We start from the raw sequence: 57171 nt of genomic DNA on the forward strand, positions 1-57171 counted from the left end.
GAATGTTGAGCAGGTTCATGACGTTTTCGGCAATGCCCATGATCAGCACGCCAACGATAACGCCCGTCATGGCAGCCCGTCCGCCGGCCAGCGACACGCCGCCGAGAACGCAGGCGGAAATGACGGAAAGTTCCAGTCCTGTGGCCGCATTCGGTTGGCCAGACGTGATGCGCGAAGCGAGCAGAATACCGGCAACGGCGCAGACCAAGCCCTGAAGTGCAAAAATCCAGATGCGCGTGCGCACCACATTCACGCCTGCAAGACGTGAAGCTTCGGGATTGCCGCCGATCGCCAGCGTATTCTTGCCGAAGACGGTCCGGTTGAGAACGAAGCCGAAAACGATGAACAGCGCGATCATGATCCATACCGGCGTCGGAATGGTGAAGAAGCGTGACAATGCAAGCTGATAGAAACTCGGATCGTTGATGCCGACGGCTCGGCCGTCCGAGGCGATCAATGCAAACCCCCGCACGATCTGCATGGTCGCCAGTGTTGTTATCAACGCGTTGATGCGCAGCTTGGCGATGACGACGCCGTTGACGAGGCCGACAAAGCTGCCGGCGACGAGAGCGCCCAGAAGTCCGAGCAGGATGGAGCCGGAGGCGTTGGAAACCATCACCGCGATCATGCCGGAAAACGCGACGGTAGAGCCGACGGACAGGTCGAAGTCACGTGATGCGAGGCAGAACATCATCGTGCAGGAAACGATGCCAATGGTGACCACCGACTGCAGCAGGCCGAGCATGTTCCGCTCGGTCAGGAAGTTTGGAACAGAGATGGATACGATCACGAAGGCGACCGCAAAGATCACAACCAATCCCTGTTCGCCCAGCAATATCTTTTTCAACGCGTTCATTGATAAAACCCTGGATTAGATTGTGCCGGCAGCGTTCTTGTCGGGAAGTGCTGCGGTCAGAATTTGCCGTTCGTCGAAATCAGCGCGCTCGATATCTGCCGCAACGCGCCCCTGGCACATGACCATGATGCGGTCGGTGATGCCCATGACCTCGGGCAGTTCACTGGAGATGACGATGATCGACATGCCCGCTGCGGCCAACTCGTATAAAAGCTCATAGATTTCGGATTTCGCCCCCACATCGATGCCGCGTGTTGGTTCATCGACCACCAGAACCTTGATCGCCTGCTCCGACAGCCACCGGCTGAGGATCACTTTTTGCTGATTGCCGCCGGACAGGTTGATGATGTCCTGCTTGCGTGATGGTGTGCGGATCTTCAGTTTGGCGATGTATCGATCGGCAAGCTCGGCTTCTTTCTTAAGGCTGAGAATGCCGAAAGGGGAAAAATGTCGCCGCGAGGAGATCGCGATGTTTTCCTCGATCGATCGTCCCTGAACGATTCCGTCGAACTTGCGGTCTTCCGGGCAAAGCACCATGCCCGCATTGATGGCCGCTTTCGGGCTGTGAGGTGCGACGGCGATGCCGTCAATGTTAACAGTGCCCTTGTATCGGCGGTCGACGCCGCAGAGCAGTCGTGCCATTTCACTGCGCCCGGCGCCGATCAGGCCAAAAAATCCGAGGATTTCGCCGCGACGTACCGAGAAATCGATAGGCGTGGGCAGCTTAGAACCACACAGTCCATTGACCTCCAGCCGCTGCTCCCCGAACGGGCGCTCGCGCCACCCCCAGATATTGCTGATCTCCCTGCCGACCATTTCGGAGATGATCTGTTCGCGGGTCGTCATGGCCATCTGAGGATGATGAGCCGCCAGCTTGCCGTCGCGCAGAACGGTCATACTGTCGCAAAGGCGAAAGATCTCATCCAGTCGATGAGATACGTAGAGAATGACGGTGCCTTTGGCCTTCAGCTTATCGATCAGCGCAAACAGGATCTCGCTTTCACGGGACGACAGGGAGGAGGTCGGTTCATCGAGGGCGATGACACGCGCCTCGAGCATGACCGCCTTGGCGATCTCAACCACCTGACGCGCGCCGATGGACAGGGTGGAAACCTTGGCATTCGGATCAACCTCGATACCGATATCCACGAGCCTGGCGCGGACGGTTTCGACCATATGGCGGGCGTTGATCACGCCTGCCTTGCCGGGAAAGCGCCCAAGCCAGAGATTTTCAGCCACTGTCAGTTCAGGAACGAGTTGCAATTCCTGATGAATGACGATCACGCCGGCGGTGAAAGCGTCGCGGACTGACGTGTAATGCTGCTCCTGGCCATCAATACGGATGGAGCCGCTATCTACGGATTGATCACCGGACAGGACGCGGATCAGTGTCGACTTGCCCGCGCCATCTTCACCCATCAGGCCATGAACAGCACCTTTGGCGACGGAGAAGGAAACATCCGTCAGCGCTTTGACGCCGGGATAACCTTTCGAAATATTTTTGAATTCGAGAAATGACATCACCGCTCCTTGAATGTGCCCGACGGCTGATCGCCGCCGGGAATTTCGGATGCGCGGACTATTCGATGCCGACGTCCTTGCGGACCTGCTGATAGGTGTCGCGCAACGCGAGGGCGCCGGAGGTCAGGATCAGCTTTTCCGGCTCTTTGTCGTTGGCGATCCATTCGTACATGTTGAGAGCGGTTTCATAACCGTGGCGCTTCGGCGAGATGATGATTGTGCCGAAAAAGCCGGTCGGCGAGGGTTTCTTGAATTCATTGATGGCCGATTCCGCGCCACCAATGCCAACGCCGATAACATTTTCGGCCGGAATGCCGACGGATTCGGTGGCGCGCACGGCGCCGAGCACGGCCTCGTCATTGAGGCCGAAAGCGACCCAATATTTCATCTTGCTGTTCTTGTTCAGAACCGTGGTCGAGGCGTTGAGCGCAGCTTCCGTATCGGTCTTGGCCTGCGGTGCGTCAAAGATGTTTGCGGCTGGGAAACCGGCGGCCTTGAGCGCCTTGATCGCCCCTTCGACACGATCGACAGCCGTTGGCAACTGGTCGTAGGACACCCGGATGGCGCCGACGTCGCTCATGTTCCAGCCGCGCTTCTTGATCTCGTCGGCGATGGCCTGTCCGGCGCCTTCACCGATCTTTTCGGCGGAGATGCCCATATGGGCAACATCTTCCAGCGGAGCACCATCGGGGCCAACAAGCCGGTCGTCGACGGTCATCAGTTTCAGGTCGTTGGCCGCCGCCTTGGCGACGATGCCGGGGCCAAGCTTGACGTCGGGAACGCAGATGATGAAGCCCTGTGCGCCCTGCGCTCCAAGATTGTCTATCGCCGACTGAACTTTTTCGCCGTCTTCAGCGCCGATCTTGACGAGCGTGAAACCTTTTTCCCTTGCCGCCTGATCGGCGAACTTCCATTCGTCCTGAAACCAAGGCTCTTCCGGTTGCTTAACGATGAAGCCGATCTTTACGTCGGCCGCGAAGGCGCTGCCAGTGGCAAAAACGATGGCGCTGGCGGCCAGTAGTGTCCTGATTGCGTTCATGAACCTCTCCCCTTGAAACTCGCGCTCTCCCCGCGAATAAAGATCACTAAGCCATAAAAATCATACGCGTCAATATTTATGTATGATTTTTAATCGGATCGTTGTCGCGTGATTGTTCCGGTGTTTCTGCCTTGCGCGCGCGCCGAAGAGCGTCTGTCATCTCGCTGCGCGCCACGCCGATCAACGTTTCCATCGCGTGGCGGGCGGCGTCGGGTCGACGCATGCGGATGGCTTCCAGAACATCCTGGTGCTTGAGGATCGCTTGATCGTGTGACTGGCTGGCGCGGTTGGTCAGTCGAAAACTTGCCAGAAGCGCTGCACGGATGGCGCCGGCAAATTGTCGATAAACCCAGTTGCCGCTGGCGTTGATAATCGCGGTATGGAAGTCGAGATCCGCCCGGCTCCATTCTTCGTTGTCGCGGGCATTCGCCTCCACCATATCCTCGAATGCCTTGGAAATCTGGTAAAGCTGGCGGGCATTGGCATTGGCCGCTGCCGCGGAGGCCGCTGCAGGCTCCAGCAGTTGCCGCGCATCGATCAGCGACGAATAAAACCCCTCATCCGCCGCCGGAGAAGACAGCATGGCTTCGAGCACGATGGGGTCCAGATAGTTCCAGTTTTCGCGCGGAAGCACGATGGTTCCAGCGCGTGTTCGCGAGCGCACCATGCCGAGCGCCGAGAGGTATTGCATGGCCTCCCGGAGGCTCGTCCGGCTGACGCCGAACCTGTCCGTCAGTTCTGATTCATTCGGCAACGTGGAACTTTCGGGAAAGGCGCCCGATACGATCAAGGATACGAATTCCTGCAGCAGTGCTTCTCGCACGCTGCGTTTGCCACGTTGCGCAATAGGAGTGCCGTTTTCCGTCAGCAGGCGGTTCATTGGAACTCCCAATTTTGTCGCGATTCTCGATGGTCCGCGAGAGGCTGCAACGGCAAGTCGCTGTAATCGCGCGGATGAATGATTGTAATATGAATGATTGTGACAATCGGATCAAATCGAAAATAAATAGTATCTTTATTGACATTTGTCAGACGTCGAATATTTTGCCCGCAACGGCCGGATGGAGAAAGCGACCGGTCAGTCATCGACAGAACACGGGAGGGTTTCTTCATGAAATTTGGTGTCAAGGCAGCGGCGCTGGCGCTTTCGACGATTGCCGGAATGTCTGCTTCCCATGCGCAGGAAGATCTCAAGGTCGGTGCGATCTATATGGATGCGCAGGGCTTTTATGCAGGCGTCCGCAAAGGCATCCAGACCGCTGCTGGCGACGCCGGGCGCAAACTCGATATCGTCGAGACCAATGCGCAGGGCGATGTCAGCAAGGAATCGACCTTTATCGACTCGCTCATTTCTGCAGGCGTTCAAGCGATCATCGTCTCGCCGGTGTCGGCTGACGGTTCCTATCGTGCTATTCGCCGTGCCCATGACGCCGGAATTCCGGTCGTCTGCTACAACACCTGCCTCAACGACGCAGACATGAAGGATTACATCTCGGCTTATGCCGTCGGAGATCCCTTCGAATTCGGTCAAAAGCTTGGTGATGCGGCGGCCGACTATTTCATCGCTCAGAAAAATGAAGCCCCGAAGATCGCCGTTCTGAACTGCGAATTCGTCGAAGTGTGCGTCACCCGCCGCAAGGGCTTCGAGGCAGCGCTGATGGCCAAGGTCCCGGGCGCCAAGATCGTTGCCAACCAGGAAGGCGCGGTGCTCGACAAGGCGGTTTCGGTTGCAAGCACCATGCTCTCCTCCAATCCCGATATCGACGCCTTTTTCGGTGAAGCGGGTGGCGCCACGCTGGGTGCTGCACGGGCGGTGAAGAGCCAGGGCAAGACCGGCAAGGTCGTCGTGTTCGGTGGCGACATGACGACGGAAATCGCGCAAGAGCTGGCTGATTTTTCGATCATCAAGGCGGTGGTCGACATTTCCGGTCAGGGGCTAGGCAAGCTTGCGCTGGCGCAGGCCATCAAGTCGATCGACGGCCAGCCGCCGGAAGGCATCAAGGTGCCTTACGAGATCGATCTCTACAAATCCGCCGAGGACGGCAAGGCATGGCTTTCGGCGCATGCCGACGGCATCCCGTGATCGATAGCTGCTTCCCGCGCGCTCAACGTGCGCGGGAATGCGGTGAGATGTAACAAAATGATGCCGCAGAAACGTTGCGGCATCCGGTTCCACGGAAAAATCGATGACATCTGTTTCCCCAAATGTTGAGGCTGTCATGCCTGCCGTCGCAACCATTAAAGGCTGCACGCGTCGTTATCCCGGTGTTCTTGCTCTCGACAATGCGACATTCGAGGTGGCGCCGGGCGAGGTGAGGGCATTGCTCGGCAAGAACGGTGCCGGCAAGTCGACAATGATCCGCATGCTGACGGGCGCGGAAATCCCGGATAGCGGAACAGTGCTGATCGACGGCGCCGCGTTGACGCAGGGTGGCTCCGGCCGCGCGCAGGAAAGTTTCGAGAAGGGCGTGCGCGTCGTTTATCAGGAACTGAGCCTCGTTCCCGGCATGACGCTGGCCGAAAACCTGTTTCTGGGGCGCTGGCCGAAGAAGAACGGTGTCATCCAGTCCGCAGAGATGGACAGGCAGGCGACGCAGGCCATGGCGCGGCTCGGTCTTGATCTGCCGCCGAGCCGTCTGGTCGCGGCCCTGAGCCCCGCCGAACGGCAATTGCTTGAAATTGCCCGCGCAATGCTGGGTAATCCAAAGCTTGTCATTCTCGATGAGCCGACCAGTTCCCTTGCCGCTGCCGAGGCGGAAAAGGTGATGGCGGCCGTGACCCGTGTGGCAAGTCAGGGCATTGCCGTCATCTATGTCAGCCACCGGATGAACGAAATCCGCCAGATCGCCCATTCGGCAACCATCATGCGTGATGGCCGCATCATCGACACGGTCGATGTCAAAGGTGCTGATACACGCGAGATCGTGCGGCTGATGCTCGGTTCGGAAGCCTCGCAGGCTGCCGTGCTGGAAGATCGCAGCCAGGCGGAGACGGTGCTGGAGGTCAGGGACCTCGCACTTGCGCCAAAACTGTCCTCGATCTCCTTTTCCCTGCGCAAGGGAGAGGTACTGGGCATTGCCGGCCTACTCGGCGCGGGGCGCACCGAGCTTTTGCAGGCGATCATGGGTGTTCGTCGTTTCGACGCAGGCGATGTTCTAGCCGACGGAACCTCGGTCAAGTCGGCAGGCTATCGCGAGATGGTGCGTCGTGGTTTCGGTTACACGCCCGAAAGCCGCAAGGAGGAGGGCATCGTCCCGCTGCTCGGGGTCGACGAAAATACACTGGCCACCAATTTTTCAGGCGTCACCAGCAATGGTGTCCTGTCCTCTCGGCGAATGGCGGAGGCAACACGAAAGATCATCGAACGCCTGCATGTGAAGACGGCGCGCACGGATACGCCGATCGGCACGCTGTCCGGCGGCAATCAGCAGAAGGTCGTGATCGGCCGCTGGGTCTATGCCGGCAGCCGCGTGCTTCTACTCGACGAACCGACCCGTGGCGTCGATATCGAAGCGAAGGCGCAGATTTACGCGATTATCCGCCAGCTTGCCGCAGAAGGGCGCAGCGTCATCTTCGTGTCCAGCGAGATCGAGGAACTGCCGCTGGTCTGCGATCGCGTTCTCGTCATGAGGGACGGCAGGCTGCAGGAAGAATTCAAATCACCCAACATCGATCAGGACAGCTTGATGGCGGCCTGCATTACCGGACATTAAGGGAGACGAACGATGTCAACCGAACACGCCGCCACGTCGGCACCCGTGGACAAATCCAGAAAGCCTGCATTCGCGTTTTCGCAGCACATGAACGAGCTTAGCCTGTTCTTCGCGATCGTCGTGCTCTACGTGATTTTCGCCTCGACGGCACCGGGTTTCATTTCATTCAACAATCAGGTCAATATCCTGCGGGATGCGGCAACCATCGGTATCGCGGCATGGGCCGTGACGCTGATCATCATCGCCGGGGAAATCGACGTCAGCGTCGGGCCAATGGTGGCCTTCATCTCCGTCGAACTGGCGTTTCTGCTTCAGATGGGGGTTCCGACACCTGCCGCCTTCGTGCTTGCTGTTGCCCTTGGCGCAGCGCTTGGTGCTGTATCCGGTGTGCTGCGCGCCTATTTCGACGTGCCGTCGTTTGTGGCGACGCTCGGCATGTGGAGCGCCCTGCGCGGTACCGCACTGTTCGTGACGGACGCATTGCCGGTTTCGATCGGCCGCAACGACATGCTGGATGCCCTGGATCGCTCGGTTCTCGGCATTCCACCAGCTGCGATCATCATGCTGATCCTGTTTGCGGTTTTCGCCTTCGTCAGCCGCAAGACCGCGTTTGGACGTTCTGTCTTCGCCGTGGGCGGAAACGCGCACGCGGCCTATTTGAGCGGGATCAATGTGGCGCGCATCCGCGTCGCTCTATTTGCGATCGGCGGCGCCATGGCGGCGATCTCCGGCATCCTTCTGGTGTCGCGTCTGGGCTCGGGCAATGCGACGGCGGCCAGCGGACTGGAGTTCGACGTGATCGCGGCTGTCGTGGTCGGCGGAACGGCTCTGTCGGGCGGGCGTGGCTCCATGCTCGGAACCCTGCTCGGCGTTCTGGTGATCACGTTGATCGGCAATGGCCTCATTCTGCTCGGGATCAATCCGTTCTTCCAGCAGGTGGTGCGTGGTCTGATCATCGTCGTCGCTGTTCTCGCCAATATCCAGGCCATCAAGCGCAGCCTTTCGCGCAACAAGGGATAATCGTGATGTCGATCGTGGATCTGAAATCCGGTGCGCTTTCGCTGCGGGTTTCGACGGCAGGCGGTCTCGTCCTCGGTTTCTGGCAAGAGGCCGGAGGGGTCCGCGTGCCGCTGCTGCGGGAAGCGCCGGACGATGCGGACGCGCTGTCATCCTCCTGCTATCCGCTGGTTCCGTTCGGCAACCGCGTGAAAGACAACCGCTTCACGTTCGACGGGCAGGACTATCACTTCACTCCGAACACGGAATGGGATGCGCATTATCTGCATGGGGAGGGTTGGCAGTCGTCTTGGGCGATCGATGAGCAGGCGGCCGATCGCCTGACCATGAGCTTTTCCCATCGTGGGGGGAAGACGCCTTATGTTTACGAGGCCAGCCAGAGTTTTGTGCTGACGCAGGACGGGCTGGAGATGAGCCTGTCAGTGACAAATCAGGACGATAGGGCTTTGCCGTTCGGGCTTGGCTGGCATCCGTATTTCCCGATGACGCCGAAAACGACGCTTTTTGCGCCCGCCAAGAAATTCTGGACGGAAGTGGAGGGGTGGCTGCCCGGCGAGGCGACGGACATTCCGGAAGACCTTGATTTCAGCAAGCCTGCAGCCTTGCCGCATCGCTGGGTCAATAATGGTTTTGAAGACTGGTCAGGCGAAGCGATCATGGCTTGGCCGGAGCGCGGAACGCAGCTTCATCTGACCGCCGATCCGCTGTTCGGGCATGCCTTCGTTTTTGTCTCCGACACGGTGTTCGATCCAAAATTCGAGCGCGATTATTTCTGCTTCGAACCGATGTCGCATCTGGCAAACGGCCACAACCTGCCGGACCTCGGCGGGCTTGAAATCCTGCAGCCCGGCCAATCATTGGCCGGCAGCATCCGGCTTCGGCCACAAACGCTTTAAGCCTGCATATATCGGTGGGGAGAATAGATGTCTGAGCACGGTCGTTTCGACTATATCATCGTCGGTGGCGGCAGTTCGGCCTGCGTGGTGGCGGCGCGTCTGATCCAGCAAGGGGGCGCACGCGTTCTGCTGCTGGAGCGCGGTCCGGCCAAGGCTAATCCGATCATGCATTTTCCCGCCGGTTACATGAAGTTCCTGGCGAAGGATACCTACCTCGCCATGCACCAGACGAAACCGCAGCCGCAGCTTGATGGACGAGGACCGATCGTGCCGCAAGGCAAGGTTCTGGGCGGCGGCAGCACCGTTAATGCCATGGTCTACATGCGCGGGCAGGCGGCCGATTTCGATCTCTGGAACGAACTGGTGACGGCACCCGGCGCCGAGAATGACGGTGCCTGGTCCTATCGGGATCTTCTGCCCCATTTCAAGGAACAGGAAGACAACGATCACTTGGCCGGCGAATACCACGGCGTCGGCGGTCCGCTCAAGATTTCGCATCTCGGCCATACCAGCCCGATGACCCGCACCTATGTCAAAACGCTGCAGGGCATGGGCATTCCCTACAATCCGGATTTCAACGGCGCCGAACAGTTCGGCGTCGGTTTCATGCAGCATACGATAGATTGGCGCACGCGCCGTCGTTCGAGCGCGGTCGATGCCTTTCTCGCGCCTGTCATGGATGATCCCAGATTGACGATCGAAACGGGTGCGACCGTCACTGGCATTCGCATGGATGGCGATCGCGCAGTCGGGGTCGATTATGTGGTCGGTGGCAAGGTCCGCTCGGCAACGGCTGGCACGGAAGTCATTCTTGCGGCCGGCGCCTATCAAACACCGAAACTGATGCTGCTGTCCGGCATCGGCCCAGAAGACGAATTGTCGCGTTTCGGCATCAAGACCAAGGTGGCGTTGCCCGGCGTCGGACGCAACTTGCAGGACCATTACGAATGTCCGGTCGTTGCCACGACAAAAGGCTCGTTCGGTTATTACAAGCAGGACCGCGGTTGGCCGATGATGAAGGCCGGGCTGCAATATCTGCTGTTCAGATCGGGGCCTGCATCGACCACCGGCGTCGAGACATGCGCATTCTATGATCCGAATGGCAACAATGACCGCCCGACCATCCAGATGTTCTGCGTTCCCACAGTCTATCTCGATCGTGACGTGATGGGCACCGATCCGGGTGACGGTGTGACCATCAATTCCCTGTTGTTGCGTCCGAAGGCGAGGGGAACGGTTACCCTCGCCTCCAGCGATCCGTTCGCCGATCCCATCGTCGATACGCAGATTTTCGGCCATCCGGATGACCTCAAGCTCACAATGGAAGGTTTCCGTTTCGCGCGCACCGTGCTGGCCGCCTCGCCGATGCGCGATCTCATTGATCGGGAAATTTTTCCGGGCGCAGATGTGGTCAGCGACGAGGCGATCGCGGCCCATTGCAAGCGAACGGTCAAGACCGGTTATCATCCGGTCGGCACCTGCAAAATGGGCCACGACCGCGATCCGGAGGCGGTTCTGGATACGCGCCTCAGGGTGCGCGGTATGCGTGGCCTGCGCGTCGTCGATGCATCGCTTATGCCCACCATCGTCAGTGGCAATACCAACGCCGCCGTTCTTGCCGCAGCCGACAAGGCTGCAGACCTCATTCTAGCCTGATCGGAATTTTCACATGAAGATCACCAAGCTTACCACCTACATCGTTCCGCCACGCTGGCTGTTCCTCAAAATCGAAACCGATGAGGGCATTGTTGGTTGGGGTGAGCCGGTTGTCGAAGGCCGCGCGCTCACGGTGCAGGCGGCGGTTCACGAGCTGGAAGATTACCTGATCGGCAAGAACCCGTTTCTGATCGAGGATCACTGGCAGGTCATGTATCGCGGCGGGTTTTATCGCGGCGGTGCCGTTCATATGTCGGCCATTGCCGGCATTGATCAGGCGCTATGGGATATCAAGGGCAAGGCGCTTGGCCAGCCGGTGCATTCGCTGCTCGGCGGTCAGGTGCGTGATCGCATCAAGGTGTATTCGTGGATCGGCGGTGACCGCCCTTCCGATGTGGCCAACAATGCCAAAGAGGTTGTTGCCCGAGGGTTCAAGGCGATCAAGCTCAACGGCTGCGAGGAAATGCAGATCGTCGATACCAATGAGAAGGTGGACAAGGCGGTCGAAACCATCGCCATCATCCGCGAGGCGGTCGGCCCGCATATCGGCATCGGCGTCGATTTCCATGGCCGTGTGCATAAACCGATGGCGAAGGTTCTGGCCAAGGAACTCGAACCCTACAAGCTGATGTTCATCGAGGAACCGGTGCTCTCGGAAAATCGCGAAACACTGAAGGAAATCGCCAACCATTGCTCGACACCGATCGCGCTTGGCGAACGACTTTATTCGCGCTGGGATTTCAAGCAGGTTCTATCGGATGGTTACGTCGACATCATTCAACCCGACCTTTCGCATGCCGGCGGCATTACCGAATGCCGCAAGATCGCGGCCATGGCGGAGGCTTATGACGTGGCGCTCGCTCCCCATTGCCCTCTCGGCCCGATTGCACTCGCTGCCTGCCTGCAGGTCGATGCCGTCAGCTACAATGCTTTCATTCAGGAACAGAGCCTCGGCATCCATTACAACAAGGGCAACGACATCCTCGACTACATCTCCAACAAGGATGTTTTCCAATACGCCGACGGTTTCGTTAGCATTCCGCAGGGACCGGGCCTTGGTGTCGAAGTGAACGAAGATTATGTGATCGAGCGAGCCAAGGAAGGCCATCGCTGGCGCAACCCGGTCTGGCGCCACGAAGATGGCAGCTTTGCCGAGTGGTAAGGAGAATAACATGACGGGACGGCTTGAGGGAAAACGGATCTTTTTGACCGGCGCGGCGCAGGGAATCGGTCTTGCCGTTGCGAAAGCCTGTCTGAAAGAGGGGGCAGCACTGTTTCTGGTGGATCGCGATGCCGCCCTTCTGGAACGTGAAGCGAAAACTCTACGAGATGCTGGAAACAGGATCGGTTGGCTCTCTGCCGATATCACAGATGCTGCGGCCATTGCGGACGCGGTATCTCAGGCTGCCGAAACAATCGGCTCAGTGAATGCGCTGATCAACAATGCCGGTGTCAACGTTTTTGCGGAGCCGCTTGCAACAAGCGATGAAGAATGGAACCGCTGTTTCGATATCAATCTCAAAGGTGCGTGGAATTGCTGCAAGGCGGCGTTGCCGGGCATGATCGACGCCGGTGGCGGTGTCATTCTCAACATTGCGTCGACACATGCCTTCACAATCATTGCGCACACTTTCCCTTATCCGCTGGCAAAACACGCTCTGCTTGGCATGACCAAGTCGCTGGGGCTGGAATATGCGGCGCAGAATGTAAGGGTGAATGCTCTGGCGCCAGGGTATGTTTCAACCCAGAAGGTAATCGACTACTGGAACAGTTTCCCTGATCCGGAAGCGGCAAAAGCCGAAACCATGAAATTGCATCCGGGCGGCAGGATTGCCTCACCAGAGGAAATTGCCATGGCCGCCGTGTTCATGATTTCCGACGAATGCCCGTTCATGAATGCCACTTGCTTGACCGTTGATGGCGGCCTCAGCGTTCAGCAACACCCGGTCTCAACATAATCAATAACTTAACTGTAAATCACGGCTCTAGCGGGCCGTGAGGCCATATCTCATCAAAAAACATCGCAACTAAGACGTCGCCCGGTGTGAACGTTCACACCAAGTCTTTGTGCGGACCTGTCACTTATGGATGGGGGAATTGCTCAGCGGTTGATCAGCCGTTCCGTGACGTCTCAAATACCATGCCTTCGGATCAAATATCCTGCGCAGCCAGAGCCTTCCTGCTCCGCGCCCGCAGCGCCCAGAACAAAAGCGCAGTAGTGGCGAAGATCAGGACGGCAGAAATCGGACTGAAGACGAACACCGAATAATCGCCCCGCGAGATCATGAGGGAGCGGCGCAGCATCGTCTCAAGCTGAGGCCCCAGGACATAGCCGAGCAGCAACGGAACCATCGAAATCCGGAGCTTGGCGAAAACATAACCGACAAGCCCGAGAACGCCGACGATCAGAATATCAAAGGCAGAGTTCTTTATCGTGTAAGCGCCCACGCAGCAAAAGACGATGATTGCCGGATAGAGCAGCCGGTAGGGGATTTTCAGTAAGGCCACCCAGATGCTGATCAACGGAAGGTTGAGAATAAGCAACATGATGTTGCCGATCCACATGGAAACGACAAGGCCCCAGAACAGCGCCGGCTGGCTTGAGATGACCTGCGGGCCTGGCTGGATGTCGTGGATCATCATCGCACCGATGAGGAGCGCCATCGTCGCACTGCCGGGAATGCCTAGTGTCAGAAGTGGAATGAAATTGCATTGGGCCGCCGCGTTGTTCGCTGATTCCGGAGCCGCGACACCTTCGATTGCACCGCTGCCAATCTCGCTGCGATGACTTGAAACACGCTTTTCCAGCGTGTAGGCGGCGAAGGAGGCGATGGTCGCACCGGCTCCAGGCAATACGCCAAGCAAAGCACCTATGCCGGTGCCACGCAGGATGGCCGGTAACATCCGGCGGCGATCGTCTTTGCTCGGCCACAGACGGCCGACGATAGGCATCGCCGCTACGCCCTTGCGTCTTTCCTCGAGATTGGTAACGATCTCTGTTATGCCAAACATTCCCATGGCGATGCAGGCAAACTCGATACCGTCCATCAGTTCCAGCGAGCCGAAAGTGAAGCGCTGCGCGCCGGAATTCACATCTGTGCCGACAAGGCCGAGCAGGATGCCGACAATGATCATCGCAAGTGAACGATCGAGTGGCTCCGACGTCAAGGCAACGGACGCAACGAGGCCGAAGAGCATAAGCGAAAAGTAATCCGCCGGGCCGAAAGCCAATGCGATATCCGTCAGCGGTGCGGCAAAAATCGCAAGAAGCAACACGCCGACGGTACCCGCAAAGAATGATCCAATTGCTGCCGCGGCAAGTGCAGGACCGGCACGACCCTTCTGAGCCATCGCATAACCATCCTGCAGTGTGACAACGGAAGAGGATTCCCCCGGCAGCTTCAGCAGGATAGCCGTCGTCGAGCCACCATATTGGGCGCCATAATAAATGCCTGCAAGCATGATCAACGCTGAGGTCGGTGACAGCGCATAGGTGATAGGGAGCAACATGGCGATCGTGGGGACGGGGCCAAGTCCCGGGAGGACGCCAATGATCGTGCCGAGCAGACAGCCGAGAAAGGCGTAACCCAGGTTCTCCAGGCTGATCGCGGTCAGAAGACCAAGTTCCAGATTGGACAGAAACTCCATCAGCCGAACCATCCGGCAGGCGTATGCGGCAACAAGGGCACCCTCACGCCGAGACCTGCAACGAAGATCAGCGTCACAATGCCCGCGAGAACCACCGCCAAGGCGAGCGTCTCGACGGGTCTGATGGTGCGATCAGCCATTCTGGTTAAGAAGACAAGGCCAAAGATCGAAATCAGAAGCCCTAAGGTCGACAAGGCGGCGGCAAAAAGGATGATTGGGCAGATGACCGGGAAAACGGCATTCAATTCGACCGTGGGCAGTGCCGTATGGTTGGCCGCCAGATGGGCGCGAGCAGCAATGACGATGCCGAGAACAACAAGGATGCTGCCGAGGATCATCGGAAAGTAACCTGGCCCCATCTGAGCCGCCGTGCCGACCCGCCAGCCGGACGAGAGGGCCACGCTGAGCATTCCTGTTAAAACGAAAAGCGCTCCCGCGAGAACGCCTGCGGGATCGCCCGGTTTGCGGAAGCGCTCTCTCATGGTTCAGCGCAGCTCGATCTTCGATGTCCTGATGACATCCGCATAGGTGGCGTGAGATTTCTTGATGACCTCGGCAAGTTCGTCGGCCGTCCCGCCACCGATGCCAAAGCCCATGGCCTCGATTGCAGTTTTCGCAGCGGGATCGGAAAGAACGCCATTCACGTCCGCATTGATCTTGGCGATAACGTCGGCTGGCGTGCCGGCAGGTGCGAGTATCCCTTGCCAGCTTTCGACATCAAAGCCCTCAAAGCCTGATTCGGCGAGCGTCGGTACCTCCGGAACTGCCGGCGCGCGATACGATGTGGTGACCGCGATCGGAGTCAGCTTGCCGGCCTTGATGAATTCTGTGACAGCAGCGAGCGTGATCATCGTCGCATCGATGTGCCCGCCCATCACGTCCGTGGCGGCCGGTGCGCCGCCCGCGTAAGGAATGTAGTTCACGGAAATTCCAGCCCGTTGGGCGAATATCTCATGGGCGATATGGCCAATGCCGCCGCTCGTCGGAAGGCCGACGGTGAGGCCGCCTTCACGTTGTTTTGCAAGCGCAACATAATCCTCGACAGAGGAGATCTTCAGGTTGGGATTGACGACGAGAATCTGCGCATTGCGGGCAATTCTCACCACAGGCACGAGATCCCTCAATGCATAAGGCGTGTCTTTCTGCAGAATGGTGTTGAGGACGATCGCTTCACCATGGACGAGCAGCGTCTGACCATCCTTGTTGGCCTTGGCCACGCGCCCGGCACCGATTGCACCGCCCGCTCCGGTGACGTTTTCGACGACGACCGAGCGACCCCAGATCGGGCCTAGACGTTCGCCGAGCGTTCTGGAGACCTTGTCGGTGCTACCGCCGGGAGACACGGGCACAATGAACGAGACGTCGCCTGCCGGCCATTTTTGCTGGGCATGGGAAATACGTGGCAAAAGCGTCGCGCCGCCGGCGGACAGAAGGAGGCCCAGCGCGCTTCGGCGCGAGATGTCGAAACCGTGTCTCATTCGTACGTCCTTTTTCAATTATGCGCTGGAAGGCGGAAGATTGCGCGCTCATCTGCATCGAGCTGAGCAACGAGACCAGTCTCCCACTTGAGATATTCGCGGGCGGCGGCCTTGTTGCCATCGTGCCGGTCATGCACGAAAAAGAGGAAGTCAATCCGCTGATCGTCCGGAGGGTCTTGCAAGGTCGATACGATCGCCAGGCCGGCCGTCTGCCAATCGGCAATCCTGCCTGACAACCGGCGGGAGTTTCCGGTCAGATTGCGGGCTGCCAGCGCTGCAATGTACGGTTCATCAGAAATCAGGACGACATTCTTGCCTGCCTGCTGCGAGAGCCGTGGACGGATTGACCAACGGGCCCCTTGTATATGGCCCTTCCGATATTCGCCGCTCGGCCTGAGGTCGATCAGCTCGACATTGCCATCGGAGAGCGCGGACGACAGCTCTTGAGGTGAAACCTCTGCAAGTTCTTCCAGATGTTCCGGAAGAGCTAGCTTAGGCAACTCCTCAGGCCGCACGAGTGCGACATCCCAGCCGAGGCGGTGAAGCCAGTAACCAACGACCGGCGCTCTGACCCGGTCCGTGTCGATCAGCACGATGCGGGCACCGCGTACGCCGACATACTGGTCCGTGCTCTGCAGCAGTTGTCCGCCCGGCGCATGGATAGCGCCCTCGAAGCCGTTCTGCGTGACTTCTTCTGCTGTCCGCACATCAATCACGAATGTCGAACTGTCGTCAGCCGCAAGCCATGCCTCAAGTTCAGTGCGGGTCGCGGAAAAAAGTCCGACCTCATCCGCAAGCACCGAGGCGCGCTCGATGGATTGAGAGGAGACCTCTATATTGACAGGATACTGTTCGCTTCTGCCATGCTCAAGCCCGAGATCCTGCAGGTGCCAGCCCTGCGTTCCATTTTCCAAGGCGAGCACCGGGTTAGTAATGCCAAGGCTGAGGAGAATCTGGGCTCCGATAATACTGCGTGTTCTGCCTGCACAGTTGATGACGATCGTTGTCTTCGGGTCCGGTGCCAACGCACCGATCCGCAGGGCAAGTTCGCCGTTTGGACAGCAGACGGCCCCAGGAATGCTCATCTTTCTGAATTCAGAAAGCGGCCGTCCGTCGATCACCACGATATCCTCGCCGGCTTCGCGGCGCTGCTTCAAGGCGACAGCAGCAATATGGGGCGTGGCAAATGCCTCTTCCGCCAGCTCTCCGAATGTCTTGGAGGGAAGATTGACGCCCTTAAAGAGTGTGTATCCGGCTTTTCTCCACCCTTCAGCGCCGCCTTCCAGAACAGACAGGTCGCTATAGCCGGCTTGCAAAAGCGATGTCGCCGCCCGCTCAGCAACACCGTCGTTATTGTCGAGCACCACGATGCGCGTGGTCTTTCTGGGGACAAGCCGCGCCACATCATGTTCCAGGCGACTGAATGGAGTGGACACCACCAGGAAGGGATGTCCTTCACCATATTGGCCGTGCTCACGAACATCAAGAAACGCGATCTCGATCCCGTCAGAAAGCCATGACTTTACCGCCTGTGGAGATAAGAATTGCACTGACAAATCAAAAAACCTCTACCTTAATGGGAGCTTAGCCTATCCTCGCTTCCGATGATCGCACCGGGGTTGCCGAGGCTCGAGTTGAGGAGAACAATTTTTCTTTTGTGCCGCTAATAAGTGCAATGCTCTTCCAGCTTGCAAGAAGAGCCGGCAACCAAGTCGGCGGCAGCGCCTCTGTCTCGACGCGTCAATGCGGCGCATGTTTCCGACAGTGGCGGTCCAGTGTTCATCACCGCGTCTTTACGCCGACCGGCATGGCACGTGACGTCCCAGCAGCAAGATCAAACGTCAATCGCGCGGTCAGAGTTTCCAGCGGCCGGCCGTAGAGATGCAAATGACGGATCGGTCTATCGCCTTTGATTTCGACATGGTGGATATCGTCAGGCAGCATAGCGATGCCAGTCCCGGGCGAAACAGATATGGTACGGTCAATTTCGAGCTTCGCTTTACCCGCTTCGGACCCATCGTCGAGACGTCGATAAAGAGTATTCTCTTCTTCGCCTTCGACAGCGGCAATACATGCCCAGGTCGTATGATTATGTGGCGGGATCTTTTTGCCTGGCAGCATGACATTCAGATAGAGCGTCAATCCTTCCGCATCATCCTGGGCAATGAGATAACGGGCTTGACGTTCATCCTCGCCGGGGGCGGGAAACTGCGCGTCAGTCCAAAATTCTCTATTCGCCGCAAGCGCGACCAGAGCCTCCTTGGCTGCCTCCAGAGTTTCGCGGTCGACACCTCCCGCAAGAGCGGTGCGGACTCTCGCCAAAGCTTCTTCTATAGACTTTTCACGGTTCATGTGTGTCTCCCTTTGATGATTGGCTGGCAACGGCCGCCAGTCAGGCGGCCGGCAGCCCGAGATGATCGCGCAGGGTCTTGCCTTCATAGCTCCTGCGATACAGGCCACGTCGTTGCAGTTCAGGCACGACGAGATCGACGAAATCGTCGAGACCGTCCGGCATGGAGGCAGGAATGATATTGAAGCCGTCTGCCGCTCCCGCCTCGAACCAGGCCTGCAACTCGTCTGCGATATCTTCCGGGGAGCCGACGAGGATACGATGCCCATGTGAGGCCACGGCCAATGCCGCGAGATCACGTAGCGTATAGTTTTCCTCACGCGCCTTCTGCAGAAGCATCGTGACTCTACTCTGGCCATGCACGCGCTCCGACGGTTCGGGAACAGGTCCGTCCAGGTCATGAGTGGACAGGTCGTATCCCCAGCGTCCCGAAAGCTGGCTGATGCCGGCTGCGATATTCGTATTGGCCTGAAGCAAAGCAAATTTCTCGCGCGCCTCGGCGGCGGTGCGGCCGGTGATCGGCATGACACCCGGCATGACGAGTGGCAGGTGTCCGTCATGACGACTGGCCGCGGCGGCATGGAGCGCTCGCTTGTATTCAAGCGCTTCCGACAGTGTATCCTGAGCGGTGAAAGCGACGTCGGCGCGACTTCCGGCAAGCGCCAGGCCGTCGCCCGATGAGCCTGCCTGGAAAACGACCGGATGTCCCTGCGGCGGTCGCGAGACGTTCAACGGGCCTCGTACGGAATAGAATTTACCGCGGTGGTCGAGCGGGCGGATCTTGTCGTGATCAACCATGACGCCCGTCGCCCGGTCGAAAACCAGCGCTCCCGAATCCCAGGTATCCCAAAGCCCCCTGACCACATCCAGATACTCGGTCGCACGGGCATAGCGTTCCGCATGTGCTGCAAGATCGTCCTGTCCGAAATTCTGCGCAGCTCTATCCGATTGGGATGTGACAACATTCCAGCCTGCGCGTCCGCTGCTCATATGATCGAGCGAAGCGAACATGCGTGCAACGTTGAACGGTTCGGAGAAGGAGGTAGAAACGGTCGCGACCAAGCCGATGCGGCTCGTGGTGGCCGCAATTGCGCCGAGCAAAGTGAGAGGCTCCAGTCCGCCGGGTCGTCCATGCTCGCCCGGCGAGGGTCCGACAAGGCTGTCAGCCAGGAAGAATGCATCGAACAGACCCTCTTCCGCCTTGCGTGCGGTACGGATTGCCCAGGCCAGGTCTTCGGGATGCCCTTCTGCCGTCGGCAGCCGCCAGCCATAGGGGTGTCGCCCGATGGGCAGGTGAAACAGGCCGAAATGGAGCTGTCGTTGTGTCATGCTGTCTTCTCTGTGATGAGGCGGTGGGAACGGAAGCGGCTGCGTTCGGGATCGGAGTCCAGAACCGCGTCGAGCAGCTTGCGTGTGTAAGGGTCTCGGGGCGATCCGAAGACCGCGTCGCGGGGGCCTTCTTCGACAAGGCGCCCATTTTTGAGAACCGCGATGCGGTCGGAGACGGCGTAGACGCTGTCCAGGCCATGCGCGATGAAGATCGTCGTGAGGCTGTAGGTAAGGCGCAGGCGTTGCAGAAGAGCAAGAATCTCCGCCTGCACCGACACGTCCAAAGCCGATACAGGTTCGTCGCAGATCAGGAGTTTGGGGCGAACACTGAGGGCGCGTGCAATACCGACGCGCTGACGCTGGCCGCCGGACAACTCATGCGGCAGGCGATGCGTCATCGAGGGAGGAAGGCCAACGGCGTCCAAAAGACGCTCGGCCTCTGCATGGCGAGCGTCGCGGTTCAGTCCGCCCCTGGCACGCAATGGCTCAACGATGATCTCGCCGACACGCATGCGCGGGTTGAGCGAGGAGAATGGATCCTGAAATACCATCTGAATATCGGAGGACCGCGACTGCTCGGAACCGAAAAGATCTTTCCCCTGAAATTGGGCTGTTCCTTGGTCAGGCCGGGTTAGCCCTGTGATGATCCGCGCGAGTGTCGACTTCCCCGAACCGGACTCCCCGACCAGACCGAGCGTTTCTCCCGCGTGCACCGTCAGCGATATGTCATCCAGTGCCCTGTGGCTTTCGCCCCTGGTCCAGAAATGGTCACGTCGCTCATAGCTCTTTCCGATGCCGGAAAGCTCCAGAATGGGAGAGGAGCTTTCCCTAAGCTCGGGATCATGGCTTTTAGCCAGGGTGGGATTGCGAACCACGGCGGGCAGGCGAGGGGCAAGGGAGATCAGGCGGCGTGTGTAGTCGTCTTTCGGTGCACTAAAGAGATCGCGGACGCCTGCTGTTTCGACGATCGATCCGTCACGCATCACTGCGACCCTGTCCGCCAGCTGAGCAACCACGGACAGGTCATGGGTGATGAACAGGACGCCGATGCCGCTCTGTTCGGCGGTGCTGACGATCAGTTCCAGCACTTGTGCCTGGACGGAATTGTCCAGTGCTGTGGTCGGTTCGTCGGCGATGAGAAGCGACGGCTCTCCGGCCATCGCGATTGCAAGCATGACCCGCTGGCGCATGCCGCCCGATAGCTGGTGGGGGTAAGCACTCAGAAGCTGTTCAGGGCGGGCAAGCCCCATCCGGGCGAGAAGGTCTATGGCCGTTGCACGGCGTGTCCGTCGGGACAGGCGCTTCTTGTACCATAGGACCTCGCCGATCTGATCGCCAATGGTCAGCACCGGATTGAGCGACGATAGCGGCTCCTGAAACACGATACCAACATCGGAGCCGCGAATATTTCTCCAGCCATCGGCGCTTCGATCAACGAGGTCGTGGCCGTTGAGCACTGCACGGTCGGCCGATAAAGTCGCCCCCGCGGGGAGAAGGCCGACGGCACTCAGTGCTGTAAGCGTCTTGCCGGATCCGCTTTCGCCGACCAGTGCCATGATCTCCTTGCGATTGACATCAAGGTCGAGGCCTTTGACCAGCACACGGCCGTTAAGTGTAATGGTCAGGTTGCGGTATTGTAGGATGGGTTTGGCAGTTGATGCGCTCATGGCAACCTCGGATCAAGGTAGTCGCGAAGCCAGTCACCCAGCAGGATGATGCTGAAAACGGTAACGGTGAGAGCGATGCCGGGAAAGGTACTGATCCACCAGCTCGTCGCCAGGGTTTCGCGCCCTTCGGACAACATTTGCCCCCACGAAATCTGTGGTGCCTGTATGCCGAAGCCCAGAAAGCTCAATGCGCTCTCGGTCAAAATGACGGTGCCGACATTGAGCGTGGCAACGACGACGAAAGCCGGCAGGATGTTCGGGATGATATGTCTAGCCAGAAGGGATGGAAGTCCGACCCGGCTTATCCGCGCCGCCGCGACAAAATCCAGTTCCTTTACCCGCATGACCTCGGCCCGGACTATACGTGTATAGGTCACCCAGTTGGTCGCGGCGATGACGAGCACCAGCGGCAGGATACCAGTACCGGCGACCATGGCCACAACCAGCATGAACAGCATGGTCGGAATAGCCAGCACGGCATCCACGACCCGCATGATCACAGTGTCGATCATCCCGCCGCGAAGCCCGGCCAGTACGCCGAGGATCAGACCGAACAAACCGGAGAGCGCGACTGCCGTGAGCCCTACGATCAGAGAACTGCGGCCACCATGAACGATCCTAGCCAGGATATCGCGGCCCTGTCCGTCCGTGCCAAGAAGGAAGCTTGCTGTGCCGCCTTCAATCCATACCGGTGGGAGGAGCCGCGACGAAAGGCTTCGCCGCATAGGATCGGCCAGCGGCAGGATGTCCGCCAAGAGCGTGGCCAGAATGACGATGGTGAGCAATGCCGCGCCCGCAAGCCCTGATGGGCTGCGCGATATCGCGGAAACAATGCCGCGTGGACGCGGGGTGGAGCTATGATCGAGCACACTCATCCTATCTGTATCCGCGGATCGACCAGCCGATACAAAAGGTCGGTGCCGAAATTGATCAGCAGGGTCATGATTGTGATGACAAAGACGGAAATCTGAATGACGGCCATGTCCTTGGTATTCACTGCCTGCACGATCAGGGAGCCCAGCCCCGGCCATGCAAAGACGGTTTCCGTCACCAATGCGCCGCCCAACAGCGCGATCAGATGGAGTGACGTCATGGTCAGTGTTGGAAGGGTCGCATTGCGAAGAGCATGTTTCAGGATCACGACCCTGTCCGGTATACCTTTCGAATATGCTGTGCGGATGTAATCCTGCTGCAGAACCTCCAGCAGGCTTGCGCGGATAAGTTTCGCCAGATCACCTGCGAATGAAATGCCGAGTGTGACTGCCGGCAGAACGAGATGTGCAAGACTACCCCCGCCGGAGACCGGGAACATCCTGAAATACACGCCAAATACCAGGATCAGCATGATGCCAACCCAGAAGTTCGGCATGGCCTTTCCCAGTACCGCAAGGCCGGAAACGGCAAAATCTACGGAAGTATTTCGGCGCAGAGCGGCGATGATGCCGGCCGGGATGGCCACTGCCAAAGCGATGACCATGGCGGCGCCGGTCAGAAGCAAGGTCGCGGGCAACCGTTCCAGCACGATCGGCATGGCCGATGTTCCGTAGCGATAGGACAGACCGAAGTCACCCTGCAGGATATTGCCCATATAGCGGAAGTACTGGACGTATAAGGGTTGATCCAGGCCCCAGGCGGCCACCAGCATCAGCCTGTCGGCCTCCGTGGCGTCCTCCGGTATCAGCATTACCGTTGGGTCTCCCGCCATGTGGACAAGGAAGAAGACTATCAACGAGACGATGTAGAGGACCGGTATGGCTTGAAACAAAAACCGCCTGAGTGCCGCAATGATCATGCCCGGCGAACCTTTTCGGCGGGGATCATCTCATCGAACCGGCCGGGGAAGGTGACGCGCTTGCTCGTCGCGTAGATAGCCTTGGGATAGAGGATGCCGATGCGGACACGAGCATCCGTCATGACGCGCTGCGCCTCACGCAGCATGGCCTGCCTCTCATCCTCGGTCGGAGCATCGTTCAGCGTGCGCGAAAGGGCGATGAACTTCTCGTCCTGCCAATGCGGGTTGAAGCGCTTCAGGCGGTTCATGTCGGTGAGGTGTGAGGCATCGGTATAGGAACCCATGGCCCAGAGGTAGATATCGCCCAGTTGGTCGGCCTGGAGGCGCGAGTTGAAGACGCTCCATTCGAGGACTTCAAGCTTCGCCTTCAGGCCGATATCCTGCAGATAGCCGACGATCGTCTCCGCGGTTTCATGATCCTTGGCCCAACGTCCACTTGGGCTATGAAGGGTAATCTCCGTCCCCTCGGCTCCGGCTTCTTCGATCAAGGCGCGTGCACGATCCGGATCGAAAGCGTTCTTGCTGTTGAGTTCCGGGTTGTGGCCTGGGATTTCCGGCGGGAAAAGGCCACGTGTCGGCGTCGCGTAACCATCGAGAATAAATTGCACGATCTCTTCGCGGTTGATCGCAAGATCGATTGCCTCGCGCACCCGGAGATCACGCGTGCCGGCACCTTCTTCATTGCGAACGTGCAGGGCGAAATTGCGCGCAATGTCGAACGACGCCACATTGGTATCAGAACCGTTTTTGATGCGCTCGATGTCGTCCGGCGGAATGTTCACGGCGACGGCGGCACCACCGGTCAAGGCTTCCGCGACGCGTGTAGACGTTTCCGGAATGCCACGCACGATCACCTGAGACCAATGCGGTTTGCCACCCCGCCAATTGCCACTTGCCTTGAGGGTCAGCCTGTCGCCACGCTGCCATTGGACAAAGCTGTAGGGGCCGGTGCCGATCGGTTTGGCGAAAAATGCTTCCGCATTTCCAGCAGCCTCGAACGCAGCCTTGGGCAGGATCATTGCGCCATTGCCGACAAAGCTGTGCAGCAGCAGGGGATCACGTCCTTTGGTCAAGATCTCGAGGCGGTGCGGCCCCAACACATTGACTGTTTCGATCGCGTTGAATTTCGATGCACTGTTCAGTCCGGTCTCTTTTCTTCCCCGTTCGATCGTGAATTTGACATCCTCAGCCGTGAATGCGCTGCCGTCGTGCCAGACAATACCTTCGTGCAGTTCGAACACCCAGCGGATCAGATCGTCGCTGTGCCACGATTTTGCGAGGTTCGGCTGGAAGGTCATGGCGCCATCCACGAATTCCTTGTTCACCAGATAATCGTAGATGTTGATGAGCGCCGACTCTGTCGAGTTGTTACCGTGATTGGCCGGATCCAGCGTCAGGATGTCGTTGGTCTGCGCGAGAATTAATGTGTCGTTGTCTTGCGCATATGCCGCCGGCACACCGCCGGTCGTGGAGAAAATGGCAGGACTGAGCGCAGTGGCGCCGAGAAATCCAAGAAGTGAGCGGCGGGTCGTTTTCATTCAAAGTCTCCGAAGACTGGAAAAAAGATGAGATCGGCGGTTCAGGGATGGTGGCTCAGTCGGTCATCCCTTTGCTTCAATGGATGCCTCTGGCCGGTTTTTTTGCGCTTGAGGCACTTTCGGAAGAATTTTTATGTCGTGGGCTTGCCATACGGGAGAATTTCGTTTTATATGATGAAACGCGTTTCATTTAATAAAATGGATCAATTGCGTTATGTCAACTGACGACCGTTCCAGGACGGGTGGCACTCTTGTGTCAGCGCCTCAGCAGGAAGCTCCGCCGGCCGGAGTGCTAGATCGTGGATTATTTCTCCTGCACCTCTTCACAGCGGAACGTAACCGCATGCAATTGCGAGAACTTTCCGATCTTTCGGGGCTCGACAAATCCACAACTCTGCGCGCCTTGAGGTCTCTGGCGCATTGGGGATTTCTGGAGCGGCATTCCGATGGTAGTTATTCGCCCGGCCCAATGAACCTGCGTCTTGCCGCCATATTCAAGGAAACCTCGACACTCATTTCACGCGTTGAGCGGCCCCTGAATGCTGTTGCCGAGCAGGTCAACCAGTCGGCTTCGTTTTTCATCAGGGCGGGTGACCAGCGCGTCTGTATGAGCCGCTGCCGGAAGAGGGCCAGCCATACCAATTATGTTGAACTGGGAACCTCGGTGCCGTTAGACCATGGTGGATCGGCAGCGAAGATACTGCTAGCCTTTACCGGCGGCGAGGCATTAGGCGACGTCGCTGTTCGGGAGAACGGCTATGCCGCGTCACGCGGCGAGAGGCTGCGTCACTTCACGTCCATTTCGATACCATTGTTCGACAGCGATCAGAGCTTTCTCGGGGCGATCACCATTTCCGGATTGAGCACGGAGATTTCCGATGAGGATCTTCACTCGTTCGCGGCAATCGCAAAAAAAGAGTTTGCGCAGGGCGGATTTGATACGGGTATCAACAAGTGAGGCCACCAATAAAGCGGTTTACCGAAGCATTCGCAGCTCAGGGAATCGGCTGCCATAGCGTTTCACTTGTCGAACGGAAGCGTGCATGCGTTTGCCAACATACGCTTTTGCCCTTTGTTGAAGCAGCGAACACAAGCCGCGGCTAAAGACGATGAAGACCATGACGTCTTCACGCTATCCTGGGTTCAGTGCTTTAGATCTCCGTCTTTTGAAACAGACTCTTAGTTCCATAATCTGTATTATCGAATGCACCTGGGTAACCGGGTACATTCGATTTCCAAGTGCGACATGCCAATAATTTCAATGGCTTCGTTTTTGGAGGAACCGGCATGTCGCAAAGGTGCGGCGCCTCCCGGATTACGGACATTCCACCTCGTCCTCCACATTTTGTGTGGAGGCGCAGTTACGATTTTCACCGGATGCCGGCCTTTGACGGGTCGGGCAAGCAATGCATCGGGCCGCATCATGCGGCCCGATCTTCGACTTCAGTAAAGACTTTTCGCCTGTCAGACCACGCCACCATTGGAATACAGCGTCTGCCCATTGATCCACCAGCCGTCCTGGCTGCACAGGAACGCAATTGTGGCGGCAATATCGCTCGGTTCGCCAATGCGGCCATGAGGCGTTCGTTGGGCGAAACCGGCAACCTGTTCCTCGGATTTGCCATCCAGGAAAAGCGACGTTGCAACAAGGCCGGGCGCCACCGCGTTAACGGAGATTTTTCGGCCAGCCAGCTCCTTGGCGAGAATGTTCGTAAAAATTTCCATCGATGCTTTCGACGCCGCATAAGGTCCATAGGTCGGTGAGCGCAACGCGACAATGCTGGAGGACATGGCGACGATCCTGCCGCCATCACGCACCCGGTTTGCCGCCTCGCGCAACGTGTTGAAACTGCCCTTTGTGTTGGTGTCCATCATGGTGTCAAAATCGTCGTCGGACATCTTGCTGAAGGGTGCCAGATGCATAACGCCAGCATTGGCAACGGCGACATCGATGCCGCCGAAAGCACGCTCTGCGGCATCGAAAAGACGTCTTACGGCTGCGGGATCACGTATGTCCGCCTGTTCCCAAACCGCCTGCCCGCCTTCTGCCTCGATATCCTTGACTACCGCGGCCGCAAGATCTCGATTGACCCTGCAGTTGACGACAAGCTTGAAACCATCCTGCGCCAGTCGTTTGGCGGTCGCGGCGCCGATCCCTCGGGACGATCCGGTGACGACAGCCACGCGCCCTGCCCCTGCCGCGGACGCCGCGTTGGAGGCGGTCTGCGCGCGGGCTTGAGTGCCAAAAGCCGCGATGGCGGTTGCCGCCGATCCTGCTGCCGTGGCAGCGAGGATGTGCCGGCGTGAAATACCCTTGGTGTCTGATGCGTCAGTCATCTTGATCCCTTTCTGGTCAACAGTCACCCGGATGCAAAATGCGTGCAGGCGCTGCGTCTGCATGAATATTCGGAGTGGAAAAGTGATGGAAAGAACGCACCAGGCGGAGCGATAATTACCGACAGGAGAGAAATGGAAAAATAGGGAGGTCTGGCCGGTAACATGCTTGTAAACATTATGAGATTTTTGCGTGATGTTGGGTCATCACCTGATCGGGGCTTCGTTGCCGCACGTTCGGACCATGCTATAGCCCGACTGTGGAGCCGGATATCGATCGCAAATATTGCTTCAAAACTCTCTTTTATATAGAAACGAACCAGATCATCCATGAGGAAGACCCAATCATGCGCGAGCAGCACCGCCCGTCCTTCACCACGGATCAGATGGCCCGCGCGGATTCTTACAAGGCACGCGATTATCCGGCGGACGTAGACCCGAGGGTGGAAACGCTGGTAAGGGAGATGATCTCAGGGTTCGCCGACAAATGGACCGTGGTCATTCTCGACACGCTTTGGGAAGAAGGCACGCTGCGATTTTCAGACATCGCCAGGCAAGTGACCGGCATAAGCCAGAAGATGTTGACCCAGACGCTGCGCCGCATGGAGCGCGACGGACTGGTGGTGCGCAAGACATATGCGTGTGTGCCGCCAAAGGTGGAATACAGCCTTTCGCCACTCGGGCTGACGCTCGGTGCAGCGTTCTGCAATGTCTGGGTCTGGGCTTTGGAAAATCACGATGCCGTGGCATCGGCACGCTCAATCTACGACAAAAAAGATTGAGCAGGCCGACACTGGCCTGCTCCATGGTGGTGAAAATGCTGATCTTCGAGATCAGGCGGGGTTGATCAGGCCGAACACTTTGTCGAAATTGCCGGTGGCTTCGGCTGTACGCTGCGGCATGACGCGGCCCACCAGCACCTCAGAGGGCGTCGGCTGGGCGCAAAGCAGGTCGACGGATTCCGATATAAATTCGCCCAACGGCATTGCGCGCGGATTTTGGGATTGGCCGGGCGTCAGGTCGGTCGCCACTAGCGGCGGTGCCAGTTCCACGACAGACACACTTGTATTGCGCAATTCATGCCGCAGACTGGTGGTCCAGGAATGGATGGCGGCTTTGGTGGCGCTATAGGTCAGCGTGTCGGCGCGCGGAACAAAGGCAAGGCCGGACGAGACTGTCACCACTGCGGCTTCCGATTGCCTGCGCAGATGCGGCAGCAACGCCGCGGTCAGCCGAATGGGGGCCAGCAGGTTGGTCGAGATCGTCTGCTCCACGATGTCGAGATCATAGGCGTCTGCCAACACATTCTCGCTGATCATGATGCCGGCATTATGGATCACGGCATTGAGATCAGGGTGATGCTCTGTGACGTTGGTCACGAAATTTTTGATTGCTTCGGGATCGGTCACGTCCAGCTCGTAACCGAACATGCCTTGATTGGCATAGAGCGTTTCCTTCAGGCGGGTGTCGTCGCGTCCCGTAATGATGACCTTGGCTCCCCTCGCCGCCAAAGCTTTGGCAAGTGCCTTGCCAATACCGGAATTGCCGCCGGTGATGAGAATTGTCGCTTTTGAGAAATCCATGTTTCTATCTCCACAGTGTCCTGACGACGAAGGTAGAGCCAATGGTATCTTTTGGTAAGTAGGCACCTTCTGGTAAGTCTGGATTTTTTATGCAGCATGCTGGCGGCGGTCTCAGGGGGCTGGGGGCCGGCTGTCTATGATGTCATAAAAACTGCGCAACGTTCTTGCGTCGCGTCTGGCGATCTTTACGGCATCGCCACGTTCGGCCAGCGCATTCAACTCTCGAAGCGCCAACGCATGTTCCACGCCGAAAATTCGCGCGAAACTGCGGCTGTCCCGCGCTATGTCGAGTTGGGCGGCAATCAGAATTGCCGCCTGTATCGATGTCAGCGCAGGATCTCTTTCCTGCGCTGACGCGACGAGCGCCAGAAAACGCTCGGCGTCTGACGTTTCATCGGTCACGCCGCCTGTCGCTTGCGGAACGACACCATGATCGACTTCGAGGTCGGCGTATCGCTTTCGTCACCCGCGCTGCCGAGCGGCACCAGCACATTCAGTTCCGGATAATATCCGGCAATACTGCCGCGTGGGATATCGTAGGGAACGAAGCGAAAATTTTCAGCCACGCGGTCGATGCCGTCACTGCTTTCGGTGACAACGTCGACGCGGTCGCCCGCAGCAGCATTCATCGCTTCCAGATCGGCAGGGTGAATAAAGATCACCTGACGTTCACCGTAAACGCCGCGATAGCGGTCATCGAGGCCGTAAACCGTGGTGTTGTACTGATCGTGCGAGCGGAAGGTCTGCAGCGCAAAATTGCCACCCCCCTTGTTTGCCCGCTGGTGAACGGTTTCCTGAGGCAGCGCAACGCCTGAAAAGGTCGCCTTGCCTTTCGTCGTATTCCATTCGCGATGGGCTGCTGCGTTGCGCAGATGAAAGCCACGCGGCTTGCGCAGGCGCTCGTTGTAGTTTTCGAAACCGGGGATGGTCGCTTCGATATGATCGCGGATGCGATCATTGTCCTGCGCCAGTTCCGACCAGTTGACGACGCCATTGCCGACGGTGGCTTCCGCGATACCGGCGATGATGGCGACTTCCGAAAGAAGGAGTGGCGAGGCCGGGCGGTTGATGCCAGCCGAGCCATGCACCATGCTCATCGAATCTTCCACGCTGATCAGCTGCGAAACACCCTTGGCGTTGATATCCATTTCGGTGCGGCCGAGGCACGGCAGAACGTATGAAATCTCCCCCGGCATCAGGTGCGAATGGTTCGGTTTGGTGGCCACGTTGACCGTCAGCTTCATGCGGCGCATCGCCTGTTCGACGATGGCACTGTCCGGTGTCGCACGGGCAAAATTGCCGCCGAGGCCAATAAAGACGTCGGCCGAGCCGTCCAGCATGGCACCAATCGCGGCCAGAACGTTATGGCCGTTGTGGCGCGGCATGGCGACGCCAAAATGCTTTTCCAGCGCATCGAGGAAAGCGACCGGCGGCTTTTCATTGATGCCGACGGTACGATCGCCCTGGACGTTGGAATGGCCACGCACGGGGCAGAGACCGGCGCCTGGCTTGCCGACATTGCCGCGCAGGAACATGAAATTGGAGATTTCACGGATAGTGGCGACGGAATGCACATGCTGGGTCACACCCATGGCCCAGGTGCAGATCACCCGCTCGGCCTTCATGTAGATTTCAGCGGCAGCCTCGATCTGCTGGCGTGACAGGCCGGACTGATCTTCGATCTGCGCCCAATCGGTCGCATCGACGGCGGCGCGGTAATCGGTAAGGCCGATGCTGTGTTCGGCAAGGAAAGCGTGATCGAGAACCGATGGAAGGCCAGCGGCGATTGCGGCATCTTCCGCGGCGAACACCGCCTTGGCCATGCCGCGCACGGCCGCCATATCACCGCCGAGGCGCGGCTGCAGATAATCACTGGCGATATCGGTTGCGCCACCGCGCAGCATCTCGATCTTGTCCTGCGGATCGGTGAACCGCTCCAGGCCGCGTTCGCGGATCGGGTTGAAGACCACAATCTTGGCGCCGCGAATGGCGGCACGGCGCAGATCACCCAGCATGCGAGGATGGTTGGTGCCGGGATTCTGGCCAATCACGAAGATGGCATCGGCTTCCTCAAAATCCTCAAGAAGAACCGTGCCCTTGCCGACACCGATCGACTGGCGAAGGCCGACGCCGCTCGCCTCGTGGCACATGTTGGAGCAATCGGGGAAATTGTTGGTGCCGTAAAGTCGGACAAACAGCTGGTAGAGATAGGCAGCTTCGTTGCTGGCGCGGCCGGATGTGTAGAATTCGGCGCGATCCGGGCTGTCGAGGCCCTTCAGGATGCTGCCGATTTCGGCAAATGCTTCGCTCCAGTCGACCGCCACATATTTGTCGCTCGCCGCGTCGTAACGCATCGGATGTGTCAGGCGGCCGTGACGCTCGAGCTCGTAGTCGCTCAGTTTGCGCAGTTCGGTGACGGTGTGGGTTGCGAAGAGTTCGGGCGTCGCACGCTTTTCAGTCGATTCCCAAGCCACGGCCTTGACGCCGTTTTCGCAGAATTCGAACGAAGACCCGTGCGCCGGATCACCCCACGCACAGCCCGGACAATCAAAGCCGTCCGGCTGATTGGCTTTCAGCATGGTGCGCGCGCCCGAGAGCGGCGTACCACTTTTCAGAAGCTGCTTGCCGCAGCTTTTCAATGCACCCCATCCGCCTGCGGCGGACGATTTCTTACCGATAAATCCTGTGTCCATTTGCCGCATTTCTGACAAAACGCAAAAATGTTCAAGCGGATCAATTCGATAGATCGATAGAAAAAAACTATCGATGTGAACGCTGGCAACGCGCTATCGTGACCTGGCCGCAAATAACACGGGCCAGTCTTGCGACCGGCCCGCCTATTCCAAAAATCGGATTTGTGATTTTACGCGGCCTTGAGGGTCGCCATATCGATCACGAAACGGTAACGCACATCGCTCTTGATGACGCGTTCATACGCCTCGTTGATATCCTTGATGTCGATGAGTTCGATCTCGCTGACGATGTTGTGCTGACCGCAGAAATCCAGCATCTCCTGAGTTTCCTTGATCGAGCCGATCATTGAACCGGAAATGCTCTTGCGGCCCGGGATGAGTGAGAAGGCATGAACCGGGATGGCGTTTTCCGGCGCGCCGACGACCACGAACGAACCTTCGACTTTGAGCAATCCCAGATAGGCGTTCCAGTCGATCTCTGCCGAAACCGTGCAGATGATCAGGTCGAACGTTCCAGCAAGCTTGGAGAAGGTCTCCTTGTCGTTAGTCGCGTAATAGTGATCGGCGCCTAGGCGAAGGCCATCTTCCTTTTTCGACAGGGACTGGCTGAGCACCGTCACTTCCGCACCCATCGCGTGGGCGATCTTGACGCCCATATGGCCAAGGCCACCCATGCCGACGATCGCGACCTTCTTGCCGGGACCGGCCTTCCAGTGATGCAACGGCGAATACAGCGTAATGCCGGCGCACAGAAGCGGGGCAGCGGCATCGAGCGGAAGATTGTCAGGGATGGACATGACATAACCTTCCTTGACGACGATGCTGTCGGAATAACCGCCCTGCGTCGGCGTCTTGCCGTCGGCTTCGACGCTGTTATAGGTCTGTACGAGGCCCGGCATATACTGCTCGAGATCGACATCTCGCGTGGCGCAACCGACGCAGCTGTCGACGAAGCAGCCGACGCCGACATGGTCGCCGACCTTGAACTTGGAAACCTTGGAGCCGACCGCAGTGACGACACCGGCGATTTCATGGCCTGGCACGATGGGATATACCGCGCCGCCCCATTCGTTGCGGACGGTGTGGATATCAGAGTGGCAGACGCCGGCAAACTTGATGTCGATGACGACGTCATCGTCATTGGGCTCGCGGCGCTCGAAGGTAAAGGGAGCGAGGGGTTTGGACGCATCCGTCGCGGCATAGCCTCTTGCAATCGCCATGATGAGAACCTTCCGATTTGAACTTGATGAAACGGAGCCCCAACAGGGGCCGACGCGCGAAACATAGGGCCGGGTTTTGACCGAGGCCAGTTCATTTCACCGAGATGATTGCACGATTCTCCAGCGCGCGCGCAGCTACGCTCAGTACGGCAGGCCGACGTAATTTTCGGCCAATGACGCAGCCGCCGCATCGGAATGGGTGAGATAGTCGAGTTCCGCCTCCTGAATCTTCTGGCCGAACTCACCTCCGTCCGGAAAGCGATGCATCAGGGTGGTCATAGACCAGGAAAAACGCACGGATTTCCACACGCGCTTCAGCGCCCTTTCGGAATATCGATCAAGACTGGCTTGGGAGCGATCGAGATAGTGATCTCGCAATCCTTCGAAAAGGTAATGCACGTCGCTTGCAGCCAGGTTCAGCCCCTTCGCACCGGTCGGAGGTACGATATGAGCTGCGTCGCCGACGAGGAAAAGCGAACCAAACCGCACCGGCTCGGCAACAAAAGAGCGGAGTGGCGCAATGGATTTTTCGAAAGACGGCCCGGTGATCAGAGCTTCCGCGTGCGCTGGCGGCAGCCGGCGGCGGAGTTCATCGTAAAAGCGGTCGTCGTTCCAGTTTTCCACCTCCTCGTCCAATGGGCACTGGATATAATACCGACTGCGCGTTGCCGATCGCATGGAGCAGAGGGCGAAACCGCGCGGGTGGTTGGCATAGATGAGTTCATGGCTGAGCGGCGGCACATCCGCCAGAATGCCGAGCCAGCCGAACGGATAAATCCGCTCGAATGTGGCGATCGATTTGTCCGGCACGGATTTGCGACTGACGCCATGATAACCGTCACAGCCGGCGATGAAGTCGCAATCGATCCGGTGTGTGGTGCCATCCTTTTGATAGGTAGCGAAGGGGCTTTCGCCATCGAAATCATGTGGGATGACATTCGCCGCTTCGTAGATCGTCACCCCACCCGTCTGCTCGCGCTGGTCCATCAGGTCGCGGGTCAGTTCCGTCTGCCCATAAACCATGACACGCTTGCCGGTGAGGGCAAAAAGATCGATACGATGATCGCGGTTGTCGAAAGCGAGAGAAAAGCCGTCATGCGGCAAGCCTTCCGCGAGCATGCGGGTATCGGCACCCGCCTTTTCCAAAAGGCGAACAGTCCCCTCCTCCAGCACGCCAGCGCGCACGCGGCCGAGGATGTAGTCCTTGCCGACACGATCAAGGATGACATTGTCGATGCCGGCATTATTGAGCAACTGGCCGAGCAACAGGCCGGACGGCCCGGAGCCGATGATGACGACTTGAGTGCGCACGATATCCTCCCAGTACGGTGCCGGGAAAGATTGACGAATGTCAGAACTGCATACAATGGACTTTTTCATCCACATCTTGCACAAATCGAACACTGCTTGAGAGGTCGTTAAAATGTCTTACCAGGTGCCGACTTACGATCTTTATGGAGAAAACAGCGCCAAAAGGCCGAATTTTCAGCTTCATTGCGAAACGATCGCGTCACGCAGCAGTACATATCGGTGGGAAATCGGCCTACATCGGCATGAACATTTTATGCAGTTTCTCTACATATCGAGCGGATCCGGTGATGCGGTTCTCGGTGAAAAGACGATCGCGCTGACGCCGCCCTGCGTGATTTTCATTCCGCCTGGCCCCACTCACGGCTTTCGCTTTTCGCGTGACATTGCCGGTTTGGTCATCACAGTCACTGCGGAACGACCTGCGGTCTTCATCGGTCAAAGTCATGCGCGGGTCATTCCTCTTGGCGCTGCAAGCCCGGATGCCTCCTATCTTCATCAGACCTTTCATCGTATTGCCGAAGAATATGATGCGGCACGGCCGAACCGGTCAGGTATGCTGGATGCCTATCTGGCGGTCGTGTATGGCCTGATCCGTCGCCAGCATGCCAGCACGCCAGATGAAACATTCATTGATGATGCGCATCGGCATGTGGCCGCGCTGAGAGAGTTGATCGGCCGTCATTACCGCGAGCAGATGACGGCCTCCGATTATGCCCTAAAGCTTGGCTTGTCTCCTACGCATCTCAATCGCGTCGTGCGCAAGGTAACCGGGATGACAGCCCATGACCTGATCATCAACCGCTCCATCGAAGAGGCAAAACGAGCATTGGCGCTGACCGATGCCAGCATTCGGCACATCTCGGAAAATCTCGGTTTTTCCGATGCCACCTATTTTTCCCGCTGTTTTCGCCAGCGGACCGGCCTGTCGCCCCGCGACTACCGGCGCGGCCAGAGAAATCGACCGGTGACCTTCCCTTGAAACGGCGCACCTGTTGTTAACCTTTTTTGTCCGGCCGCCCCGAAAATGCCATCGGCATGGATCGAATTGGCGACGGATTCGTTGACGGATCGCCAGCTTGTCTCATCGCCGGAATGAAGATGGCGGCAACAGGGATTACTAAGGAGACTGACATGAAGAAAATCATTGCCTTGGCACTTGCCGCCACACCGGTTCTTACAAGCGCCGGCGCTGTCTACGCTGCTGACGTGGTGCGCGCAGAACGCCCGGTGGTCGTTGAAGAAGGCGCACGTAACGGCGTTAAGATCGGTTACCTCGACTGCAACATCGGCGGTGGCGCCGGTTACATTCTCGGCTCGGCCAAGGAAGTTGATTGTGTTTTCAAATCCACGATCGGCGGTGAGCCGCTTGACCATTATTCCGGCGCGATCCGCAAGCTGGGCGTTGACATCGGATTCACCACCCGCAGCCGCCTGATCTGGGCGGTGCTTGCCCCGACTGCGGGGTATCACCACGGCTCGCTCGGCGGTATCTATCAAGGCGCTACGGCTGAGGCGACTGTCGGTGCCGGTGTTGGCGCCAATATTCTGGTGGGCGGCACAACCGGCTCCATCCATCTGCAGACGGTCAGCGTGACCGGCCAACTTGGTCTGAACGTTGCGGCTACGGGTACGTCGATGACATTGGCTTCGGTCAACTGATCGCAAACAGTGTGATCATCCAATGATCCGAATGGCGCGGCTCTGAGAGGAGTCGCGCCATTCGTTTTGAACTGAACAAAAAGATCGCCAAAGCCAGTTTCAAGGTGCGGTATAGGTATCTGGTCGGACAGGCGGTACTCGTCGCGCCGGATCCGTTTGATGGTCATCATCATTGACAAAAAAGATCAGTGCGGTCGCTCCACCCTGCGGAAGGCCAGAGAGAAAACGGTTGCGCTCGTCACGCCAACCCTCCGTGGAACAAGCATTCTTCAGGTCTGGAATGCGAGGCCGTCTATCATCGACCGGAACCAGAGCTGGCGCATTCCAGAAGAACGTCGCTACCGCCTGGACGGGGATAAGTATTTAGAAAACCGGTTGAACGCGGGCCCGCCACAGATATGCTCTCATCAATAGGCCGCCTGCCTGTTTCGAACGTTCGCCTCGATCCACCCTTGGAGCTTGCATGACCGAACCCGCCACGTTCCACATTTCCTATGCCGATCTTGTTGCGCTGCTGGAGACGACCTTTGTTCGCCATGGGGTTTCCAAGCATAATTCCGGAATCCTGGCTGCAAACTGCGCCGGCTGTGAACGCGACGGTTCTCTTAGCCACGGCATTTTTCGTATGGCAGGTTATGTCTCCTCGCTGAATAGCGGCTGGGTCGATGGTAAGGCTGTTCCGGAAGTGGAGGATGTAGGGGCGGCCTTTGTGCGTGTCGATGCAAAGGGTGGTTTCACGCAACCGGCATTTTTTGCGGCACGTCCTATGCTGATCAAAAAGGTCAAGGAGAATGGCGTCGCCGTTCTCGCCATTCGTCGTTCGCACCATTTCAGCGCGCTGTGGCCGGATGTTGAGCCTTTTGCGGAGGAAGGTTTGGTTGCGCTCAGCGTCGTCAACAGCATGGCCTGCGTTGTGCCGCACGGGGGCAAAAAGGCGGTATTCGGGACCAATCCGGTCGCCTTTGCCTCACCGCGTGCCGGCGCAGCACCCTTCGTCTTCGATCAAGCCTCTTCGGCGATTGCCCATGGCGACGTGCAGATCGCGGCGCGTGCCGGACATGACCTGAAACCCGGCATGGGTGTCGATCGGGATGGTCAGCCGACCAATGATCCGAAGGAAATCCTGAACGGCGGCGCGCTTCTGCCCTTCGGCGGCCACAAGGGCAATTCGATCGCGCTGATGGTGGAAATTTTGAGCGCGGCGCTCACCGGCGGATATTTTTCCGGAGAATTCGACTGGAGCGGCCATAAGGGTGCGCAGACACCGTTTACCGGCCAATTTTCCATCGTCATCGATCCGGCGCGTGGTGGCAATGACGTGTTTGCCGAACGTGTCGCGGGCATCTGCGATCTGGTACTCGAAGCCGGTCAGGAGCGCCTTCCTGGAGACCGCCGCCATCTGACGCGTGCCAAGGCGGAGAAGGATGGCATCCCTCTTTCCGCCGAGAATTACGATAAGCTGAAGGCCTTAGCCGAAGCCTGATCGATCCATTCCGGGAGGAGCCGCAATGCGCACGTCAAAAATCATCCATGTCGTCAGCTGCCATGCCGAAGGCGAAGTTGGAGATGTTATCGTCGGTGGCGTTGCCCCTCCTCCCGGCGATACGATCTGGGAGCAATCACGGTTTATCGCCAAGGACGAGACGCTGCGCAATTTCGTGCTGAACGAGCCGCGCGGTGGCGTTTTCCGCCACGTCAACCTGCTCGTGCCGCCAAAGGACCCGCGTGCACAGATGGGCTGGATCATCATGGAGCCGGCAGACACGCCGCCCATGTCCGGGTCGAACTCGATCTGCGTCTCTACCGTGTTGCTCGATAGCGGCATCATACCGATGACCGAGCCGGTGACGAAGATGGTGCTGGAAGCGCCGGGCGGTCTGGTGGATGTGACTGCCGAATGCCACAACGGCAAGGCCGAGCGCATCACCGTGCGCAACGTCCCCTCATTCTCCGACAAGCTCGGGGTCTCGTTGGAAGTCGCGGGCCTTGGTACGCTGACGGTGGATACCGCCTATGGCGGCGACAGTTTTGTCATCGTCGATGCGCAAACTCTGGGCTTTGCGGTCAAGCCGGACGAAGCGCGGGACATCGCCGAGGCCGGCGTAAAAATCACCAATTCCGCCAATGAGCAGCTTGGCTTCACTCATCCTGAAAACCCCGGCTGGGACCATATCTCCTTCTGCCAGGTCGCCGCTCCCCTAACCCGAGAAAACGGTGTGCTGACTGGGGCCAATGCCGTCGTGATCCAACCGGGAAAAATCGACCGTTCACCGACAGGGACCGGTTGCTCGGCGCGAATGGCAGTGATGCATGCGCGCGGCGAAATGGCCATTGGTGAAACCTATATCGGCCGTTCAATCATCGGTTCAGAATTTCGCTGCAGCATCGACGCAACGACCAAGGTCGGCGAACTTAACGCCATCTATCCGCTGATTTCGGGCCGGGCATGGATTACCGGCACGCATCAACTGATGCTGGACCCATCCGATCCCTGGCCTGGCGGATACCGCCTTTCGGATACCTGGCCGAAAATTTCGGGCTAACGGCTGATTTACGGCTTTGGAATGCGTTTTACGCGATCGGAGCGTGGCGCGCTGTCGCCAGAACGGCTGCGACCGTCATTTTGCTTGATCCGAGACCTGACACGACATTTCCGCACATTCTTTGGCTCTCGTCCTGGCTCCAGCAATCGCCCACCAGCCTGATACCCGACAATTGAAAACATCATTATGAATCTTCTATTGCCGTTGACATCTGTCGTAGGACATCATATCTCTTAATGCGGTTTTACTGCCTTGGAGGAGGCAGTCGTGATTGGGAGGATCTATGACGATGAAACCATCCGTGAAGCTGCTCGGCGCCGCGCTCTTTGCCTCGACCCTGCTTTCTCAGCCCGTTTTTGCCGAAACGCCACCGACCATGCTGGTCGTCGGTTTTTCGATGAACAACATCCTGACACTGGACCCAGCCGCGATTACCGGCAAGGAGACCGTTCAGGTTCTCGCCAACATATATGATAACCTCGTCTCGCTGAATCCGGTCGAGCGCGCCAAGGTGGACCCGCAGCTCGCCGAAAGCTGGACGATCGCCGATGATAACGGCTCGATCACCTTCAAGCTGCGCGAAGGCGCAAAATTCGCCTCCGGCAACCCAGTCACGTCGGAAGATGTCGTCTGGTCCTTCAAGCGGTTGATGAAACTCAACCTTGCGCAGGCCTCCTTCCTCAAGACGCACGGTTTTACCGCCGCCAATGCGGATGCAAGCTTTACCGCTCCCGATGCGCAGACTATCGTGGTGACCCTGCCCAAGAAAGTCGATCCACAGATCATCGTGCAGACGCTCGGCATTGTCGGTCCCGGCTCCATTCTCGACATGAAGACCGTGATGGAGCACGACAAGAACGGCGATCAGGGCGCGGCATGGCTAACCAACCAGTCGGCTGGCTCCGGCCCGTTCACACTTGGCCAATGGGCGTCCAACGAACGCGTTATCCTTGACCAGAACCCGGAATACTGGGGTGAAAAGCCGGCGATGAAGCGCATCATGATGCGCCATCTGGCGGAATCCCAGAGCCAGAGACTAATGCTCGAAAAGGGTGATATCGACATCGCCTTCTCCATGTCGGCAGCCGATCTCAAGGCCTTGGAAAAAGACGAAAACGTCGAAATCCAGACCAATGGCGGCAGCGGCTTCTATTATCTCGCCGTGTCGATGAAGGACGAAAAATTCCAAAACCCGAAGGTTCGTGAAGCGCTGCGTTACCTCATCGACTATCAGGGACTGAACGACAGCGTGCTGCCCTATTTCGGCCGGTTGCGTGATCGTCCGATCGCAAGCGGCATCTTTGGCTCACTGCCGAATGCCGGCTACAAGCTCGATGTCGAAAAGGCGAAAGCTCTTCTTGCTGAAGGCGGTTATCCGAACGGTTTTTCCACGACACTGCGCGCGATTTCCGATGTGCCCTTCATGAGTGCGGCGACCGCCATTCAGGCAACGCTTGCCCAAGCCGGCATCAAGGCCGAGATCATCACCGGCACGGGCGACCAGATCTATGGCGCCATGCGCGAGCGCAAGTATGAACTGCTTGTCGGTCGCGGCGGCGGCGGACAGTTGCCACACCCGGACAGCAATCTGCGCGCCACGGTCTACAATCCGGACAATTCGGATGCGGCAAAGCTCACCAACTTCCAGGGCTGGCGTACGTCCTTCTATGACGAGAAGATCAACAAGATGATCGATGATGCTCTCGTTGAGGGCAACAAGGACAAGCAGATCAAGGATTACGAGGCGATCCAGACATATTACGCCGACATGGTCCCTGCCCTGCAGCCCTTCTCCGAAGTCGTCGACAGCGTTGGTTTCCGCGCCGACATCAAGGGCCTGCAGCTGAACCCGTCGTGGTCCACACAGCTGCGAACGGTCACCAAGGAGCGGTAATTCCGCCCGCGCCGCGGCGCTGCCCGCGTCCTGTTTCTGTGCAGCGCCCCGGCCTCCCACACCATTTGAGGAGGCACCATGAAGTCCGAAAATCTCACCGCCTTTGGGCGGCAGGCGGGTACGATATTCGTTACCCTTGTCGGCCTGCTGATCCTGACCTTCTGTATCGGGCGCATGATGCCGGTCGATCCCGTTCGCGCCATTATCGGCGAGGAAGCGGATCAGGCGACCTATGAAATGGTGGCGGAGCGCATCGGCGCCAATCTGCCGATCTACCAGCAGTTCTTCCGTTACGTGACTGATCTGGCGCAAGGCGATTTCGGCACCTCGATCCGCACCGGCCAGCCGGTCATCAACGACATCCTGCATGTGATGCCGGCGACGATCGAGCTTGCCACATTCGCGATCCTGTTCGGCGCCGGCCTCGGCATCCCGCTCGGCATTCTGGCAGCCGTCAAACGCAACAAGCCGGTCGACCACGTCATCCGTTTCCTGACGCTGATCGGCCATTCCATGCCGATCTTCTGGACCGGCATGATCGGCCTGATCATCTTCTACGCCGTGCTCGATCTCGTCGGCGGTGGCGGACGTATCTCCGACTTCTATATCGGCCTTGTTCCCGACACGACCGGATTCCTGCTGATCGACAGCATCATCGCCGGTGACTGGGAAGTGTTCTGGGACGCGGTGAACCACCTTCTATTGCCGGCCAGCATTCTCGGTTATTCCTCTATGGCCTATATCACCCGCATGACCCGCAGTTTCATGCTGGATCAGCTGAACCAGGAATACATCACCACGGCGCGCGTGAAAGGTCTGTCGAAGAACCGCACCATCTGGCACCACGCATTCGCCAACATCCGCGTTCAGCTCGTGACCATCGTGGCGCTCGCCTATGGTAGCCTTCTCGAAGGCGCCGTACTGATCGAGACCGTCTTCTCTTGGCCGGGTTTTGGCCAGTACATCACCAACAACATGCTGATTGGCGACATGAACGCGGTCATGACCTGCGTCCTGCTCGTCGGCATCATCTTCATCGCGTTGAACCTTCTCTCCGACGCGCTCTACAAGATTTTTGATCCGAGGACGCGCTAATGGCCACCGAAACGCTCAATGCTCAGGATCACGCCATGCCGTCCATGCTTTCGAACCCGAACTCGGCCTTGCGACGCCTGCTTAGCGTCATTCGCGAACTGCTCGGCAACCCGTCCTCCGGCTTTGGTCTGATCGTCATCTCGATCCTGCTTCTGACGGCACTAGTGGCGCCGCTTCTGGCGCCTTACGATCCGAATGTCGTCAATCTCAACAACGTGCTGCAGCCGCCGAATGCGACGCACTGGTTCGGCACAGACGAACTCGGCCGCGACATCATGAGCCGCATCATCTACGGCACCCGCATCAGCCTGACGATCATCACCATCGTTTCGGTCATCGTCGGCCCGGTCGGCCTTCTGGTCGGCACCACGGCCGGTTATTTCGGCGGCTGGTACGATACGGTGATGATGCGCATCACCGACATTTTTCTCTCCTTCCCGAGCCTCATCCTGTCGCTGGCCTTTGTCGCGGCCCTTGGTGCGGGTCTGGAAAACGCCATCATCGCCATCGGCCTCACCGCCTGGCCGCCGATCGCTCGTCTGGCGCGCGCCGAAACGCTGACCTTCCGCAATGCGGATTATATCTCGGCCTCGCGCATGCAGGGTGCCTCTTCGCTGCGCATCATCGTCAAATCCATCGTGCCGATGTGCATGCCGTCCGTTCTGGTGCGCATCACGCTGTCGATGGCAACGGTGATCCTGACCGCCGCCGGCCTCGGTTTCCTTGGCCTTGGCGCGCAGCCGCCGCTGCCGGAATGGGGCGCGATGATTGCCACCGGCCGCCGTTACATGCTCGATAACTGGTGGCTGGTCGCCTTCCCCGGCGGCGCCATCCTGCTCGTCAGCCTTGCCTTCAACCTTCTGGGTGACGGCCTGCGCGACGCGCTCGATCCGAAACAGCATTAAGGAGTGACAGCGATGGACAACAACCAGCCCCTCCTGAAAGTCGAAAACCTGCAGGTCAGCTATCGCAGCGGCAAGAGCTACAACAATGTCGTCAAGGGCGTTTCCTTCGATCTCGGCCGTGAACGGCTCGGCATCGTCGGCGAATCCGGCTCCGGCAAATCCACCATCGGCCGCGCGCTGCTGAAACTGCTGCCGACCGCAAAGATCGAAGCCGACCGCATGGATTTCAGCGGCACCGATCTTCTCGCCGCCAGCGAAAGGCAAATGTTGAACATTCGCGGTCGGCGTATTTCGATGATCCTGCAGGATCCGAAATTTTCGCTCAACCCGGTCCATACGGTCGGCGACCAGATCGCCGAGGCCTATCGCGTCCACTACAGCGCGTCGGCACAGGTGGCAAAACAGAAAACCCTTGAGATGCTGGAGGCGGTGCAGATCCGTGATCCCGAGCGGGTTTACGGCCTTTACCCGCACGAAGTATCCGGCGGCATGGGTCAGCGCATCATGATCGCCATGATGCTGATCCCCGAGCCGCAGATCATCATCGCAGACGAGCCGACCTCGGCGCTCGATGTGACGGTGCGCATGCAGGTCCTCAATATTCTGAACGAGCTCGTCACCAACAAGGGCATCGGCCTGATCATGATCAGCCACGACCTCAATCTGGTGCGCAATTTCTGTGACCGCGTTCTCGTCATGCGCCACGGCGAAGTGGTGGAAGAACGCGCTGCCCGTGACATGAAGAACTGCACCCATCCCTATACGAAAGGCCTGCTGGCGGCGCAGCCGCATATCGGCGGAAGCCGCCAACCGCTTCCCGTTCTCAACCGCCAGCCGCAGGCACTCGCCCCACAGGAGATGAGCGTATGACCGCGATCGAAGTCAATCAGGTCTCAATTAGTCTCGGTCATGGTCCCGCCAAGCGACGCATTCTCGGCGACGTCTGTTTTTCGGTCGCGGCCGGAGAATCTTTTGGTCTCGTCGGCGAATCCGGCTCGGGAAAATCCACCATCCTGCGCTGCATCGCCCGCCTGCTGAATTCGTGGGATGGCGACGTGAAGCTGGAAGGCACTTCCGTCAACGACATGCCGTTTGCCGATTATTGCCGCACCGTGCAGATGGTGTTTCAGGACCCCTATGGCTCGCTGCATCCGCGCCAGTCCATCCGCACCGCCTTGCAGGAACCGCTGCGCATTCACCGCATGGACCGGCAGGTGGAGCGCATGGAAAAGGCGCTGATCGATGTCGGGCTTAACCCGGATTTCCTGTCGCGCTACCCACATGAACTGTCGGGCGGCCAGCGCCAGCGTGTGGCGATTGCCCGCGCCCTCATTCTCGAGCCCCGCATCCTGCTGCTCGATGAGCCAACTTCGGCCCTCGACGTGTCCGTGCAGGCGGAAGTGCTGAATCTACTTGCCGACCTGCGCGCGAAGCGGAACCTAACCTATCTCTTCGTCAGCCATGATCTTGCAGTGATCGATCATATGTGCGAGCGGCTGGCTGTCATGCAGCATGGACGGATCGTGGAAGTGATGAGCCGGGACGTGCTGGCAACCGGCGCGGCAAAAGATCCCTATGCCCGCGAACTCATTCAGGCCAGCCTGGAATACGATCAGGCGGTTTGATTATTTTTAGATCGGAGGCCTCGCGATGAGTGCTGATGCTTCGCCAACCATGTTTGCCCGCCGGGAAAGCCTGAGCTCGCAGGTCGTGCGCGTTCTGACCGAGCGTATCAAGCAGGATGACTATCCGCGCGGCTCCAAGCTGCCGACCGAAAAGGCGTTGATGGAAGAACTCGGTGTCAGCCGCACGGTCGTGCGCGAGGCGGTCGCCAATCTGCGGGCCAGCGGCCTCGTTTCCATCCAGCACGGCATCGGCGTTTTTGTCCGTGATGACGCCGGCGTGACACCTTTCCGGCTTGGCGATGCGGACCTGATGCAGGCCGGCAACATGATCAAGGGACTGGAACTGCGCATCGGCATCGAATCCGAAGCCGCTGCCCTTGCCGCGGAGCGCCGCACTGCCGCCGATCTCAAGGCCATGAGGGCCGCCTGCGACACGATGGAAGAAGCGGTGAAACACGCGACGCGCAATACGCTGGCGGATTTCGAATTTCACTGTGCGGTGGCGGCAGCCAGCCATAACGAGCATTTTTCCGGCATCTTCAACTATCTCGGCGAAACCCTGATGCCGCGCATGCGCCGCACGACGCATGCCGTCGATGACAAGACACTGTCCACTCTTCTTGCTCGCGTGAACAAGGAGCATCTTGCCATTCTCGAAGCGATCGAGGCACGGGATCCCGATGCTGCAAGAGCCGCCATGCGCGCGCATCTGATTGCCAGCAAGGACAGGACGCTGGCAAAGATGCGGCAGGACTGATGATCGACGCGGAGAATATGTGCGGCATCGCCCGACGTCTTCGCGATCGCAATCATTTCGTCTGGAATTTCGATCCCGAAGCGCAGGATTTTCAGGCCTGGAAATCGGCAACCCGCGAAAAGGTGCTGATGGCACTGGGTGTCGATCGCGTATCGCCTGCAACGTCCTCGATCATTTCGGAATGGTCGGACAACGACGCGCTTGGGCAGGAGTTGAAACTCTGCTTTTCAAACGGTGAAACGACGCGTGCCTATCTGCTTCGCCCCAAGACGGCCGCACCGACGCCAGCCGTCCTCCTTCTGCACGATCACGGCTCGTTCTTTTCCATTGGCAAGGAAAAGCTCATCAACCGCCCGGATGAAAGTGCCCAACTGCGCGCCGATATCGATCTATGGATCAACAAGCTCTATGGCGGCCGGTTTATCGGCAATGAGCTGGTTCGGCACGGTTATACCGTGCTTTGCGCAGACGCGCTTGGCTGGGGCAGCCGCAGGGGCAATGGATACGAGGCACAGCAGGCGCTGGCTGCCAACCTGATGCAGTTTGGCGTTTCTTACGCCTCGGTGGTTCTCTCCGAAGATCTGGAAGCCCTGGCTTTCCTGCAAGATCTGCCGGGTGTGGACAAAAACCGCATCGTCAGCTTCGGTTATTCCATGGGCGGCTCGCGCGCCTGGAAGGTTGCAGCGCTTTCCGACGACATCGCGGCCTGTGTTGGCGGCGGCTGGATGGGTACCCTGCATGGCCTGATGCAGCCGGGAAACAACCAGTTGCGCGGCCAATCCGCCTTTTCCATGCTGCATCCGCAGATCGCCGGAAAACTGGATTACCCACATTTCGCGGGCCTTACCGCGCCGAAACCGGCGCTGATTTTCAGCGGCGCGGACGACCGGCATTTTCCGGTGCCGGCAGCGACAGAGGCGCATCGGCAGCTTCACGTCATATGGTCCGCTTCCGGGGCTGCGGCAAAGCTCGAAACGAGGCTCTGGCCCGGCGCACATTGTTTTGCCGTCGAGCAGCAGGACCACGCCTTCGACTGGCTTGCCCAAAATCTGTAACAGGATAACGATCCTAGACCTCTCCGTCGCCACCCCGGGCTGGACCGAGGATCTGCGGGCACCTGGTATCATTGACGTGGTCAGATCCTCGGCACGAGGTCGAGGATGACGGGAACGCTGAATGGACGACTTGCCATCAAACTGACCCGGCTGCTTTTGGGAGCCGGGCTTTGTCTTGCCTGCAGGTTCAGTCAACCAGGTTGGCGTTGATGAAGTCGAAATTGATGTCTTCACCGAGACCCGGCTTGTCCGAGATGTGAACGAAGCCGTCCTCGTCCATCGGATCGACGAGTTCGTTCAGATACTCGAAACCATCGTCATATTCGAGGAATGGATGGAGCAGGCCGCGCTCGTACCATTTTGCGTTTTTCACGCAGGCGGCAACGATCAGGTTCGGCGCGCCATTGCCGTGAATTTCGCAGTTCATGCCAAAGGATTCGGCCAGATGCATGCACTTCATCGCCGGGCTGATTCCGCCGACATCGTGAACACCGGTGCGGAGAATGTCGCAGGCCTTGGAGGTGATCCATTCCGCACGGTTGAAATGTTTGCCATGGGCGCTTTCCGGGCCGACGACCGGTATGTCGAGATTTTCGGCAAGCCATGCATAGGAAGCCGAACTCTGCTCGTCCATCGGCTCCTCGATCCAGGCAAAATCGAGTTTTTCCAATCCACGGCCGAGTTCGAGCGCTTCCGTGCGGGTGTACCAGTGGAAGGCATCGATCATCAGATGGATATCGGGACCGACAGCCTCGCGCACCGCAGCGCAGGCCTTGAGGTCCATCTTTACATCCGGCGCCCAGGAAACCGGCGGCATCCATGTGTGCAGCTTGATGCCCTTGTAACCGCGCTTGACCAGTTTTTCGGCAAAACGGCCATAATCTTCCGGCGTGGCCAGACCGTTCTCCAGTTCATCACCGCACATGATCGAGCCATAGGCCGGGATCTTCTCGCGGTAACTGCCGATCAGCTTGTGAACCGGCATGTTGAGCTTGCGGCCAGCCAGATCCCACAGCGCGCAATCGACGATCGCCAGCGCCCGGTCGGTCAACTGCATGGCGCTGCCGCGCTGCCAATGGGCCAGATCCTGCCACAGACGTTCGCGCGCGAACGGGTCCTCGCCAATCAGCACCTTTTTGACGAACTTGTCGATCACATGCGGACGAATGACTTCCGGCGGTGCGAAACAATAGCCTTCCGTGCCGTCATCGGCCACGATGGTCAGGATTGCCATATTGACCTTGTGCGGTGGGCCGGGATGGGCATGACCGGCCGTATCCTGATGGCGTTGCGTGGTATACGAAAACACCCGCACATTGACGTCTGCAATCTTCACGATTTCCTCCTCATCAGCGTCGGCCGGTACGCCACGCTCTTGCCTGTCATTCGCCTCGCATGTCCGCACCTTCGGGTCGGAAATGCGCTCACTCCGGCGATTTTGCCTATGTCATCATACATCAGACGTCCTGTCATAGTATAGTTATCATCAGCAAGGTCAACAAATTTCTCTTTTCATCCTTGACAACAAGCAGGCGCATTCCGTCATTAAGTCACTGAAATGATGGCAACCGGAAAGCGCTAAACCTTGTCGACATCGGATGACACAACGGGGAAAGCCCCTGCCCGCAAGGGTCGCAACCTCGTCGAGACAGTTGGCCGGCGCATACGTGATGCTATCACCGGCGGCGAATTGAAGCCTGGCGACAAGCTGCCGACCGAAAGCGGAATGACCGAACAGCATCAGGTCAGCCGAACCGTCATCCGCGAAGCAATCGCTTCCTTGCGCGCGGATGGTCTCGTGGAGGTGCGCCATGGCGTTGGCGTTTTCGTTCTTCCGCCGCAGGAAGGATTGTTTCAGAACGGGTTGCGCAATGTCGATGCCGGTCGTGTCTCCTCGATCATTGAAATGCTTGAGGTTCGCGCCGCGATCGAGATCGAATCCGCTGGCCTGGCAGCACTGCGCTCTTCTCCGGCGCAGCAGGAAATCATCTTCGAGTGTCTCGAGGCCATCGAGAAACAGATTTCAGCGGGAAATCCGACAGTCGAAAGCGATCGCGCCTTTCACTTTGCCATTGCCGATTCCACCAATAATCCGCGTTTCCGCGAACTGCTGGAAGCAATCGGCAAGCAGATGATTCCGCGATCCCTTCTGACCGAAGGCGACACCGCCCCCTCGCCTGCAGACTATATGGCGCAGATCCAGAAGGAACACGCCAACATCGCCCGCGCCATCGCAAATGCTGATGATTCGGCGGCGCGCGATGCCATGCGCACACACCTCAAAGGCAGCCAGCAGCGCTACAGGTCGCTGATCCGTCGCCCATGATAAACTTAAATATATTATCTCAATTGACAGTCATAATATCTCTTGTTAGTTCTTGCGTAATCGCAAGCAACAGAGGTGCGCAATGTCGATGGATCCGAATGAACTGAAGAAGGCGCTGGGCGCGGGCCTTCTCTCCTTCCCTGTTACGCCGTTCGGACAGGACGGCCTGTTCAACCGCGCAGCCTATGAAAAACACGTCGGCTGGCTGGCTGGTTTCGATGCCACGGTTCTGTTTGCAGCGGGCGGTACCGGCGAGTTCTTCAATCTTGAGCCTTCGGAAATCCCGGAAATCATCGAGGCGGCCAAGGCATCTGCCGGCGCGACGCCGATCGTTGCGGGCTGCGGTTATGGCACGCGCATTGCCGTTTCCATTGCCAAGGCCGCCGAAAAGGCCGGCGCTGACGGCATTCTTCTGCTGCCGCACTATCTGATGGATGCCAGCCAGGAAGGCCTCTATCAGCACATCAAGACTGTCTGCCAGTCGGTCGGCATCGGCGTCATGGTCTATAACCGCGACAACTCGATCCTGACGGCAGAGACATTGGCGCGACTTTGCGACGTCTGCCCGAACCTCGTCGGCTTCAAGGACGGTTCCGGTGATATCGGCCTCGTGCGCAAGATCACGGCCAAGTTGGGCGATCGCCTAACCTATCTCGGCGGCATGCCCACGGCCGAACTGTTTGCCGATGCCTATTTAGGCGCCGGCGTGACGACCTATTCCTCGGCCGTCTTCAACTTCGTGCCGGGCCTTGCTCAGGATTTCTACAAGGCGCTGCGTGCCGGCGACACCACAACGACCAACAGGATCCTGATCGACTTCTTTTATCCGTTCATGGATATCCGCAACCGCCAGAAGGGGTATGCCGTCTCCGCCATCAAGGCCGGCGTGCGCCTGATGGGCTTCGATGCCGGCCCGGTTCGCGCGCCGCTGACCGACCTGACCCTGGAAGAGGTGAAAATGCTGGAAGCGCTGTGCGAGCCCTATAGAAACAAGGCCTCCACGATGCAGGCCGCCGAATAAGATATTCCAGAATGAAAGCCAACGAGGCCGGCATCACTGTCGGCCTCTTTCTCATGAGGCTTGGCCGCCTTCGATCTCACCGCCATATTGCTCGTGGGAGACCTTTTCCAGCCAGTCCGCGGTGCGACCGTCCAGTTCCTCCTGAATGGCGGTATGGGTCATACCCGTCGTCGGTGCCGCTCCATGCCAATGCTTTTCACCTGCAGGAAACCATACGACATCCCCAGCGCTGACCCGGCGGATCGGGCCACCCCAGGTCTGCACAAGACCGGCTCCAGACGTGATTAGCAGCGTCTGGCCAAGGGGATGCGTGTGCCAAGCGGTCCGTGCACCGGGCTCGAACGTGACGCTGACGATCCGCACTCGACCTGGGGCTTCGGCGGCGTTCAAAGGATCCTGACGCACGTGCCCAGTGAAATAGTCCGAAGACGGCGTGATGGAGGCACGTGTTTCGCTCCGGGTAATTTTCATGACATACGTCCTTTCGCGATTGGCGTCTTTAGCGATGAGGCTTCAACCATTCTCATTGACCCGCAGTTCCATGCAGGTCAGATCCAGCCAACGTCCAAACTTGGTGCCAACCTCCAGAAACGTGCCGGTGGTGCGAAAGCCGAGCTTCTCGTGAAGACGAATCGAAGCTTCGTTCTTTGCCTCGATACACGCAACCATGACATGGATTCCGCCTGCTTCGGCGCGCTCGATCAGCGCCTTCATCAAGAGCCTGCCAAGCCCGTGTCCACGTGCATCCTTGTGAACGTAGACGGAATGTTCGACCGTGTGGCGAAACCCTTCGAAGGCGCGCCAGTCGCCATAGGATGCGTAGCCTGAAAGTTTGCCATCGACCTCGGCGACGAGAATGGGGAAACCACGCGCCACACGCGCGGCAAACCAGTCCTGTCGGTTGGAAAGATCAACGATATTGTCGTTCCAGATCGCGGTCGTATTCAAAACAGCGTCGTTATAAATGTCTCGAATGTCGGCAAGGTCAGCTTCAGTGGCATCGCGAACGGTGATGGTCGCGGACTGGGCATCGGGCATGGATGGCATCCGTCAAATGAGTGTCCAGCCATGTAAGAGAGGTGCCACAGCCCTGTCGAGCCCGATCAAGCCGCTTAAAGGCCGGTACCGGACAGACTGAAACAGGTCATCACGGCGGAATAATGCACGGCGGCGGCGGCAATGACGAAAGCATGCCAGATTGCCCGCTGGAAACGCAATCTTTCCCAGACATGGAAGATCACGCCGAGCGAATAAATGATTCCGCCGATCACAATCAGCCAGACAGTAACCGACGGTAGATATTCCGAAATCGGTCCAGCCACCATGACACCACTCCAGCCCATCGCAAGATAAAGCATGATGGCTAATCGATCGTATCGTCCGGGAAAAAAGCATTTGAGCGCAATGCCGCCCAACGCCACCATCCAGATGGCGACCAGCATGATCGCGATCATCGGCTCATGCGCGCCCCGCTGGAGGAAAGGCGTGTAGGTTGCCGCAATCAGTACAAAAATCGCGGAATGATCAAAGCGCCGGAGTATCCATTTGATTCGCGATGTCGGCCAGATGTTGTAGGTGAATGAAACGGCGATACAGAGCACGAGGCCGAGGCCATAAATCCAGGCAGCCGCCAGTTCACTGTGACTAGACCAGAGCGTGGCATAAAAGATCAATGCCGTAACGCCGATCAGGGCAAATACCAGTCCGACACCATGAACGATGCCATCGGCGACGACCTCATAAAAATCGTGGGCGCGGCCGAAGTCGAAAAGCTCGACGATCGGCTTGTTCAAAGGCCTATCAAGAGGCTTTGCGTCGGCATCCCTCAGCGGCATCGTCATTTTCGCTTCATCTCCTGAAGCCTTACAATGAGCATGTGGATGTGACAGCGCAATGGCCGCAGCTGCATCTACGTTTCACATTGCGTTGCACGATGAAAACTTGTGGCAGATGGGTGGCTCGCGTGTCAGCGGTCGATCAGCACCGAACACTTGGCATGGCGGACGATGCGATCGGCAGTCGCGCCGATGAAATAATTGGAAACGTCCGGCACATGCGAGGCCACCATGATCAGGTCGGCCCGGTTGTCTTCGGCGGCCGCCAGAATTTCACGTGCCGCCGCGCCCTGCCTGATTTCGATCACCGCGTTCACACCGAGCTGTTCACACAATTGGGCGAGCCTCGCGTCGGCATCCTTGCGCGCGGCAACAGCCAGGTCGATAGGGTCAGAAACAGAAATGTAGCTTGGAATATCTTCAACGACATTGACCAGAATGAGCATGCCACCCGGTGCCAGCATGCGCATTCCGCGCGTCAGGATACGCTCGCCTTTGTCCATTTCGGCAGTATCGATAGCGACGATGATCTTTTCGTACATGCTTTTCCCCGGCGCCGGGCTTCAGCACTGAGGGCAGGCGATACACGGCGATTGTCAACAACGAGCGAACGTTTAATCGCGAATAACTTACCTATCATGAATGCGGAAAACAAAAGATAAGGGGACCTGAAGTCTTGGGCGGCCTGCCGCAGACGATCATCCGAGGAGTTTTCATGAGCGACGCAGCCCCCCTTCCCTTCGCCCTGACCCGTCCGGCTCATGTCAATCAGGCGCATCTGGTGGTCAGCGAACTCGATCGCGTTTCGGCCTTTTATAATGACATCATTGGCCTGAAGACACTGGAACAATCGGCAAGCGGTGAGGTGCTCGGCGCAGGTGACGTACCTCTTTTGACGTTGACCACGCAGCGCGATGTTGTGCGGGCGCCGCGCACCGCTGCAGGCCTGTTCCACACGGCATTTTTGGTGCCCGATCGTTCGGCCCTTGCAGACTGGCTGGCGCACACAGCCCATGCCGGCATACGCCTCGATGGCGCATCCGATCATCTTGTCAGTGAAGCAATCTATCTCTCCGATCCGGAAGGCAACGGCATCGAAGTTTATCGTGATCGCCGCCCGGAAGAATGGACGATGCTACCTGATGGCATGGTGAAAATGGCGACGGAAGGACTGGACCTGCAAGCGCTTTATGACAGCGCCGATAAAGGACAATGGGGCGGTATGCCTGACGGCACTGCGATTGGCCATATCCATCTGCAGGTCGGCAACGTGCCGGAAGCCGAGGCCTTTTATCGAGATGTTCTGGGCCTCAAGGTGATGGCTCGTTATCCGGGTGCAAGTTTTTTTGCCACCGGCGGTTATCACCACCATATCGCGGCCAATATCTGGAACAGCCGCGGTGCCGGAGCCCGCAGCAACGGAATGACGGGCCTATCGGATTATTCGCTTCGCTTTACCGAAGAGGCCTCGCTGGATCATGCTCTTGCCTCTCTCGATCGGATGGCGATTGCAACCACCCGCACCAGCGACGGCGTTTCCCTGAAGGATCCTTGGGGCATCGGCCTGACGCTATCCACCTGAACTATTACGGGTGATTGTCAGCTTTGCGGAACCGGATGCTTTTTGTCGCGTTGATCGGCGTCAATGGGGAGCCGGTGATACATGGTCGCGCTGAATATCAAGAATAGCAAATACAGAAAACATAGCGCAGAACCACCGGCTCTGCGGCCGGAAAATTTGCCCGCTGACGAGGCCGATCCAACCGCTTTCACACCGCTCGGCCGCGAAGCACTGGAGGTTGCAAGCTCTTGGGCAGTGATCGGCATGTTCCTGATCATCGGTTTCGCCGTCGTCAATTACATGTCGCTGATCCTTATTCCGGTGACCCTCGCCGTCGTGGTTGGCATGATCCTGGGGCTGGCTGCTGAAAAGCTTGGTCGCGCCGGGGTGCCGCGTTTCGGCATTGCCATCATCCTGTCATCACTGGTTGCTGCCGTGGTGTTCCTGCTCATTAACGCGCTTGCCGAACCGGTCGCGACGCTGATTGACGAGGGGCCGAACTTCGTGCAGCGCACGATCGACCGTCTGATGCCGTTCCTGGAGCGCCAGCACTGGCTCAATATCAGTCCTGCCAGCTTCGAAACCGGACCGATGTCGATGCAATCACTGATCGACAACAGCGGCAACATTCTGGGTGTCGTTACGTCCAGCCTCACACCGGCGATTGTGCAGGGGCTGATCTTCTTTGCGGCGCTTCTTCTCTTCCTGCTCGGCCGCCTGCGTCTGCGCCGTACCATCATACTGGCTTTTCCGCGCCGCCATCAGCGACTGGTTGCAATTCGCGTCATCAATTCGATCGAGGAAGTGCTGGGCTATTATTTTGCGACCGCCACGATGATCTACGCGGGCCTCGGCGTTTCCATGACGCTGATTGCCTATATCGGCGGCCTGGCCGCACCGGTCTTGTGGGGTGTCTTCGCGTTCGTTTCCAGCTTCGTGCCATTTCTTGGCATTACGCTGATGACGCTTTCCGTGGCTGTCGCCGGTATCATTACCCATGACTCACTGCTTCTGGCACTGGCACCAGCGGCAGTTTTTTTCGCAGTCCATCTGGTGGTTGAAAACCTGGTTTTTCCGGCCGTGATGGGGCGACAGTGGGAGATCAATCCCTTCGTCGTTTTCATCGCCATCCTGTTCTGGACCTGGATGTGGGGGGCAGTCGGCGCCATGCTTGCCCTGCCGTTGTCGCTGATCATGATGACCGTACTCGCCGAGCTTTTCCCCGAGCGAAAAACCGTTCCGCGTCTGCCTGACTGACAAACTGGTGTCAGGATGAACGACCGACACTTCGATCTTGCCTGGAAAGCGGCCCTTCAACCCGCGAAATGAAAGACCTTGTCTTGAGTAACAACAGACTCGATTTCGAGGAAACGACACAGACCGATCTCGTCACCGGAAAATCCCCTTGGGGCAACAATGCCTACAGGCCGGAACGACAACCTTTGACGGAGAGTTTTCGCACCGGCATCGCCATTATCGGAGGTGGTATTACGGGTGCGCTTGCCGCAGAGCATCTGACCGGACTTGGTTATGCCGTGACGATCATCGACCGTGAGCCTGTAGGTCTTGGCAGTACCGCGGCCAGCACCGCCATGTTGCAGTGGGAAATCGATGCACCGCTGACCGAACTCACCCGCTATTATGGGTTCGACCGCGCCGCCGATATCTATCGCCGCAGCCTTGCCGCGGTTTCTGGGCTTGAGGCACTGGTAACCCGACACTCCCTTCCATGCCGTTTTGCTGCCCGTCAGACACTCTATCTCGCAGCCGAAGAAGTGGGCGCCGGTGCGCTGATGGAAGAGCACAAGCTCCGGCATCGCGCAGGTCTGCCCGGCTCGTTCCTCGATTACACGGCTCTTCGCAGGGAGTTCGGCTTGGATCGAGAGGCGGCAATCCATTCGCAAGGGGCGGCGGAAGCCGACCCGCTGCTGATGGCATGGTCGCTTCTCACTCTTGCGCAGTCGCGCGGAGCAAGGCTAATCGAGGCGTCCGTGAAGGAATTTTCGGAAGAAGGCGGGCGGGTGGTGATAGCGGTTGAAGGATCTTACGTCATCGAGGCTGACCATGTCGTGCTTGCCACTGGTTATGTCATGCCGCATGCGGTGATGCCCAAACTGCATTCGACGGTTTCGAGTTTTGCCATCGCAACCGTTCCGCAGGATCCCGTCAAACTCTGGCGGGATCGGGCGCTCATATGGGAAGCTTCCGCACGTTATCATTACCTTCGCCTCACAGCCGATAACCGCATCATTATCGGCGGCGAGGATGAGGCGGTCGTGGACCCGCAGCAACGCGACAATATGCTGGCCGACAAGACCGCATGTCTTTGGGATACGCTCGGAAAAATCTGGCCGGATATCGACCCTCGTGTTTCGCATGCATGGTGCGGCACGTTTGGCGAAACATCCGACGGACTACCACTGATCGGTTGTGTGCCCAGCGCACAAAGAATCTTTGCCGCCTATGGTTACGGCGGCAATGGCATCACTTTCTCCTACATGGCATCCCGGATAATTGCAGCGATGATCCGGGGAGAAAGACATGACTGGTTCGATGATTTTGCACTCGACCGGGATGATCCGACGGACAAGGCCTGAGGGTCAGTCGTAAAGGTAAAGGCGCTCCCATTCGCTGCGTGGGATCTTTTCGCCGATCTTGTAATCGAACGAAATGATATCGAGACCATGATCACCGGTCCGACAGCTGAATTTCAGCTTGTACCAGTCGCCGGCGCTGCGAAAGACCGCGCCTGGCGCCTTCAGATCATTGCCTTTCTCGATGATGTCGGCACGGCTGTAGGCAATCACCTTGTCAGGCCTGAACCCTTCGCCCGCCCTGGCGATCTGCGACATCGCTTCAATATCGCACCGCTGCTCGCGCCGTTCCTGCGGATCGAGCGCATTCAATTGCCGCACGATACCGTTATCGATGGCTTGCGCAGGTGTCGCAATCGCTAAACCCAGAACGGAAGCCAGGAAAATTGGGGTCTTCAACAACATCCTCATAAGTCTGACTCGGATTGTCGCGAAACTAGAAGATGGATCGGAAATTGACCACTTATCAGAACGCGAAACAGAATGATGTGAACAGTACGCGAGGCGGAACACAGGAGCGAAGCCGCTTGGCGCAAGGCCGCATCCCTGATGTTGTGGGAGATCCGGCCGACAATCGCGTTACGCACTTTCGCGTTCTATCAACCGAAATCCGACATCCACGATCTTTTCGACGTCGCGTCCTGCTATCCGGGCAAGCACGGCCTCCGCTGCGGCCCGGCCAATCGCCCGCCGGTCGATATGCACGGTTGTCAAAGGCGGACAGATATGGGCGGCAAACTCGAAGTCTCCAAAGCCAACCACGGCCAGATCACCGGGTACCGACAGGCCCCGCATCTGACATTCCGTCAGGACGCCCTGCGCGAGAATATCCGAACTGCAGAAGACCGCATCCAGCGTCTTGCCCCGGTTAAAAATCTCTGCAATGCCTTCCCTGCCCTTCTTCAACGTGCTCGGCGCGTCCACCACAGCCACCTGCACATCGGGTACACTCCTTTCAGACAGAGCAGCAATAAAAGCCTGCTGTCTTATCCGCGCACGCTCATCCGAAGCCCAGACCATGCCGATCCGCCGGTGGCCCTTGTCATGAAGATATTCGGCCACCTCCCGTCCGAGCTTGTCGTGTGAGAAACCGACAAGCATGTCGATCGGCGTGGGCGTGTAATCCCAGGTTTCCACGACCGGAATTTTCGCTGCCAGCAGCCGGCTGCGGCTGAGGCGGGAGTGTGTGATACCCGTCAGCACAACGGCGTCGGGTTTGCGTGAAAGAACGGTCGTCAAAAGGTTTTCTTCCTCGTCCGGCGGATATCCGGACAAGCCGAGTAGCACCTTGTAACCCTCGCCATTCAAACGATCAGCCAAGGCCTCGATGACGTCCGCAAAGATCGAATTGCCGATGGACGGCACTATCGCAGCAACCAACCTGCTTTTTTGCGACGCAAGCCCACCTGCCAGAAGATTGGGAACGTAACCGGTTCGCTCTATTGCAGCCTGCACCACCTGAAGCGTCGATGCTGTTACCAGCTCGGGCTGGTTGAGGACGCGCGAAACCGTCATCGGCGCCACGCCGGCGAGTTTTGCCACCTCGCGCAGAGTAATGGCTCCACTGGAACGGGGTTTACGAAGTTTTTTCGGAGCAGGTGTGTTGAGCGGCAAGGTCGGGGCATCACGGTTTCACTGCTCAAATCCATACCAGCCCGCGGCAGATGTGACAAACAATTCATGTCGCGTTTGAGACGAAACGACGCATAAGCGCATTTCGCAAGGAATGCCTCCATCCCGAATGATAGCGGTATCATAGTGAATGCCGAAACCGGTGAGTTCCAACCGGATATCGGCAAAGGGTTCAATTATCCGGCGAAAGGTCTTTGACATGAATTTGGGTTTTATCGGCTTGGGCATCATGGGCACTCCGATGGCCGCGCACCTGCAGGCCGCCGGCCACAAGCTGTTCGTCAACACGATCGGGCCGGTCGCGGAAAATCTGACAGCGGGCGGCGCTGTCGTCTGCACGACCGGCAAGCACGTGGCTGAACAATCCGACATCATCTTTATCATGGTGCCGGACACGAGCGATGTTGAAGCCGTATTGTTCTCCGAGGCCGGTATCGCGGAAGGCCTGTCCGCCGGAAAAATCGTTGTCGACATGAGTTCGATCTCGCCCGTTGCGACGAAAGAGTTCGCTGCCAAGATCAACGCGCTCGGCTGCGACTATCTCGATGCGCCCGTTTCGGGCGGGGAAGTTGGCGCCAAGGCGGCATCGCTGACGATCATGGTGGGTGGCCCGGAAGCCGCATTTGCGATCGTCAAGCCTCTGTTCGACCTCCTCGGCAAGAACATCACGCTGGTGGGCGGCAATGGCGACGGCCAGACAACCAAGGTCGCCAACCAGATCATCGTTGCATTGACGATCGAAGCGGTTGGCGAAGCCCTGCTGCTTGCGGCAAGGGCGGGTGCCGATCCTGCCAAGGTGCGGCAGGCGCTGATGGGTGGGTTTGCCAATTCCCGCATTCTCGAAGTGCACGGCGAACGTATGGTGTCGCGCAATTTCGAGCCGGGTTTCCGCATCGCCCTTCACCAGAAGGACCTCAATCTCGCCTTGTCGACGGCACGCGCGCTGGGCCTCTCCCTGCCGAACACAGCGACGGCCCAGGAACTGTTTAATGCCTGCGCATCGCATGGGGGAACGGCGTGGGATCATT

General features: G+C 58.3%; 54 protein-coding genes (2 of these 54 cut by a window edge). 27 read left to right on the forward strand and 27 right to left on the reverse strand.

Annotated elements, in window-relative coordinates; translation table 11 throughout:
• The 4 genes from araH to ACRQ1B_RS18460 form a co-directional block, all read right to left on the reverse strand.
• On the reverse strand, positions 1 to 856 hold the 5' portion of the coding sequence (gene araH / locus ACRQ1B_RS18445; protein ID WP_432295381.1) for an L-arabinose ABC transporter permease AraH. Its footprint begins 98 nt before the window's first position; the window shows 856 of its 954 coding nt (coding positions 1–856); the start codon lies at positions 854 to 856; the stop codon falls past the left edge of the window.
• A 15-nt stretch (positions 857 to 871) separates the two neighbouring features.
• Positions 872 to 2377, reverse strand: coding sequence for an L-arabinose ABC transporter ATP-binding protein AraG (gene araG / locus ACRQ1B_RS18450; RefSeq protein WP_432295382.1), 1506 nt, complete (start codon positions 2375 to 2377; stop codon positions 872 to 874).
• Between the two features lie 58 nt (positions 2378 to 2435).
• The gene (locus ACRQ1B_RS18455) at positions 2436 to 3416 is read right to left on the reverse strand and encodes an arabinose ABC transporter substrate-binding protein (RefSeq protein WP_432295383.1); all 981 of its coding nucleotides are present in this window, start codon (positions 3414 to 3416) and stop codon (positions 2436 to 2438) included.
• A 76-nt stretch (positions 3417 to 3492) separates the two neighbouring features.
• The gene (locus tag ACRQ1B_RS18460; protein ID WP_432295384.1) at positions 3493 to 4296 is read right to left on the reverse strand and encodes a FadR/GntR family transcriptional regulator; all 804 of its coding nucleotides are present in this window, start codon (positions 4294 to 4296) and stop codon (positions 3493 to 3495) included.
• A 231-nt stretch (positions 4297 to 4527) separates the two neighbouring features.
• On the opposite strand from ACRQ1B_RS18460, the gene ACRQ1B_RS18465 reads away from it, so the two are divergent.
• The 7 genes from ACRQ1B_RS18465 (at position 4528) to ACRQ1B_RS18495 (ending at position 12656) form a co-directional block, all read left to right on the forward strand.
• Complete coding sequence (locus ACRQ1B_RS18465; RefSeq protein WP_432295385.1) at positions 4528 to 5499, forward strand: substrate-binding domain-containing protein; 972 nt, start codon at positions 4528 to 4530, stop codon at positions 5497 to 5499.
• A gap of 136 nt (positions 5500 to 5635) precedes the next feature.
• Entirely contained in the window at positions 5636 to 7129 is a 1494-nt protein-coding gene (locus ACRQ1B_RS18470; protein ID WP_432295386.1) for a sugar ABC transporter ATP-binding protein, read from the forward strand.
• Positions 7130 to 7141: 12 nt separating this feature from the next.
• Positions 7142 to 8149 carry an ABC transporter permease gene (locus tag ACRQ1B_RS18475; RefSeq protein WP_432295387.1) on the forward strand — a complete coding sequence of 336 codons (1008 nt, stop codon included), beginning with the start codon at positions 7142 to 7144 and terminating at the stop codon, positions 8147 to 8149.
• Positions 8150 to 8154: 5 nt separating this feature from the next.
• Positions 8155 to 9042, forward strand: coding sequence for an aldose 1-epimerase (locus tag ACRQ1B_RS18480; protein WP_432295388.1), 888 nt, complete (start codon positions 8155 to 8157; stop codon positions 9040 to 9042).
• Between the two features lie 27 nt (positions 9043 to 9069).
• Positions 9070 to 10698, forward strand: coding sequence for a GMC family oxidoreductase (locus tag ACRQ1B_RS18485; RefSeq protein ID WP_432295389.1), 1629 nt, complete (start codon positions 9070 to 9072; stop codon positions 10696 to 10698).
• A gap of 13 nt (positions 10699 to 10711) precedes the next feature.
• On the forward strand, positions 10712 to 11860 hold the full coding sequence (dgoD, locus tag ACRQ1B_RS18490; protein WP_432295390.1) for a galactonate dehydratase: 1149 nt from the start codon (positions 10712 to 10714) through the stop codon (positions 11858 to 11860).
• A 10-nt stretch (positions 11861 to 11870) separates the two neighbouring features.
• Entirely contained in the window at positions 11871 to 12656 is a 786-nt protein-coding gene (locus tag ACRQ1B_RS18495; RefSeq protein ID WP_432295391.1) for an SDR family oxidoreductase, read from the forward strand.
• A gap of 193 nt (positions 12657 to 12849) precedes the next feature.
• On the opposite strand, the gene ACRQ1B_RS18500 is transcribed toward ACRQ1B_RS18495, so the two are convergent.
• The 10 genes from ACRQ1B_RS18500 to ACRQ1B_RS18545 form a co-directional block, all read right to left on the reverse strand.
• Positions 12850 to 14346: a tripartite tricarboxylate transporter permease gene (locus ACRQ1B_RS18500; RefSeq protein ID WP_432295392.1), complete on the reverse strand. Its 1497-nt coding sequence runs from the start codon at positions 14344 to 14346 to the stop codon at positions 12850 to 12852.
• Positions 14346 to 14828 (reverse strand): tripartite tricarboxylate transporter TctB family protein, encoded by a 483-nt coding sequence (locus ACRQ1B_RS18505; protein WP_432295394.1) that lies wholly within the window; start codon positions 14826 to 14828, stop codon positions 14346 to 14348. Before ACRQ1B_RS18505 ends, ACRQ1B_RS18500 begins: the two co-directional genes overlap by 1 nt.
• Before the next feature lie 3 nt (positions 14829 to 14831).
• Positions 14832 to 15824: a Bug family tripartite tricarboxylate transporter substrate binding protein gene (locus ACRQ1B_RS18510; protein ID WP_432295395.1), complete on the reverse strand. Its 993-nt coding sequence runs from the start codon at positions 15822 to 15824 to the stop codon at positions 14832 to 14834.
• Positions 15825 to 15838: 14 nt separating this feature from the next.
• The gene (locus tag ACRQ1B_RS18515) at positions 15839 to 17374 is read right to left on the reverse strand and encodes a rhodanese-like domain-containing protein (RefSeq protein ID WP_432295784.1); all 1536 of its coding nucleotides are present in this window, start codon (positions 17372 to 17374) and stop codon (positions 15839 to 15841) included.
• A gap of 232 nt (positions 17375 to 17606) precedes the next feature.
• Positions 17607 to 18176 carry a cysteine dioxygenase family protein gene (locus ACRQ1B_RS18520; RefSeq protein ID WP_432295396.1) on the reverse strand — a complete coding sequence of 190 codons (570 nt, stop codon included), beginning with the start codon at positions 18174 to 18176 and terminating at the stop codon, positions 17607 to 17609.
• A gap of 40 nt (positions 18177 to 18216) precedes the next feature.
• A complete protein-coding gene (locus ACRQ1B_RS18525; protein WP_432295397.1) occupies positions 18217 to 19503 on the reverse strand; it encodes an LLM class flavin-dependent oxidoreductase in 1287 nt (428 codons plus the stop codon).
• On the reverse strand, positions 19500 to 21170 hold the full coding sequence (locus ACRQ1B_RS18530; protein WP_432295398.1) for a dipeptide ABC transporter ATP-binding protein: 1671 nt from the start codon (positions 21168 to 21170) through the stop codon (positions 19500 to 19502). Before ACRQ1B_RS18530 ends, ACRQ1B_RS18525 begins: the two co-directional genes overlap by 4 nt.
• Positions 21167 to 22045 carry an ABC transporter permease gene (locus ACRQ1B_RS18535; protein WP_432295400.1) on the reverse strand — a complete coding sequence of 293 codons (879 nt, stop codon included), beginning with the start codon at positions 22043 to 22045 and terminating at the stop codon, positions 21167 to 21169. Before ACRQ1B_RS18535 ends, ACRQ1B_RS18530 begins: the two co-directional genes overlap by 4 nt.
• On the reverse strand, positions 22042 to 22962 hold the full coding sequence (locus ACRQ1B_RS18540) for an ABC transporter permease (RefSeq protein WP_432295401.1): 921 nt from the start codon (positions 22960 to 22962) through the stop codon (positions 22042 to 22044). Before ACRQ1B_RS18540 ends, ACRQ1B_RS18535 begins: the two co-directional genes overlap by 4 nt.
• On the reverse strand, positions 22959 to 24500 hold the full coding sequence (locus ACRQ1B_RS18545; RefSeq protein ID WP_432295402.1) for an ABC transporter substrate-binding protein: 1542 nt from the start codon (positions 24498 to 24500) through the stop codon (positions 22959 to 22961). Before ACRQ1B_RS18545 ends, ACRQ1B_RS18540 begins: the two co-directional genes overlap by 4 nt.
• Between ACRQ1B_RS18545 and ACRQ1B_RS18550 the strand changes: the two genes are divergently transcribed.
• Both ACRQ1B_RS18550 and ACRQ1B_RS18555 read left to right on the forward strand, forming a co-directional pair.
• Positions 24479 to 24694, forward strand: coding sequence for a hypothetical protein (locus ACRQ1B_RS18550; RefSeq protein WP_432295404.1), 216 nt, complete (start codon positions 24479 to 24481; stop codon positions 24692 to 24694). The genes ACRQ1B_RS18545 and ACRQ1B_RS18550 overlap by 22 nt on opposite strands.
• A gap of 20 nt (positions 24695 to 24714) precedes the next feature.
• Complete coding sequence (locus ACRQ1B_RS18555; RefSeq protein ID WP_432295405.1) at positions 24715 to 25458, forward strand: IclR family transcriptional regulator; 744 nt, start codon at positions 24715 to 24717, stop codon at positions 25456 to 25458.
• 506 nt (positions 25459 to 25964) lie between these two features.
• Here the strand turns inward: ACRQ1B_RS18555 and ACRQ1B_RS18560 are convergent.
• On the reverse strand, positions 25965 to 26837 hold the full coding sequence (locus ACRQ1B_RS18560) for an SDR family oxidoreductase (RefSeq protein WP_432295406.1): 873 nt from the start codon (positions 26835 to 26837) through the stop codon (positions 25965 to 25967).
• 344 nt (positions 26838 to 27181) lie between these two features.
• On the opposite strand from ACRQ1B_RS18560, the gene ACRQ1B_RS18565 reads away from it, so the two are divergent.
• Positions 27182 to 27616 (forward strand): winged helix-turn-helix transcriptional regulator, encoded by a 435-nt coding sequence (locus ACRQ1B_RS18565; protein ID WP_432295408.1) that lies wholly within the window; start codon positions 27182 to 27184, stop codon positions 27614 to 27616.
• Between the two features lie 51 nt (positions 27617 to 27667).
• Here ACRQ1B_RS18565 and ACRQ1B_RS18570 read toward each other — a convergent pair whose 3' ends face one another.
• The 5 genes from ACRQ1B_RS18570 to pobA form a co-directional block, all read right to left on the reverse strand.
• Positions 27668 to 28417, reverse strand: a complete 750-nt coding sequence (locus tag ACRQ1B_RS18570) for an SDR family oxidoreductase (RefSeq protein WP_432295410.1) — start codon at positions 28415 to 28417, stop codon at positions 27668 to 27670.
• A 111-nt stretch (positions 28418 to 28528) separates the two neighbouring features.
• Positions 28529 to 28819 carry a hypothetical protein gene (locus ACRQ1B_RS18575; protein WP_432295411.1) on the reverse strand — a complete coding sequence of 97 codons (291 nt, stop codon included), beginning with the start codon at positions 28817 to 28819 and terminating at the stop codon, positions 28529 to 28531.
• Positions 28816 to 31110 carry an FdhF/YdeP family oxidoreductase gene (locus ACRQ1B_RS18580; protein WP_432295412.1) on the reverse strand — a complete coding sequence of 765 codons (2295 nt, stop codon included), beginning with the start codon at positions 31108 to 31110 and terminating at the stop codon, positions 28816 to 28818. The genes ACRQ1B_RS18575 and ACRQ1B_RS18580 overlap by 4 nt, the downstream gene beginning before the upstream one ends.
• A gap of 170 nt (positions 31111 to 31280) precedes the next feature.
• Positions 31281 to 32330: an NAD(P)-dependent alcohol dehydrogenase gene (locus tag ACRQ1B_RS18585; RefSeq protein ID WP_432295413.1), complete on the reverse strand. Its 1050-nt coding sequence runs from the start codon at positions 32328 to 32330 to the stop codon at positions 31281 to 31283.
• A 141-nt stretch (positions 32331 to 32471) separates the two neighbouring features.
• Entirely contained in the window at positions 32472 to 33641 is a 1170-nt protein-coding gene (gene pobA / locus ACRQ1B_RS18590; protein ID WP_432295414.1) for a 4-hydroxybenzoate 3-monooxygenase, read from the reverse strand.
• A 112-nt stretch (positions 33642 to 33753) separates the two neighbouring features.
• Between pobA and ACRQ1B_RS18595 the strand changes: the two genes are divergently transcribed.
• The 11 genes from ACRQ1B_RS18595 (at position 33754) to ACRQ1B_RS18645 (ending at position 45174) form a co-directional block, all read left to right on the forward strand.
• The gene (locus ACRQ1B_RS18595) at positions 33754 to 34620 is read left to right on the forward strand and encodes a helix-turn-helix domain-containing protein (RefSeq protein ID WP_432295415.1); all 867 of its coding nucleotides are present in this window, start codon (positions 33754 to 33756) and stop codon (positions 34618 to 34620) included.
• Positions 34621 to 34772: 152 nt separating this feature from the next.
• On the forward strand, positions 34773 to 35300 hold the full coding sequence (locus ACRQ1B_RS18600) for a DUF992 domain-containing protein (protein ID WP_432295416.1): 528 nt from the start codon (positions 34773 to 34775) through the stop codon (positions 35298 to 35300).
• A 463-nt stretch (positions 35301 to 35763) separates the two neighbouring features.
• Entirely contained in the window at positions 35764 to 36783 is a 1020-nt protein-coding gene (locus ACRQ1B_RS18605) for an Ldh family oxidoreductase (protein WP_432295417.1), read from the forward strand.
• Positions 36784 to 36808: 25 nt separating this feature from the next.
• The gene (locus ACRQ1B_RS18610) at positions 36809 to 37843 is read left to right on the forward strand and encodes a trans-3-hydroxy-L-proline dehydratase (protein WP_432295418.1); all 1035 of its coding nucleotides are present in this window, start codon (positions 36809 to 36811) and stop codon (positions 37841 to 37843) included.
• Between the two features lie 289 nt (positions 37844 to 38132).
• Positions 38133 to 39737: an ABC transporter substrate-binding protein gene (locus ACRQ1B_RS18615; RefSeq protein WP_432295785.1), complete on the forward strand. Its 1605-nt coding sequence runs from the start codon at positions 38133 to 38135 to the stop codon at positions 39735 to 39737.
• A gap of 78 nt (positions 39738 to 39815) precedes the next feature.
• Entirely contained in the window at positions 39816 to 40832 is a 1017-nt protein-coding gene (locus ACRQ1B_RS18620; RefSeq protein WP_432295420.1) for an ABC transporter permease, read from the forward strand.
• 44 nt (positions 40833 to 40876) lie between these two features.
• On the forward strand, positions 40877 to 41737 hold the full coding sequence (locus ACRQ1B_RS18625; RefSeq protein WP_432295786.1) for an ABC transporter permease: 861 nt from the start codon (positions 40877 to 40879) through the stop codon (positions 41735 to 41737).
• 12 nt (positions 41738 to 41749) lie between these two features.
• Positions 41750 to 42607, forward strand: a complete 858-nt coding sequence (locus ACRQ1B_RS18630) for an ABC transporter ATP-binding protein (protein WP_432295421.1) — start codon at positions 41750 to 41752, stop codon at positions 42605 to 42607.
• Entirely contained in the window at positions 42604 to 43362 is a 759-nt protein-coding gene (locus tag ACRQ1B_RS18635) for an ABC transporter ATP-binding protein (RefSeq protein WP_432295422.1), read from the forward strand. The genes ACRQ1B_RS18630 and ACRQ1B_RS18635 overlap by 4 nt, the downstream gene beginning before the upstream one ends.
• 25 nt (positions 43363 to 43387) lie before the next feature.
• On the forward strand, positions 43388 to 44119 hold the full coding sequence (locus tag ACRQ1B_RS18640) for a FadR/GntR family transcriptional regulator (RefSeq protein ID WP_432295423.1): 732 nt from the start codon (positions 43388 to 43390) through the stop codon (positions 44117 to 44119).
• On the forward strand, positions 44119 to 45174 hold the full coding sequence (locus tag ACRQ1B_RS18645; RefSeq protein WP_432295424.1) for a dienelactone hydrolase family protein: 1056 nt from the start codon (positions 44119 to 44121) through the stop codon (positions 45172 to 45174). The genes ACRQ1B_RS18640 and ACRQ1B_RS18645 overlap by 1 nt, the downstream gene beginning before the upstream one ends.
• A 187-nt stretch (positions 45175 to 45361) precedes the next feature.
• On the opposite strand, the gene ACRQ1B_RS18650 is transcribed toward ACRQ1B_RS18645, so the two are convergent.
• Positions 45362 to 46510: a mandelate racemase family protein gene (locus ACRQ1B_RS18650; RefSeq protein WP_432295425.1), complete on the reverse strand. Its 1149-nt coding sequence runs from the start codon at positions 46508 to 46510 to the stop codon at positions 45362 to 45364.
• Positions 46511 to 46759: 249 nt separating this feature from the next.
• Between ACRQ1B_RS18650 and ACRQ1B_RS18655 the strand changes: the two genes are divergently transcribed.
• The gene (locus tag ACRQ1B_RS18655; RefSeq protein WP_432295427.1) at positions 46760 to 47500 is read left to right on the forward strand and encodes a FadR/GntR family transcriptional regulator; all 741 of its coding nucleotides are present in this window, start codon (positions 46760 to 46762) and stop codon (positions 47498 to 47500) included.
• Between the two features lie 88 nt (positions 47501 to 47588).
• Positions 47589 to 48521 (forward strand): 5-dehydro-4-deoxyglucarate dehydratase, encoded by a 933-nt coding sequence (kdgD, locus tag ACRQ1B_RS18660; protein ID WP_432295787.1) that lies wholly within the window; start codon positions 47589 to 47591, stop codon positions 48519 to 48521.
• 51 nt (positions 48522 to 48572) lie between these two features.
• On the opposite strand, the gene ACRQ1B_RS18665 is transcribed toward kdgD, so the two are convergent.
• The 4 genes from ACRQ1B_RS18665 to ACRQ1B_RS18680 form a co-directional block, all read right to left on the reverse strand.
• Positions 48573 to 48992: a (R)-mandelonitrile lyase gene (locus ACRQ1B_RS18665; RefSeq protein ID WP_432295428.1), complete on the reverse strand. Its 420-nt coding sequence runs from the start codon at positions 48990 to 48992 to the stop codon at positions 48573 to 48575.
• A 42-nt stretch (positions 48993 to 49034) separates the two neighbouring features.
• Complete coding sequence (locus ACRQ1B_RS18670; protein WP_432295430.1) at positions 49035 to 49559, reverse strand: GNAT family N-acetyltransferase; 525 nt, start codon at positions 49557 to 49559, stop codon at positions 49035 to 49037.
• Between the two features lie 74 nt (positions 49560 to 49633).
• Positions 49634 to 50356 carry a PAQR family membrane homeostasis protein TrhA gene (gene trhA / locus ACRQ1B_RS18675; protein ID WP_432295788.1) on the reverse strand — a complete coding sequence of 241 codons (723 nt, stop codon included), beginning with the start codon at positions 50354 to 50356 and terminating at the stop codon, positions 49634 to 49636.
• A 131-nt stretch (positions 50357 to 50487) separates the two neighbouring features.
• Positions 50488 to 50898 (reverse strand): universal stress protein, encoded by a 411-nt coding sequence (locus ACRQ1B_RS18680; protein ID WP_432295432.1) that lies wholly within the window; start codon positions 50896 to 50898, stop codon positions 50488 to 50490.
• 173 nt (positions 50899 to 51071) lie between these two features.
• Between ACRQ1B_RS18680 and ACRQ1B_RS18685 the strand changes: the two genes are divergently transcribed.
• The 3 genes from ACRQ1B_RS18685 (at position 51072) to ACRQ1B_RS18695 (ending at position 54514) form a co-directional block, all read left to right on the forward strand.
• Entirely contained in the window at positions 51072 to 51938 is an 867-nt protein-coding gene (locus ACRQ1B_RS18685; protein WP_432295434.1) for a VOC family protein, read from the forward strand.
• Positions 51939 to 52019: 81 nt separating this feature from the next.
• Positions 52020 to 53174, forward strand: coding sequence for an AI-2E family transporter (locus ACRQ1B_RS18690; RefSeq protein ID WP_432295436.1), 1155 nt, complete (start codon positions 52020 to 52022; stop codon positions 53172 to 53174).
• A gap of 83 nt (positions 53175 to 53257) precedes the next feature.
• Positions 53258 to 54514 carry an NAD(P)/FAD-dependent oxidoreductase gene (locus ACRQ1B_RS18695; protein WP_432295438.1) on the forward strand — a complete coding sequence of 419 codons (1257 nt, stop codon included), beginning with the start codon at positions 53258 to 53260 and terminating at the stop codon, positions 54512 to 54514.
• 3 nt (positions 54515 to 54517) lie between these two features.
• On the opposite strand, the gene ACRQ1B_RS18700 is transcribed toward ACRQ1B_RS18695, so the two are convergent.
• Positions 54518 to 54916 (reverse strand): DUF930 domain-containing protein, encoded by a 399-nt coding sequence (locus ACRQ1B_RS18700; protein WP_432295440.1) that lies wholly within the window; start codon positions 54914 to 54916, stop codon positions 54518 to 54520.
• A 174-nt stretch (positions 54917 to 55090) separates the two neighbouring features.
• On the reverse strand, positions 55091 to 56125 hold the full coding sequence (locus ACRQ1B_RS18705; RefSeq protein ID WP_432295441.1) for a LacI family DNA-binding transcriptional regulator: 1035 nt from the start codon (positions 56123 to 56125) through the stop codon (positions 55091 to 55093).
• 217 nt (positions 56126 to 56342) lie between these two features.
• On the opposite strand from ACRQ1B_RS18705, the gene glxR reads away from it, so the two are divergent.
• A protein-coding gene (gene glxR / locus ACRQ1B_RS18710; RefSeq protein WP_432295442.1) for a 2-hydroxy-3-oxopropionate reductase crosses the window boundary here: on the forward strand, positions 56343 to 57171 show its 5' portion. It continues 65 nt past the right edge of the window; 829 of the gene's 894 nt are visible here — the first part of the coding sequence; its start codon is at positions 56343 to 56345; its stop codon lies beyond the right edge, outside the window.

It is taken from the genome of Endobacterium panacihumi (assembly GCF_050847465.1).
GTDB lineage: Bacteria > Pseudomonadota > Alphaproteobacteria > Rhizobiales > Rhizobiaceae > Neorhizobium > Neorhizobium panacihumi.

Excerpts from the sequence above, each read along its gene's own strand:
- araG (WP_432295382.1), bottom strand. The coding sequence starts at position 2,377 with ATGTCATTTCTCGAATTCAAAAATATTTCGAAAGGTTATCCCGGCGTC.
- ACRQ1B_RS18455 (WP_432295383.1), bottom strand. The coding sequence starts at position 3,416 with ATGAACGCAATCAGGACACTACTGGCCGCCAGCGCCATCGTTTTTGCC.
- ACRQ1B_RS18460 (WP_432295384.1), bottom strand. The coding sequence starts at position 4,296 with ATGAACCGCCTGCTGACGGAAAACGGCACTCCTATTGCGCAACGTGGC.
- ACRQ1B_RS18465 (WP_432295385.1), top strand. The coding sequence starts at position 4,528 with ATGAAATTTGGTGTCAAGGCAGCGGCGCTGGCGCTTTCGACGATTGCC.
- ACRQ1B_RS18470 (WP_432295386.1), top strand. The coding sequence starts at position 5,636 with ATGCCTGCCGTCGCAACCATTAAAGGCTGCACGCGTCGTTATCCCGGT.
- ACRQ1B_RS18475 (WP_432295387.1), top strand. The coding sequence starts at position 7,142 with ATGTCAACCGAACACGCCGCCACGTCGGCACCCGTGGACAAATCCAGA.
- ACRQ1B_RS18480 (WP_432295388.1), top strand. The coding sequence starts at position 8,155 with ATGTCGATCGTGGATCTGAAATCCGGTGCGCTTTCGCTGCGGGTTTCG.
- ACRQ1B_RS18485 (WP_432295389.1), top strand. The coding sequence starts at position 9,070 with ATGTCTGAGCACGGTCGTTTCGACTATATCATCGTCGGTGGCGGCAGT.
- dgoD (WP_432295390.1), top strand. The coding sequence starts at position 10,712 with ATGAAGATCACCAAGCTTACCACCTACATCGTTCCGCCACGCTGGCTG.
- ACRQ1B_RS18495 (WP_432295391.1), top strand. The coding sequence starts at position 11,871 with ATGACGGGACGGCTTGAGGGAAAACGGATCTTTTTGACCGGCGCGGCG.
- ACRQ1B_RS18500 (WP_432295392.1), bottom strand. The coding sequence starts at position 14,346 with ATGGAGTTTCTGTCCAATCTGGAACTTGGTCTTCTGACCGCGATCAGC.
- ACRQ1B_RS18505 (WP_432295394.1), bottom strand. The coding sequence starts at position 14,828 with ATGAGAGAGCGCTTCCGCAAACCGGGCGATCCCGCAGGCGTTCTCGCG.
- ACRQ1B_RS18510 (WP_432295395.1), bottom strand. The coding sequence starts at position 15,824 with ATGAGACACGGTTTCGACATCTCGCGCCGAAGCGCGCTGGGCCTCCTT.
- ACRQ1B_RS18520 (WP_432295396.1), bottom strand. The coding sequence starts at position 18,176 with ATGAACCGTGAAAAGTCTATAGAAGAAGCTTTGGCGAGAGTCCGCACC.
- ACRQ1B_RS18525 (WP_432295397.1), bottom strand. The coding sequence starts at position 19,503 with ATGACACAACGACAGCTCCATTTCGGCCTGTTTCACCTGCCCATCGGG.
- ACRQ1B_RS18530 (WP_432295398.1), bottom strand. The coding sequence starts at position 21,170 with ATGAGCGCATCAACTGCCAAACCCATCCTACAATACCGCAACCTGACC.
- ACRQ1B_RS18535 (WP_432295400.1), bottom strand. The coding sequence starts at position 22,045 with ATGAGTGTGCTCGATCATAGCTCCACCCCGCGTCCACGCGGCATTGTT.
- ACRQ1B_RS18540 (WP_432295401.1), bottom strand. The coding sequence starts at position 22,962 with ATGATCATTGCGGCACTCAGGCGGTTTTTGTTTCAAGCCATACCGGTC.
- ACRQ1B_RS18545 (WP_432295402.1), bottom strand. The coding sequence starts at position 24,500 with ATGAAAACGACCCGCCGCTCACTTCTTGGATTTCTCGGCGCCACTGCG.
- ACRQ1B_RS18555 (WP_432295405.1), top strand. The coding sequence starts at position 24,715 with ATGTCAACTGACGACCGTTCCAGGACGGGTGGCACTCTTGTGTCAGCG.
- ACRQ1B_RS18560 (WP_432295406.1), bottom strand. The coding sequence starts at position 26,837 with ATGACTGACGCATCAGACACCAAGGGTATTTCACGCCGGCACATCCTC.
- ACRQ1B_RS18565 (WP_432295408.1), top strand. The coding sequence starts at position 27,182 with ATGCGCGAGCAGCACCGCCCGTCCTTCACCACGGATCAGATGGCCCGC.
- ACRQ1B_RS18570 (WP_432295410.1), bottom strand. The coding sequence starts at position 28,417 with ATGGATTTCTCAAAAGCGACAATTCTCATCACCGGCGGCAATTCCGGT.
- ACRQ1B_RS18580 (WP_432295412.1), bottom strand. The coding sequence starts at position 31,110 with ATGGACACAGGATTTATCGGTAAGAAATCGTCCGCCGCAGGCGGATGG.
- ACRQ1B_RS18585 (WP_432295413.1), bottom strand. The coding sequence starts at position 32,330 with ATGGCGATTGCAAGAGGCTATGCCGCGACGGATGCGTCCAAACCCCTC.
- ACRQ1B_RS18595 (WP_432295415.1), top strand. The coding sequence starts at position 33,754 with ATGTCTTACCAGGTGCCGACTTACGATCTTTATGGAGAAAACAGCGCC.
- ACRQ1B_RS18600 (WP_432295416.1), top strand. The coding sequence starts at position 34,773 with ATGAAGAAAATCATTGCCTTGGCACTTGCCGCCACACCGGTTCTTACA.
- ACRQ1B_RS18605 (WP_432295417.1), top strand. The coding sequence starts at position 35,764 with ATGACCGAACCCGCCACGTTCCACATTTCCTATGCCGATCTTGTTGCG.
- ACRQ1B_RS18610 (WP_432295418.1), top strand. The coding sequence starts at position 36,809 with ATGCGCACGTCAAAAATCATCCATGTCGTCAGCTGCCATGCCGAAGGC.
- ACRQ1B_RS18615 (WP_432295785.1), top strand. The coding sequence starts at position 38,133 with ATGAAACCATCCGTGAAGCTGCTCGGCGCCGCGCTCTTTGCCTCGACC.
- ACRQ1B_RS18620 (WP_432295420.1), top strand. The coding sequence starts at position 39,816 with ATGAAGTCCGAAAATCTCACCGCCTTTGGGCGGCAGGCGGGTACGATA.
- ACRQ1B_RS18625 (WP_432295786.1), top strand. The coding sequence starts at position 40,877 with ATGCTTTCGAACCCGAACTCGGCCTTGCGACGCCTGCTTAGCGTCATT.
- ACRQ1B_RS18630 (WP_432295421.1), top strand. The coding sequence starts at position 41,750 with ATGGACAACAACCAGCCCCTCCTGAAAGTCGAAAACCTGCAGGTCAGC.
- ACRQ1B_RS18635 (WP_432295422.1), top strand. The coding sequence starts at position 42,604 with ATGACCGCGATCGAAGTCAATCAGGTCTCAATTAGTCTCGGTCATGGT.
- ACRQ1B_RS18640 (WP_432295423.1), top strand. The coding sequence starts at position 43,388 with ATGAGTGCTGATGCTTCGCCAACCATGTTTGCCCGCCGGGAAAGCCTG.
- ACRQ1B_RS18645 (WP_432295424.1), top strand. The coding sequence starts at position 44,119 with ATGATCGACGCGGAGAATATGTGCGGCATCGCCCGACGTCTTCGCGAT.
- kdgD (WP_432295787.1), top strand. The coding sequence starts at position 47,589 with ATGGATCCGAATGAACTGAAGAAGGCGCTGGGCGCGGGCCTTCTCTCC.
- ACRQ1B_RS18665 (WP_432295428.1), bottom strand. The coding sequence starts at position 48,992 with ATGAAAATTACCCGGAGCGAAACACGTGCCTCCATCACGCCGTCTTCG.
- ACRQ1B_RS18670 (WP_432295430.1), bottom strand. The coding sequence starts at position 49,559 with ATGCCCGATGCCCAGTCCGCGACCATCACCGTTCGCGATGCCACTGAA.
- trhA (WP_432295788.1), bottom strand. The coding sequence starts at position 50,356 with ATGCCGCTGAGGGATGCCGACGCAAAGCCTCTTGATAGGCCTTTGAAC.
- ACRQ1B_RS18680 (WP_432295432.1), bottom strand. The coding sequence starts at position 50,898 with ATGTACGAAAAGATCATCGTCGCTATCGATACTGCCGAAATGGACAAA.
- ACRQ1B_RS18685 (WP_432295434.1), top strand. The coding sequence starts at position 51,072 with ATGAGCGACGCAGCCCCCCTTCCCTTCGCCCTGACCCGTCCGGCTCAT.
- ACRQ1B_RS18690 (WP_432295436.1), top strand. The coding sequence starts at position 52,020 with ATGGTCGCGCTGAATATCAAGAATAGCAAATACAGAAAACATAGCGCA.
- ACRQ1B_RS18700 (WP_432295440.1), bottom strand. The coding sequence starts at position 54,916 with ATGTTGTTGAAGACCCCAATTTTCCTGGCTTCCGTTCTGGGTTTAGCG.